General features: G+C 56.8%; 56 protein-coding genes (2 of these 56 running past the window's edge). 16 read left to right on the top strand and 40 right to left on the bottom strand.

What is annotated here, in order from left to right:
* Positions 1-546: the 3' portion of a trans-aconitate 2-methyltransferase gene (gene tam / locus RY075_RS11635; protein WP_023314159.1), read on the top strand. The gene continues 213 nt to the left of window position 1, outside the view; the window shows 546 of its 759 coding nt (coding positions 214-759); the start codon falls outside the window, past its left edge; the stop codon is at positions 544-546.
* A 6-nt stretch (positions 547-552) separates the two neighbouring features.
* Here the strand turns inward: tam and RY075_RS11630 are convergent, their stop codons facing one another.
* The 5 genes from RY075_RS11630 to RY075_RS11610 form a co-directional block, all read right to left on the bottom strand.
* Positions 553-1,743, bottom strand: a complete 1,191-nt coding sequence (locus tag RY075_RS11630; protein ID WP_109949139.1) for a cytochrome c biogenesis protein/redoxin — start codon at positions 1,741-1,743, stop codon at positions 553-555.
* Positions 1,744-1,878: 135 nt separating this feature from the next.
* On the bottom strand, positions 1,879-3,174 hold the full coding sequence (locus RY075_RS11625; RefSeq protein WP_338628620.1) for an ATP-binding protein: 1,296 nt from the start codon (positions 3,172-3,174) through the stop codon (positions 1,879-1,881).
* Positions 3,171-3,911 carry a response regulator gene (locus tag RY075_RS11620; RefSeq protein ID WP_022651194.1) on the bottom strand — a complete coding sequence of 247 codons (741 nt, stop codon included), beginning with the start codon at positions 3,909-3,911 and terminating at the stop codon, positions 3,171-3,173. Before RY075_RS11620 ends, RY075_RS11625 begins: the two co-directional genes overlap by 4 nt.
* A gap of 44 nt (positions 3,912-3,955) precedes the next feature.
* Positions 3,956-4,951: an alpha/beta hydrolase gene (locus RY075_RS11615; protein WP_058658941.1), complete on the bottom strand. Its 996-nt coding sequence runs from the start codon at positions 4,949-4,951 to the stop codon at positions 3,956-3,958.
* 145 nt (positions 4,952-5,096) lie between these two features.
* Positions 5,097-5,537, bottom strand: a complete 441-nt coding sequence (locus tag RY075_RS11610; RefSeq protein ID WP_003857152.1) for a GNAT family N-acetyltransferase — start codon at positions 5,535-5,537, stop codon at positions 5,097-5,099.
* Between the two features lie 303 nt (positions 5,538-5,840).
* Between RY075_RS11610 and RY075_RS11605 the strand changes: the two genes are divergently transcribed.
* On the top strand, positions 5,841-6,389 hold the full coding sequence (locus RY075_RS11605; RefSeq protein ID WP_045336268.1) for a GNAT family N-acetyltransferase: 549 nt from the start codon (positions 5,841-5,843) through the stop codon (positions 6,387-6,389).
* Here the strand turns inward: RY075_RS11605 and RY075_RS11600 are convergent.
* The 8 genes from RY075_RS11600 to sad form a co-directional block, all read right to left on the bottom strand.
* On the bottom strand, positions 6,377-7,291 hold the full coding sequence (locus RY075_RS11600; RefSeq protein WP_045349936.1) for a bestrophin family protein: 915 nt from the start codon (positions 7,289-7,291) through the stop codon (positions 6,377-6,379). The genes RY075_RS11605 and RY075_RS11600 overlap by 13 nt on opposite strands.
* A gap of 201 nt (positions 7,292-7,492) precedes the next feature.
* Positions 7,493-8,944 carry a tagaturonate reductase gene (locus tag RY075_RS11595; protein ID WP_338628618.1) on the bottom strand — a complete coding sequence of 484 codons (1,452 nt, stop codon included), beginning with the start codon at positions 8,942-8,944 and terminating at the stop codon, positions 7,493-7,495.
* A 116-nt stretch (positions 8,945-9,060) separates the two neighbouring features.
* Positions 9,061-9,588: a GNAT family N-acetyltransferase gene (locus RY075_RS11590; protein WP_109949106.1), complete on the bottom strand. Its 528-nt coding sequence runs from the start codon at positions 9,586-9,588 to the stop codon at positions 9,061-9,063.
* Between the two features lie 82 nt (positions 9,589-9,670).
* Complete coding sequence (locus RY075_RS11585) at positions 9,671-10,636, bottom strand: sensor domain-containing diguanylate cyclase (RefSeq protein ID WP_032609205.1); 966 nt, start codon at positions 10,634-10,636, stop codon at positions 9,671-9,673.
* Between the two features lie 58 nt (positions 10,637-10,694).
* Positions 10,695-11,057 (bottom strand): DUF4186 domain-containing protein, encoded by a 363-nt coding sequence (locus tag RY075_RS11580; protein WP_003857163.1) that lies wholly within the window; start codon positions 11,055-11,057, stop codon positions 10,695-10,697.
* Positions 11,057-11,983 carry a glutaminase B gene (glsB, locus tag RY075_RS11575; RefSeq protein WP_003857165.1) on the bottom strand — a complete coding sequence of 309 codons (927 nt, stop codon included), beginning with the start codon at positions 11,981-11,983 and terminating at the stop codon, positions 11,057-11,059. Before glsB ends, RY075_RS11580 begins: the two co-directional genes overlap by 1 nt.
* 62 nt (positions 11,984-12,045) lie before the next feature.
* Complete coding sequence (locus RY075_RS11570; protein ID WP_048208644.1) at positions 12,046-13,635, bottom strand: methyl-accepting chemotaxis protein; 1,590 nt, start codon at positions 13,633-13,635, stop codon at positions 12,046-12,048.
* A 127-nt stretch (positions 13,636-13,762) separates the two neighbouring features.
* A complete protein-coding gene (sad, locus tag RY075_RS11565; protein WP_003857170.1) occupies positions 13,763-15,145 on the bottom strand; it encodes a succinate-semialdehyde dehydrogenase in 1,383 nt (460 codons plus the stop codon).
* A 99-nt stretch (positions 15,146-15,244) separates the two neighbouring features.
* Here sad and RY075_RS11560 point away from each other — a divergent pair, with 99 nt between their 5' ends.
* The gene (locus RY075_RS11560) at positions 15,245-16,123 is read left to right on the top strand and encodes a LysR family transcriptional regulator (RefSeq protein WP_017382364.1); all 879 of its coding nucleotides are present in this window, start codon (positions 15,245-15,247) and stop codon (positions 16,121-16,123) included.
* Here the strand turns inward: RY075_RS11560 and RY075_RS11555 are convergent.
* Positions 16,120-16,932: a PhzF family phenazine biosynthesis protein gene (locus RY075_RS11555; RefSeq protein ID WP_032609197.1), complete on the bottom strand. Its 813-nt coding sequence runs from the start codon at positions 16,930-16,932 to the stop codon at positions 16,120-16,122. The genes RY075_RS11560 and RY075_RS11555 overlap by 4 nt on opposite strands.
* Positions 16,933-16,954: 22 nt before the next feature.
* Entirely contained in the window at positions 16,955-17,743 is a 789-nt protein-coding gene (locus RY075_RS11550) for a PhzF family phenazine biosynthesis protein (protein WP_032658391.1), read from the bottom strand.
* A 176-nt stretch (positions 17,744-17,919) separates the two neighbouring features.
* Between RY075_RS11550 and RY075_RS11545 the strand changes: the two genes are divergently transcribed.
* Positions 17,920-19,116, top strand: coding sequence for a sugar transporter (locus RY075_RS11545; RefSeq protein WP_003857178.1), 1,197 nt, complete (start codon positions 17,920-17,922; stop codon positions 19,114-19,116).
* Between the two features lie 43 nt (positions 19,117-19,159).
* Here the strand turns inward: RY075_RS11545 and RY075_RS11540 are convergent, their stop codons facing one another.
* Positions 19,160-19,825 (bottom strand): MarC family NAAT transporter, encoded by a 666-nt coding sequence (locus RY075_RS11540; RefSeq protein ID WP_003857180.1) that lies wholly within the window; start codon positions 19,823-19,825, stop codon positions 19,160-19,162.
* Between the two features lie 256 nt (positions 19,826-20,081).
* Here RY075_RS11540 and marR point away from each other — a divergent pair, with 256 nt between their 5' ends.
* The 3 genes from marR to marB are packed head-to-tail and all read left to right on the top strand — an operon-like array spanning position 20,082 to position 21,165.
* Positions 20,082-20,516, top strand: a complete 435-nt coding sequence (gene marR / locus RY075_RS11535) for a multiple antibiotic resistance transcriptional regulator MarR (protein ID WP_003857182.1) — start codon at positions 20,082-20,084, stop codon at positions 20,514-20,516.
* A 20-nt stretch (positions 20,517-20,536) separates the two neighbouring features.
* Positions 20,537-20,917, top strand: a complete 381-nt coding sequence (gene marA, locus RY075_RS11530) for an MDR efflux pump AcrAB transcriptional activator MarA (RefSeq protein ID WP_001303241.1) — start codon at positions 20,537-20,539, stop codon at positions 20,915-20,917.
* 32 nt (positions 20,918-20,949) lie between these two features.
* Entirely contained in the window at positions 20,950-21,165 is a 216-nt protein-coding gene (marB, locus tag RY075_RS11525) for a multiple antibiotic resistance protein MarB (protein ID WP_048208651.1), read from the top strand.
* 38 nt (positions 21,166-21,203) lie between these two features.
* Here marB and eamA read toward each other — a convergent pair whose 3' ends face one another.
* Positions 21,204-22,103, bottom strand: a complete 900-nt coding sequence (eamA, locus tag RY075_RS11520; protein WP_032658384.1) for an O-acetylserine/cysteine exporter — start codon at positions 22,101-22,103, stop codon at positions 21,204-21,206.
* A gap of 192 nt (positions 22,104-22,295) precedes the next feature.
* On the opposite strand from eamA, the gene ydeE reads away from it, so the two are divergent.
* Complete coding sequence (ydeE, locus tag RY075_RS11515; RefSeq protein ID WP_032609188.1) at positions 22,296-23,513, top strand: efflux MFS transporter YdeE; 1,218 nt, start codon at positions 22,296-22,298, stop codon at positions 23,511-23,513.
* Between the two features lie 46 nt (positions 23,514-23,559).
* Here ydeE and zinT read toward each other — a convergent pair whose 3' ends face one another.
* The 8 genes from zinT to RY075_RS11475 form a co-directional block, all read right to left on the bottom strand.
* Positions 23,560-24,198 carry a metal-binding protein ZinT gene (zinT, locus tag RY075_RS11510; protein ID WP_003857190.1) on the bottom strand — a complete coding sequence of 213 codons (639 nt, stop codon included), beginning with the start codon at positions 24,196-24,198 and terminating at the stop codon, positions 23,560-23,562.
* 52 nt (positions 24,199-24,250) lie between these two features.
* Positions 24,251-24,949, bottom strand: coding sequence for an urea ABC transporter ATP-binding subunit UrtE (gene urtE, locus RY075_RS11505; RefSeq protein WP_032609186.1), 699 nt, complete (start codon positions 24,947-24,949; stop codon positions 24,251-24,253).
* A gap of 9 nt (positions 24,950-24,958) precedes the next feature.
* Positions 24,959-25,756 (bottom strand): urea ABC transporter ATP-binding protein UrtD, encoded by a 798-nt coding sequence (gene urtD / locus RY075_RS11500; protein WP_015570541.1) that lies wholly within the window; start codon positions 25,754-25,756, stop codon positions 24,959-24,961.
* The gene (gene urtC / locus RY075_RS11495) at positions 25,756-26,829 is read right to left on the bottom strand and encodes an urea ABC transporter permease subunit UrtC (protein WP_338628615.1); all 1,074 of its coding nucleotides are present in this window, start codon (positions 26,827-26,829) and stop codon (positions 25,756-25,758) included. Before urtC ends, urtD begins: the two co-directional genes overlap by 1 nt.
* A complete protein-coding gene (gene urtB, locus RY075_RS11490) occupies positions 26,829-28,403 on the bottom strand; it encodes an urea ABC transporter permease subunit UrtB (RefSeq protein WP_023324641.1) in 1,575 nt (524 codons plus the stop codon). The genes urtC and urtB overlap by 1 nt, the downstream gene beginning before the upstream one ends.
* A gap of 22 nt (positions 28,404-28,425) precedes the next feature.
* Entirely contained in the window at positions 28,426-29,697 is a 1,272-nt protein-coding gene (urtA, locus tag RY075_RS11485) for an urea ABC transporter substrate-binding protein (RefSeq protein WP_338628613.1), read from the bottom strand.
* A 201-nt stretch (positions 29,698-29,898) separates the two neighbouring features.
* Positions 29,899-31,002 carry a cobalamin-independent methionine synthase II family protein gene (locus RY075_RS11480; protein ID WP_023324640.1) on the bottom strand — a complete coding sequence of 368 codons (1,104 nt, stop codon included), beginning with the start codon at positions 31,000-31,002 and terminating at the stop codon, positions 29,899-29,901.
* Between the two features lie 156 nt (positions 31,003-31,158).
* On the bottom strand, positions 31,159-31,569 hold the full coding sequence (locus RY075_RS11475; protein WP_003857206.1) for a rhodanese-like domain-containing protein: 411 nt from the start codon (positions 31,567-31,569) through the stop codon (positions 31,159-31,161).
* A gap of 73 nt (positions 31,570-31,642) precedes the next feature.
* Between RY075_RS11475 and ftrA the strand changes: the two genes are divergently transcribed.
* Positions 31,643-32,641, top strand: a complete 999-nt coding sequence (gene ftrA, locus RY075_RS11470) for a transcriptional regulator FtrA (RefSeq protein WP_045333149.1) — start codon at positions 31,643-31,645, stop codon at positions 32,639-32,641.
* A 148-nt stretch (positions 32,642-32,789) separates the two neighbouring features.
* Here ftrA and RY075_RS11465 read toward each other — a convergent pair whose 3' ends face one another.
* On the bottom strand, positions 32,790-33,152 hold the full coding sequence (locus RY075_RS11465) for a hypothetical protein (RefSeq protein WP_063854997.1): 363 nt from the start codon (positions 33,150-33,152) through the stop codon (positions 32,790-32,792).
* Between the two features lie 243 nt (positions 33,153-33,395).
* On the opposite strand from RY075_RS11465, the gene RY075_RS11460 reads away from it, so the two are divergent.
* On the top strand, positions 33,396-33,629 hold the full coding sequence (locus tag RY075_RS11460; RefSeq protein WP_003857211.1) for a DUF2554 family protein: 234 nt from the start codon (positions 33,396-33,398) through the stop codon (positions 33,627-33,629).
* Here RY075_RS11460 and RY075_RS11455 read toward each other — a convergent pair.
* Positions 33,626-35,590: a U32 family peptidase gene (locus RY075_RS11455; RefSeq protein WP_182384531.1), complete on the bottom strand. Its 1,965-nt coding sequence runs from the start codon at positions 35,588-35,590 to the stop codon at positions 33,626-33,628. The genes RY075_RS11460 and RY075_RS11455 overlap by 4 nt on opposite strands.
* Before the next feature lie 80 nt (positions 35,591-35,670).
* Positions 35,671-36,198, bottom strand: a complete 528-nt coding sequence (locus RY075_RS11450) for an XRE family transcriptional regulator (protein WP_233132308.1) — start codon at positions 36,196-36,198, stop codon at positions 35,671-35,673.
* Between the two features lie 92 nt (positions 36,199-36,290).
* Between RY075_RS11450 and RY075_RS11445 the strand changes: the two genes are divergently transcribed.
* Positions 36,291-37,457 carry a benzoate/H(+) symporter BenE family transporter gene (locus tag RY075_RS11445; RefSeq protein ID WP_233132309.1) on the top strand — a complete coding sequence of 389 codons (1,167 nt, stop codon included), beginning with the start codon at positions 36,291-36,293 and terminating at the stop codon, positions 37,455-37,457.
* Here the strand turns inward: RY075_RS11445 and RY075_RS11440 are convergent.
* Positions 37,437-38,309, bottom strand: coding sequence for an AraC family transcriptional regulator (locus RY075_RS11440; RefSeq protein ID WP_003857218.1), 873 nt, complete (start codon positions 38,307-38,309; stop codon positions 37,437-37,439). The two genes, RY075_RS11445 and RY075_RS11440, sit on opposite strands and share 21 nt — an antisense overlap.
* 174 nt (positions 38,310-38,483) lie before the next feature.
* Between RY075_RS11440 and RY075_RS11435 the strand changes: the two genes are divergently transcribed.
* Positions 38,484-39,380 carry an EamA family transporter gene (locus RY075_RS11435; RefSeq protein WP_003857219.1) on the top strand — a complete coding sequence of 299 codons (897 nt, stop codon included), beginning with the start codon at positions 38,484-38,486 and terminating at the stop codon, positions 39,378-39,380.
* Positions 39,381-39,414: 34 nt separating this feature from the next.
* Here the strand turns inward: RY075_RS11435 and RY075_RS11430 are convergent, their stop codons facing one another.
* Positions 39,415-40,089, bottom strand: coding sequence for a DUF3313 domain-containing protein (locus tag RY075_RS11430; protein WP_003857221.1), 675 nt, complete (start codon positions 40,087-40,089; stop codon positions 39,415-39,417).
* 133 nt (positions 40,090-40,222) lie between these two features.
* A complete protein-coding gene (locus RY075_RS11425; RefSeq protein ID WP_003857222.1) occupies positions 40,223-41,818 on the bottom strand; it encodes an ABC transporter substrate-binding protein in 1,596 nt (531 codons plus the stop codon).
* 111 nt (positions 41,819-41,929) lie between these two features.
* Here RY075_RS11425 and pepT point away from each other — a divergent pair, with 111 nt between their 5' ends.
* Positions 41,930-43,159 (top strand): peptidase T, encoded by a 1,230-nt coding sequence (gene pepT, locus RY075_RS11420; protein ID WP_109948941.1) that lies wholly within the window; start codon positions 41,930-41,932, stop codon positions 43,157-43,159.
* On the opposite strand, the gene tehB is transcribed toward pepT, so the two are convergent.
* Together tehB and tehA are read right to left on the bottom strand one after the other, a co-directional pair.
* The gene (gene tehB, locus RY075_RS11415; RefSeq protein WP_109948940.1) at positions 43,156-43,749 is read right to left on the bottom strand and encodes a tellurite resistance methyltransferase TehB; all 594 of its coding nucleotides are present in this window, start codon (positions 43,747-43,749) and stop codon (positions 43,156-43,158) included. The two genes, pepT and tehB, sit on opposite strands and share 4 nt — an antisense overlap.
* The gene (gene tehA, locus RY075_RS11410; RefSeq protein WP_109948939.1) at positions 43,749-44,744 is read right to left on the bottom strand and encodes a dicarboxylate transporter/tellurite-resistance protein TehA; all 996 of its coding nucleotides are present in this window, start codon (positions 44,742-44,744) and stop codon (positions 43,749-43,751) included. Before tehA ends, tehB begins: the two co-directional genes overlap by 1 nt.
* 121 nt (positions 44,745-44,865) lie before the next feature.
* Here tehA and ydcK point away from each other — a divergent pair, with 121 nt between their 5' ends.
* Positions 44,866-45,846: a YdcK family protein gene (gene ydcK / locus RY075_RS11405; RefSeq protein WP_022651177.1), complete on the top strand. Its 981-nt coding sequence runs from the start codon at positions 44,866-44,868 to the stop codon at positions 45,844-45,846.
* On the opposite strand, the gene rimL is transcribed toward ydcK, so the two are convergent.
* The 4 genes from rimL to RY075_RS11385 all read right to left on the bottom strand — a co-directional run bounded on the left by rimL (position 45,841) and on the right by RY075_RS11385 (position 50,325).
* Entirely contained in the window at positions 45,841-46,380 is a 540-nt protein-coding gene (gene rimL / locus RY075_RS11400; protein WP_050870637.1) for a 50S ribosomal protein L7/L12-serine acetyltransferase, read from the bottom strand. The genes ydcK and rimL overlap by 6 nt on opposite strands.
* Positions 46,381-46,485: 105 nt before the next feature.
* The gene (locus RY075_RS11395) at positions 46,486-48,141 is read right to left on the bottom strand and encodes a glucan biosynthesis protein (RefSeq protein ID WP_032609161.1); all 1,656 of its coding nucleotides are present in this window, start codon (positions 48,139-48,141) and stop codon (positions 46,486-46,488) included.
* Positions 48,142-48,371: 230 nt separating this feature from the next.
* On the bottom strand, positions 48,372-49,145 hold the full coding sequence (locus RY075_RS11390) for an ABC transporter substrate-binding protein (RefSeq protein ID WP_023314127.1): 774 nt from the start codon (positions 49,143-49,145) through the stop codon (positions 48,372-48,374).
* Between the two features lie 10 nt (positions 49,146-49,155).
* Positions 49,156-50,325: a pyridoxal phosphate-dependent aminotransferase gene (locus RY075_RS11385; RefSeq protein WP_023314126.1), complete on the bottom strand. Its 1,170-nt coding sequence runs from the start codon at positions 50,323-50,325 to the stop codon at positions 49,156-49,158.
* 113 nt (positions 50,326-50,438) lie between these two features.
* Between RY075_RS11385 and RY075_RS11380 the strand changes: the two genes are divergently transcribed.
* Entirely contained in the window at positions 50,439-51,281 is an 843-nt protein-coding gene (locus RY075_RS11380) for a LysR family transcriptional regulator (RefSeq protein ID WP_232967643.1), read from the top strand.
* Here RY075_RS11380 and RY075_RS11375 read toward each other — a convergent pair.
* Together RY075_RS11375 and RY075_RS11370 are read right to left on the bottom strand one after the other, a co-directional pair.
* Positions 51,268-52,773: a carboxylesterase/lipase family protein gene (locus RY075_RS11375; RefSeq protein WP_170851328.1), complete on the bottom strand. Its 1,506-nt coding sequence runs from the start codon at positions 52,771-52,773 to the stop codon at positions 51,268-51,270. The two genes, RY075_RS11380 and RY075_RS11375, sit on opposite strands and share 14 nt — an antisense overlap.
* Before the next feature lie 42 nt (positions 52,774-52,815).
* Positions 52,816-54,159: a VOC family protein gene (locus RY075_RS11370; RefSeq protein ID WP_003857245.1), complete on the bottom strand. Its 1,344-nt coding sequence runs from the start codon at positions 54,157-54,159 to the stop codon at positions 52,816-52,818.
* Positions 54,160-54,386: 227 nt separating this feature from the next.
* Here RY075_RS11370 and RY075_RS11365 point away from each other — a divergent pair, with 227 nt between their 5' ends.
* On the top strand, positions 54,387-55,310 hold the full coding sequence (locus RY075_RS11365; protein ID WP_003857247.1) for a LysR substrate-binding domain-containing protein: 924 nt from the start codon (positions 54,387-54,389) through the stop codon (positions 55,308-55,310).
* Between the two features lie 41 nt (positions 55,311-55,351).
* On the opposite strand, the gene RY075_RS11360 is transcribed toward RY075_RS11365, so the two are convergent.
* Positions 55,352-55,820, bottom strand: partial view of a methyl-accepting chemotaxis protein gene (locus RY075_RS11360; RefSeq protein WP_023314123.1) — the 3' end only. It continues 1,223 nt past the right edge of the window; 469 of the gene's 1,692 nt are visible here — the last part of the coding sequence; its start codon lies off the right edge, out of view; its stop codon occupies positions 55,352-55,354.

Here is a 55,820-nt window from a genome sequence, read left to right as displayed (position 1 = left end):
CGACAGGCCCTGCCAGACTGCCACTTTGTTGAGGCAGATATCCGGCACTACAAACCTGACCAGCCGCTCAGCCTGATCTACGCCAACGCCTCATTGCAATGGATCCCGGACCATTACCACCTTCTGCCACACCTGGTTTCACTGCTCCAGTTAAACGGCGTGCTGGCGGTGCAAATGCCTGACAACTGGCTTGAGCCGACGCACGCCCTGATGCGTGAAGTTGCCTGGGAACAGGGCTACCCCGATCGTGGCCGCGAGCCATTGCCGGGTATCCATGCCTACTACGATATTCTGACGGAAGCGGGATGTGACGTGGATATCTGGCGCACCACCTACTTCCATCAGATGAGCTCTCATCAGGCGATTATTGACTGGGTCAGCGCGACGGGGTTACGGCCGTGGTTACAGGAACTCAACGAAAGCGAGCAGAAAAACTATCTGAAACGCTACCTTGAGCTGCTGGAAGAGCAGTATCCGCTCCAGGAGAACGGGCAGATACTGCTGGCTTTTCCGCGCCTGTTTATGGTGGCTCAGCGGGTTCCGTAAGCCGGATCAGGAACGCGCTTCCTTGAGCAACTGCTGAATCACGGCCTCCTGCTTGTCGTAGTTACCTTCGCCAAACGCGGTGTAACGCAGTTGCCCTTTCGCATCGAAATAGTAATGCGCTGGCCAGTACTGATTTCCGAACGCGCTCCAGATTTTGTAGTTATTATCCGTCACTACGGGGTACGGCAGCTGCCATTTATTGACCGCGTTTTTCACCGATGATAACGGCTTTTCCCAGGGGTATTCCGGGGTGTGGACGCCAATCACCACCAGACCTTGTGACTCATATTTCTTCGCCCAGTCTTGAACATGCGGAAGGGTATGCTGGCAGTTGATACAGTCCCAGGTCCAGAAATCGATAAGCACAACTTTCCCCCGCAAGGCCTCAGACGTGACAGGGTCACCGTTTACCCAGCCCGTACCGCCGCTTAATGATGGTAGCTGGCTGCTCGGCGTTGCGTCAGCGACTGGTTGCAGTTTCACCTGCGTGGAGGATGGTTGCGCAAGGCTCAACAGAGCGTTTTCCAGCTGGTCGGCAATACCGTTGGCACCTTTCAGGGCTGAGGTCATCCCGCTGGCGTTGAACGCAACGGCAGCTAACATCATCACTCCCGCTCCCTGACGCAAACGCGCCATCAATGCGGATTTGGCTCTCAGAGGGGTTATCAGCTTACGGCCCCCCGCGACAAGCAGCCCCAGCATCAACGCGCATCCACTGCCGTAAGCGGCTAACAGCGCTCCGGTTGCGATGGCCGAGTGGCCCGCAATATTAATGCTGAAGATCGCCCCGAGAATCGGTCCGGCACAGGGGGACCACAGAAGTCCAACGGCCAGCCCTGCCAGAAAAGCCGAAACCAGGCCGCGTCGCTGAACGCTGTGGGTGTTGAGAACGTTTCCCGCACTGACCGCCGGACGGGCAATGCGCTGAGCAAACTGCGGGAAGATCAGAGCCAGGGCGGCAATGCTCAGTATCAGCAGCGCAATCCAGCGACCGATAACGGTGGCGTCAGCGATCCACTCGCTGGCAACCGTTACTACCATCGCCACCAACGTGAACATCACAATCATTCCCGCCAGAAGCGCCAGAATGTGTTTGCGCTGCCCCTGAAAGCCAGCGAACAGCAGAGGAATGACGGGAAGCGTGCACGGACTGAGCAGGCTAATCATGCCGCCCAAAAAAGCGATTATCAGAAACATAACGACCTCACGATACGGTTGCTGCGAAGGTGCAGTGAGGTTATTTGACCGTACGAATGTGTTCAGGCCGTGTGCGAAAAGCTGAATTTTGTCTGCCTGCGTATCGGCACGGGGTGCAGATACACAGGCGTACAATTAACCGCGCGGAAGAGTCACGCTTACGACCAGCCCGCCCTCTGCCCGGTTTGCAAGATGCAATTTCCCGTCAAGCTGGGCGGTGAGCTGCGCGGCAATGGCGAGGCCTAACCCGGTGCCGCCCGTTTCGCGGTTGCGCGACGTTTCAACCCGGTAGAACGGCTGTAACACCGCCTCCAGTTCTGCCTCCGGGATGCCGGGGCCGTTATCCATAATGCGGATCGCTACCTGCCTTTCATCTTCATCAATCTCTATAACCGCGCTATCGCCAAACTTGAGCGCATTATCCAGCAGATTGGTCATTACCCTGCACAATGCCTGTGGACGAGTAACGATCGGCAGACGCGCATTGCGTGCATGAAACTGCACGTTTTTACCAATGTCCTGATAATCACTGGCGATGCTGTTAACCCACGCGTTCAGCTCCAGCTTCAGCGTGGTCTCTTCCAGAGATTCTGATGACCGGGCATAGGCAATCCCCTCCCGTACCAGGCGCGACATATTATCCAGGTCGCTCAGCAGCTTATCGCGGAGTTCGGGCTGATCTGCCATTTCGATCCGCAGCTTCATGCGCGTGATGGGCGTCTGGAGATCGTGAGAAATGGACGCCAGAATCTGCGCGCGTTCACGCAGATACGTTTGTATCCGCGACTGCATCTCATTAAAAGCGTGTGCAGCCTGGCGCACTTCAACCGGTCCTTTTTCAGTCATCGGTGAATGGGCCGCAGGATCGAGGGAATCAACCGCACGCGTGAATTGCAGGAAAGGCCGGACAACCTGGCGTACGGCAATCCAGGAGCAGAGCGCGACAAGTAACAGCTGAAGAACTAGCACCACGGGTAACCAGCTGGCGACAGGCGGCATGCGCGGGATCAGATCGATAGTGAGCGGTGCGCCGTCGCGGAGCGTCAGATGGGCCTGAATATGGGAGATTGGCCCTGGCACCGCCGTAAACTGGAGCGGATATTGGGCTGAAAGCGTCTCTTTCAGGGTGCGAATTGCATCCCGCGAGCGCTTGTCCGTTGGTGCGGCGCCTGCCTCGCCGGGGCCAAGGATATAACGATAATTACCGCGACTGAGCCGTTCCAGCCACTCTGGCCGCTCTTTGGCCGGAAGCCGGTCGAGAATGGCCACGCTGGTCGCCACGTCATTCTCAAGATTGCCCAGCATAACCGTGCGCGCGCTGTGCATTCGCTCAACCATGACCAGCGTCAGGCTGAGCGCGTTAGCCAGTAAGAGTCCAAGCAGCACAATGATCAGCAGCCGGGCCAGTAAGGTGCGGGGCCATAGTGTCATTCATTGGCCTCGACGATGGTCACCGGCATGGTAAAAACGTAGCCTTCGCTGCGAACGGTTTTAATGTAGGCCGGCGTGCGGGCATCTTCATTCAGGCGCTGTCGCACGCGGCTCACCAGGAGATCAATCGAACGCTCAAACAGCTCGGCATCACGTCCCTGCGTCAGGTTCAGCAGCTGATCGCGGGTCAGCACCCGTTGAGGATGATCGAGGAATACGCGCAAAAGGCGATATTCCGCCCCGCTGAGCGCCACAACCATCCCCTCGTTATCAATCAGATGACGCGCCACGGTATCCAGTTGCCATTCACCGAACACCACCAGGCGCCCTGCCTCGGTCACCTGAAGATTAGGCGGCATAGTACGAAAACGACGCAGGATAGCTTTGATACGCGCCAGCAGTTCGCGGGCCACAAACGGTTTCACCACATAATCGTCGGCGCCCATCTCCAGTCCCAGGATCCGGTCCGTGTCCTCGTTGCGCGCGGTGAGCATCAGGATCGGCAGATCCTTATGCCTGCTGCTGCGCAGCTGTCGACACAGCGTCAGGCCATCATCGCCGGGCATCATCACGTCCAGCACCACCAGGTCGATATGCTGTTTGTCGAGCACTACGCGCATCTCTTTCCCGTTCGCCGCGCCAGAGGCGTGGTAACCGGATTTCACGAGGTAATCGACAATCAGTTCACGAATATCCCTGTCGTCATCGACGACAAGGATGTGATCAATATGCTCCACCGCAGGCTCCTGATTAAGAGGTAACGGATTGAAAATAGCACATATCAGAGCTTATCCGCGTCGACAACGGCTTTAACAAAGTCCTGCGGATCTTCCTGCGGCGGGTTGTGGCCAACCGTTGCGCCGAAAGTACGGTGCTCATATTTTCCGGTGAATTTCCCTGCATAGGCTGCGGGTACAGGATGTGGTGCTCCGTTGTTACCGCCCTCGATGGTGATGGTCGGCACCGTAATATTCGGCAGCGTAGCCAGCTTTTGTTCGTAGGCGTCATATTTCTGCTCACCCTTCTCCAGCCCCAGACGCCAGCGGTAATTACTGAGCGTGACGGCAACGTGGTCCGGGTTATCGAGGGATTTGGCGCTGGCATTGAAGGTGGCATCGCTGAATTTCCAGTCAGGCGAAGCCTGGGACCAAATCAACCGGGCAAAATCGTGCGTATTTTTAGCATAGCCCTCCGCCCCGCGCGGCGTGGCGAAATAGAACTGATACCACCACTGAACCTCTGCCTTCGGCGGTAAAGGCTGTTTGCCAATCGCCTGGCTGCTGATCAGGTAGCCACTTACCGAGACCAGCGATTTCACCCGTTCCGGCCAGAGCGCTGCAACGATATCTGCCGTACGCGCCCCCCAGTCATAACCGGCAAACACCGCCTGTTTGATATTCAGGGCGTCCATCAGGTTGACGATGTCTTTTGCCATTGCCGAAGGCTGGCCGTTTCGCGGCGTTTTATCAGAAATAAAGCGTGTGGTGCCGTACCCGCGCAGGGACGGCACAATGACACGATACCCCTTCGCGGCCAGCGCGGGGGCCACTTCTGCATAACTGTGAATGTCGTACGGCCAGCCATGCAGCAGGATCACCGGTTGCCCCTCTTTTGGCCCGATATCGACGTAACCGACGTTCAAATCGCCAGCGTTAATCTGTTTAACCTGGTTAAAGGCCGACGCGTAATCCTTACCCGTCGCTTCTGCCTGGCAGGACATCACGGTGCCAAGTGATACGGTCAGGGCGACGGCTGAGTATGCGAGTTTATTAAACATGATGTTATCTCCGGGTAAGTTCAGTTGACGGAGATATAACACCATGCGTTTGTACAGGAGATGTGTGCGGATGCGGTTTTATTGCATACCTGTGTATGTATCACAGAGGCAGATACAGTGTGATACAAACCCAGGTATTAAACGACTAAAGCGAGATTCGGTACCGGACGTAATCGTCGGCTTCACCATAGTGATCATACAGCTTACGCGCCGGATTGTTCATGCGGGTTACCCAGTAGAGTTTTGACCACCCTTCCCGCTTGCCTTCATCGATCAGGGCGTCGATAAGCGCTTTACCCGCCCCTGCGCCACGTTCGGCAGCGTCAACAAACAGATCTTCCAGATAGCAAACGGGCGCGGTTGACCAGGTCCCTTCATGCAGGACGCACATGGCGAAGCCGATGACGCGGCCGTCCTTCTCCACGACACGGCAAAACAGAGATGATGAATCTGCGAGCGCCCTGTCCCAGGTGGCCGCGGTAACGGACTCGTCAAGGTAGCACTCATAAAAATGGGTATAGCCATCCCACAGCGGTCGCCATTGTGGGTAATCATCTGTGCATAAAGGACGTACGGTTAGCGTCATCTGTTCTGACCTTACAAATCAATTGCCATTTCAATACAGCGTAAATGCGCGTCGGCCATACGCGAGTAATGCGTATTTTCACCCAGCATGGCAAAACCCACTAGATTTTGCAGCCATGGCGAATCGCTTCGTTACGGACGTGCCAGAGTGTTTCGGCTTCTTCGGGCCTGGCTTTTCTCAGCATCATATAACCCCTTTTATGGATAAACCTGAATAACAAAAGCACGACCAAATAGAATGTGATATTGATGAAAATACCAGAACCCAAACAAAAGCATAACGCTTAATTATGGAGATCAGCGGATGACCATACCCACGCTTACCACCGAGCGCCTGATATTACGCCCCCTGATTGCAGAAGATGCCGTCCAGATCCAGCAACGCTATCCGCGCTGGGAGATTGTCCGCTATATGGTGGCTTCAGTCCCCTGGCCCTACCCGGAAAACGGTGCAGAAAATTATGTCAACAACGTTGCACTGCCCGATATGGCCAAAGGGATTGCGTGGTTCTGGACGATTCGCCGTCGCGAAGCGTCTGACGAACTGATGGGGTTGATTTGCCTGTATGACGTGGAGGACAACAACCGGGGCTTCTGGCTCGCGCCGGAATTTCAGGGCCAGGGATATATGCGCGAGGCGAGCATTGCGGCCACGGATTACTGGTTCAATACGCTTAACAAACCGGTGTTGCGCGCGCCGAAAGCGGCTGCAAACAGCCGCTCCCGACGTATTTCAGACAGCAGCGGCATGCGGCTCATCAGGACGGAGAAGAAAGCCTATGTCAGCGGCCTGCTGGATTCGGAGCTGTGGGAAATCACCCGCGACGAGTGGAATGCCCGTCAGGTCAGCTGATAATGCTTATCCGGCATCAGTCTTTCAGGTATGTTCTCTTCATCGTTCATCTGCAACAGGTCGCGCTCCATCATGTTGCAGATGGCGTCCAGCGGCAGATCGTTATCTTCCGTTCCAAACGGATCTTCCAGCTCTTCCGCCAGCGTGTCCAGCGAGATAAAGGTGTAGGAAATCAGTGCAGAGACAAAGGGCGTCATGTAATGCAGATCAACGACCAGCGCAAACGGCAGCATGATGCAGAACAGATACACCGTCCGGTGCAGGATCAGCGTATAGGCAAACGGGACCGGCGTATTGGCGATACGCTCACAGCCAGCCAGCACGATGGACATATCATTAAGGCGGTTGTTGAGGCTGTGAAACAGAATGTCTGAAAGGTGCCCGCTACGCCGCCGCACGGCCAGCCACTCCCCCATGATCAGCAGGATACGGTTCGCCGGCGAGTTGGCGTCCATCACTTTGCGTAAATCGCCTGGAGCCAGATAGCGGGACAGCTGATCGGCATTGGTTTCTCTGCGTAGAGTCATTCGCAGACAGTTAGCAAACGCGATTTGCAGGCGGACAAACTCTCCAAGATGTTTATCATCCGGCAAGGTGTTTTTTACCTCGCGAAACAGCGAGCGCGCCGCTATCATCAACTGCCCCCAAAGCAGACGCGCCTCAACGTAGCGCGAATAACAGGCGTTATTGCGAAACCCCAGGAAGATGGCGATAGCCACACCCAGAATGCTGAACGGCGCGACGGTAAACCGGATACCCAGCGAGGTGTACCACGGCAGCATGACAATCACGGCGATGGAAAGCAGGAAGTTAAGCAGCAGTCGGGTATAAATTTTGGGAAGTACCGAACCATGCCAGACAAAAATCAGTTGCAGCCAGTGCTGTTGAGGACGAACAATCATAATCAGCTTCAGAAAAGTAAAGAGCGCGGCTATTAAACGTGATCCCCCTCACGGTTGCAAGCATGTTAATAGTTCATTGCATTTTCTGACCTGTTAAGCCTGAACCGCACGGTGCCGCAAGTGCTTTCTAAAAAAAGAACGTATAGTATGTTGTAACTAAATGGGGTCTTTAAAAAACCCGGCAAACGCCGGGCATTATGATTAGCAGAGCGGTTTCACCGCATCGCGCATGCCTTTGCTTAAAATCGCATCCAGATCCAGCGCAACCTGGTCTACCAGTCCGTTAACCAGAGTGAGATCCTGTTCCCAGTGTTCGCTCACGCTTAACACCGACGATACCAGTTCACGGGTAGTGACCTGTTTGTCGTGATGTTGCGTCCACAACTGCTGGTAACGTTCAAGCCAGTGCGCATCGTCCTGCACCGGATAGCGCTCACCGTTGCGCTCGCCACGGTAAAATGCAATCAGCGCCGCCAGAGCAAAGGTCAGACGTGCTGGCAGTTTGCCGGTCGCCTTCTGCCCTGCCAGCAGTTGCGGCAGAATGCGGGTGCGGTACTTGGTCATCCCGTTCAGTGCAATCGACAGCAGCTGATGCTTAATGTACGGATTACGGAAACGCCCCGTTACGGCACTGGCGAAGGAGTGCAGCTCGTCGCGCGGCAGATCCAGGACCGGAATAATCTCCTCATAAATAGCTCTCTCTACGAACGCGCAAATTTCCGCGTCGTTCATGGCTTCCCCAACCGTATCCAGGCCGGCCTGAAAAGCGACCGGAACCAGCGCCGTGTGCGCGCCGTTGAGGATCGCCACCTTACGCTCTTTATACGGTTTGATATCGTCAACAATCAGGACGTTAAGCGAGTATTTATCCAGGCGCAGTTCTGCTGCAAGTGATTTTGGCCCCTGAATAACAAACAGATAGAAATGTTCTGCCGTGTCGAGGAAGCAGTCTTGATAGCCCAGACCAGCTTCCAGCTCTGCCACCTCATCACGCGGATAGCCGGTAACAATGCGGTCAACCAGCGTCGAACAGAAAGTGTTAGCATCATTCAGCCACGCAATGAATGCCGCCGGCAGTGCCCACTCCTGTGCATAACGTAGCACCAGTTCACGCAGGGCATCGCCGTTGTAGTCGATAAGCTCACAAGGAATAATGATCCAGCCTTTATCCGCAGCCCCGTTAAAGTGGGTAAAGCGTTCGAACAGCAGACGCGTCAGTTTGGCCGGATAGCTGGCAGCAGGCGCATCGTCATACTTATCGCCCGCATGATAGCTGATGCCCGCTTCCGTGGTATTGGAGAAGACAAACCGCATGTCCGGGTTATGGGCGAGCTTCAGAAATTCATCGTACTGGCTGTAGACGCTGATTTCACGATTTACGGAACGAATAAGACGCGCATCGCTTACCGCTTCTCCCTGCTCATTCAGACCACGAATAATCGTGGTATACAGACCTTCCTGGGTGCTCAGCGACGGCGGAAAATCGCTCTGGATCGGCCGCACAATCACCACACCGGCATTGAGATCGGTATGCTCGTTTAAGAGGTCGATTTGCCAGTCAACGAACGCGCGCAGGAAGTTACCTTCGCCAAACTGGATGATACGTTCAGGGTAGCACGCACCGGGGAAATCACGACGGTTGAGAGTGTTCACAATGGAGGTCCTTTATTATTAGTCATACAGCCTGATAAGATTGGTGTGATAACTTATCAAAACTTCAGGACCAGAACCCCTGTCTGGATCAACTCAGGACGCGATGGTGAAAAATATCAAAGAAATTTATAGAACATCGAGGTCGCCGTCATGTCCCCGTTCGGCATCAGGGCGTAGCGTGGGATCTCCCCCGCCTTTTGCCAGCCCGCTCTCTGATAAAACGTCTCCGCGCCGCTGCCGGTCGAGGTATCAAGCACCAGCACCGTAAGCGCTTTTTCACGCGCAACCGCCTCCAGGGCTTCCATCAGCGCCATTGCCGCCCCTTTACGGCGCGCCTTCTCATGAACCAGCAGTTTCGCGACATCTGCACGGTGCGGCTGGTTTTCAGGCTGATCGGTGATCAGCTGGACCGTGCCAACCAGCCCCTGCTCCGCATCAAAACAGCCCAGGACGGTACGCTCGTCGCGCCCGATGCTGTCTGCGACGCCGAGCCAAAAGGTTCGGGCTTTCCCGGCAGAAAAAGGCAGCATAAAGCTGACGGAGGCGCCGCCGTTGACACAGTTGACGAGAATATCGTTCAGGGCATCAATGTGGGTGAGGATGTCCTGTCGGGAGAGAGGTTTAATCAGCATGGGAGAGTTCATTGCGCGTCCTTAGGTTGAATCTCTCCACTTTGCTATTAACATTTTTGTAACGCAATAAGCGATGACATAGGATTTCGTTATGTCATTTTTCGCCGTGGTGTTGCCGCTTCATGGCGTACATTTGCGCATCCGCGTGTTTTAACCATGCCTGAATATCGTTGCGGTGATGATCGAACTCGCTCAGCCCCCAGGAGAACTGTAACGACCAGGGATGCAGCTGACGCGCGTTATACTTTTCCGTTTGTTCGACGAGATACTGCATGGCGATCCAGGCGCCAGGCTCATCGGTATCCGCAAACAGCACCGCGAACTCATCTCCCCCGAAACGTACCAGCAGATCGGCCTCGCGGAACGAGGAACGCATCAGGGCGGCCATCGCTTTCAGAGCTTTGTCACCCTCCTGATGTCCGAAGCGATCGTTAATGGTTTTGAAATGGTCCAGATCCAGCCAGCCAAGGGTTAACGGTTCTGCCCGACGCTGCGAAACCGACAGTGCAAACTGCGCAAACTGGTTAAACCCGCGACGGTTAAACAATCCCGTGAGTTCATCGGTCGTGGCGGCGCTAACGGCTGCAAATTCATCCTCCGCCAGCGCGCTGAGATCGGCCAGTACGGCGGCATCCGCAGCGGTAAACTCCCGCGGCGCGTAATCAATGAGACACAACGATCCTACGCACGCCCCGTCGCGTAAACGCAGCGGGAAACCGGCATAAAAGCGCACGCCCGGATCTCCCGCCACCTGCGGATTATCCGCGAAGCGTTCGTCCAGGAGCGTGTCACTCACCACCAGCGGCGCGTCACCCAGGATCGTATGACCGCAAAACGAGAGGTCGCGAGGCTGGCTGGCGAGTGCCCGGCCGTCAGCAGATTTCACGATCGCGGCGTGGTCATCCACCAGCGTAATCATCGCCAGCGGCACCCTGAAAAAGCGTGTTGCCAGCCGCGTAAGACGATCAAACGCGGGATAATTGTCGATCTCAAGCAGACCGGATTCGCGCAGCGCATTCATGCGCTCCGCTTCATTAACGGGAATTTGAGGTGCCTTCATAACGTCTCCTGACGCTGAGCATTAGTAAAAGCGTAGCTTAAACAGAGACATTGTCAGTTCAGGAGGCACGATTTACCTCTATGACCAGCCAATGATGGATTACGTTGACGATATACTGTTGTTGCTGCGCACTCAGCGGCACGCCCTGCGGAATAGCGTGCCACTTAGCCAGACAGCCCCGACAGCAGGTTGCCGTGGCATGCTGGGCGATAAAAACCGGATGGCCGCGCATCGGCGTCTGCTTACCGTCATTCACCGGGTGTGCAGGCGCCAGCCGCGCGGCGACAAAATCGGCGGCATGCTTATCGATAGTCTCTGCGCCCTTATCCCAGCAGTATTGCCGCTCTTTCGTCCCTAAATGAAATCGTGAACGAAACGTGGAGCGAGCCAGGCGCGCGAACAGAGGATCTAACGTTGACATCAGTATACGGACCGTCCAAGACGTTTGGTCAGCTGTTCCAGCGCCGCCACGCCCGCCAGTGAATTTCCGGTCTCGTCCAGTTCCGGGCTCCAGACGGCAATCGCCATCTCGTGGGGGACAATCGCCACGACCCCACCGCCAACGCCGGATTTAGCCGGCAGCCCCACGCGCCAGGCAAACTCACCGGCATTCTGATACATTCCGCTGGTTGCCATTAAGGCGTTGATCTGCCGGGCCTGCATCGGGGAGACAACGTCCTCGCCCAGATGAGGGGCATGGCCCTGATGCGCCAGAAACAGAAAAGTCTGCGCCAGTTCAACGCAGTTCATCTTCAGCGCGCAGTAATGAAAATAGTTTTGCAGCACCGTGGCAACGTCATTATGAAAGTTGCCGAAGGACTTCATCAGCCAGGCGATGGCGGCGTTACGTGCAGAGTGTTCAAACTCAGAGCGCGCTACCACCGGATCGTAGGCGATGTCCTGCACGCCGGAAAGCTGCCGCACAATCTGTAGCATCCGCTGGCGCGGCGCGCTCAGCCGGCTTTGCAGCATATCGCACACCACCAGCGCCCCGGCGTTAATAAATGGGTTACGCGGCTTACCCTGTTCGATTTCCAGCTGAAGAAGGGAGTTAAACGGCTGACCGGACGGATCTTTGCCCACCCGCTGCCAGATCTCCTGCTCGTCATACTGGCGCATGGCGGCAACGAGGCTAAGCACTTTTGAGATCGACTGAATGGAAAATCGCTCCAGCGCGTCTCCCGCCTGAAAACGCTGCCCGTCGACAGTACAAATGGCGATGCCGAGCTTATTACCGCTGATCGAGGCCAGCGCGGGAATGTAATCGGCAACCTTACCCTGCCCCAGTAACGGACGAACCTGCGCCAGAATCTCGTCCAGCATCTCATTATGGATGACCGCAGCCACACTTTGCTCCTTGCCCTCAGGCTAAAACGGGCTGCGAGTATAACAGAGGCTTATACGTCACGTCAGGCAGGGAGACGAAAACGCGAGACGGCCTGCAACAAAAGATCGGACTGTTGATGCAGGCGCTCAGAGGCATTTGACGCTTCGCTAACCAGCACATCAGTCTGACGCGATACCTGATTCAACGCCTGAAGTTGGCGCGTCATCTGATGAATGCTATCCCCCTGATTCAGGGTGGCCAAGGAAATATCATTCAGCAGGCTGCTCAGATTCGCCACCAGCCCGGTGACCTGTTGCAAATTCTCTTCCAGACGGTTTACCACCTGAGATCCTTCCTCAATGCCCTGAAGCGAGTGGTTAATCAGCGCCTGGATGGTTTGCGTAGAGTGACTGCTTTTTCTGGCCAGCAACCCCACTTCCCGGGCGACCACCGCAAATCCGCGTCCCTGCTCTCCTGCATGGGCGGCTTCAATGGCAGCATTGAGGGCGAGAATGTTGGTCTGAAACGCCACGCTGTCGATCATCGCGACGATCCCGCGCATCTCTGAGGATCGGTCGACGATCGTCTGCATCGAGCCATTCACCGCCGTCATCATTTGCTCCCCGCCTACGGCAGCCTGTCGGGCTTCATCCGCGCGCGAGCGGGCGAGTTTTGCATAACCTGTGTTCCCCTCAACGTGGGTTTCGAGATCGGCGATATGCGCGGTCACCTCCTCCAGCTCTTTGGCTTGTCGCGTAGACTGCTGATAAAGCTTCTGATTCCCCTGCGCAAGTGACCCAATATTTTCAACCATGGCGGTAGTGGCCTCGCTGACCTGAGTCACCAGCTGCTGTAGCCCAAGCTGCATGGCGGTAATACTGCCGCAGAGCTGGCTGATTTCACGGTTAAAGCGCACAACGTCAGGCGGCGTGCCTGATAAATCCCCTGCCGCAAGCTGGTTAATATGGATAATCAGACGGCGTAGCGGGGATATCACCCACTTCGCCATTCCAAACCAGACGGCTATGGCAATGGCCAGCAGCACCAGCGGCGCAAACAGGAACAGCCGTTGCAGGCCTGAGAGTTGTTCCATGAGCGACTGACGCCCCTGTATCGCCTGCTTCTCACTCCGTTGCTGATAGCGTGCAAAGTTGTCATTAAAATCGGTCTGAAAGGCCTGGGCGGGTACGGCAAAAAAGAGGTCGATGCTGTTGGTTTTCACTAGCCCTTCCGCCTGCTCGCTAATGGCACCGAAGAACAGCTGATAGCTGTTAACAAGCCCCTCGTCCTGCGGAGGATTAAGCGCGAGCCATGCTTGCCATGCCTGTTTAGACGCCGCCAGGGATTTTTGCGCCTCGTCCATCAGGCTATGCCAGCTCCCTTCCGAACCGGTCTCTTTATCCTGCATAAAGTACACTCCGGAGCGGTTGAGCAGATCGCTTGCGGCCAGCAGAGAAATACGGGCCTGATCCAGCCTGCTCTGCTGCTGCCAGGCCAGCTGATTGCGCTGTTCGTTACGCTGGGCTTGATTCAGGGAGGCGGTCAGCAGGAAGGAGGAAGAGAGTTGCAGGGCCGAGAAAAGGCCAATAATACAAAAGATGCCGGTCAGCAGGCCAAACTGACGAGGAATAAAGCGCGGCGCAAGACGGCGAAAAATTTGCGTTAGGTTCATAATTTTCTTCTGTAACAATACGTTAGGCGCGAGCGAGTCTACGAAACGAAAATGACAGAACCATTACGCAAAAATGACAGGAAACGTGAATTGCCGGGTAGCGGCCTGGCCTTACCCGGCAACAATATTAGATGCGGTCCTTCCACACCGTCTGCACATTACAGAACTCATGCAGACCGAAATGAGACAGCTCTCGCCCGAAGCCGCTCTTCTTCACTCCGCCAAAGGCAACGCGCGCATCGCTTGCGCTATAGCCGTTGATAAAGACTCCGCCGCACTCCAGCTCGCGAGAGAAGGTTTCAGCCAGCGCATCGTTCGCGGTAAAGACCGTCGCCGATAAGCCAAAATCGCTGTCGTTAGCCAGCTGCAACGCGTGCGCCGCATCATTGGCGACGGTAATCGCGGCCACCGGGCCAAACAGCTCCTGACGGAAGGCCGTCATCTGTGGGGTGACGCCGCCGAGTACGGTTGGCGCATAATAGTTACCGCTCCCGGCAAGCTTCTCTCCGCCGAGCAGCAGGGTCGCCCCTTCCGCCAGCGTAGCCTGCACCTGCTGATGTAGTTCATCGCGAAGATCAAATCGCGCCATCGGGCCAATATAGTTATCTTCCTCATCCGGTGCGCCCATCTTCAGCGCCTTGACCGCGTCAACAAAGCGTTGGGTAAAGGCGTCCGCTACGCCCGCTTCCACAATAAAGCGTTTTGCCGCCGCACAAACCTGTCCGGTATTCTGATAACGTCCGGCCACCGCCGCGTTGACGGCCAGATCAAGATCCGCATCGTTCAGAACGATAAACGGATCGGAACCGCCCAGCTCCAGCACGCATTTCTTCAGCGCCGCGCCCGCCTGCGCGCCAATTGCCGCACCAGCCCGAACGCTGCCGGTTACGGTCACCGCCGCGATACGCCGATCGTTAATCGCCTGGCTGACGCCGTCATTCGTCGCGTTCACCCAGCCAAAGACCCCCTCCGGGAAACCGGCATCCGCGAATACCTTCCCGATCAGCTCCGCCGAGCCGAGCACATTTGGCGCATGTTTAAGCAGATAGCTGTTCCCTGCCAGCAGGATCGGCACCGCACCGCGCAGCACCTGCCAGAGCGGGAAATTCCACGGCATCACCGCAAGAATAGGTCCCAGCGGACGGTACTCAATCACCGCATTTTCGACCTGGGTTGATTCCGGGTGCAGCATCGACGGGCCGTGTTCAGCGTACCAGTCGCAAAGGCTGGCGGACTTAGCCACCTCCGCACGCGCCTGCACAATGGGCTTGCCCATCTCCCGGGAGATAGTCTGCGCCATCTCTTCCGCACGGCTACGCAGTGCCGCACCCAGATCGCGAAGTTTTTGCGCCCGGTGCGCCACGCTTTCGCGTCGCCATTGACGAAAACCAGTATCCGCCTGTGCAATGGCACGCTCAACGTCACGGGACGTTGCCCACGGGTAAGCAGCCAGCGTTTCGCCGGTAGCCGGGTTGACAGAGTGGGCATGGGTAGCAGATGAATACGTCATGATGTTCTCCACGTAATAACAGTTGATTGATTGTGGCCTACTCTGCTATTTCTTAAAAATGAATAATACTCACCACCTTATTCACGAATCGAGAACGACATGGACTTAACACAGCTTGAGATGTTTAACGCCGTCGCACTGACCGGCAGCATTACCCAGGCGGCGCAGAAGGTACACCGGGTGCCGTCAAACCTCACCACCCGCATCCGACAGCTAGAAGCGGATCTCGGCGTGGAACTATTTATTCGCGAGAATCAGCGCCTGCGGCTTTCCCCCGCCGGGCACAATTTTTTGCGCTACAGCAAACAGATCCTGGCGCTGGTCGACGAAGCGCGAATGGTCGTCGCCGGGGATGAACCGCAGGGATTATTCTCGCTCGGCGCGCTGGAAAGTACCGCCGCCGTACGCATTCCGGAAAGTCTGGCGCGGTTTAACCAGCGCTATCCGCGCATTCAGTTTGCGTTATCCACCGGGCCTTCCGGTACGATGATTGACGGCGTGCTTGAAGGGACGCTTAGCGCCGCCTTTGTCGACGGGCCGCTCTCGCACCCGGAACTGGAAGGGATGCCGGTTTACCGGGAAGAGATGATGCTGGTCACCCCTGCGGGCCACGCGGAAGTGTCAAAAGCCACGCAGGTGAGCGGCAGCGACGTGTATGCCTTTCGCGCCAACTGTTCTTACCGGCGTCATCTGGAGAGCTGGTTCCATGCCGACCGCGTAACGCCGGGAAGGATCCATGAGATGGAGTCCTACCACGGGATGCTCGCCTGTGTGATTGCCGGGGCAGGCATTGCGCTGATGCCCCGCTCCATGCTGGAGAGCATGCCGGGGCATCATCAGGTGGCGGCGTGGCCGCTGGCGGAAAACTGGCGCTGGCTCACCACCTGGCTGGTGTGGCGACGCGGGGCGATGACCCGCCAGCTGGAGGCATTTATCGCGCTGCTGAACGAGCGTCAGCCACCTGCGCCCAGTTGTTAAAGTTGAACGTAGTCCTGGAGTCGAAGGAAAATTTTTCCCTTCATATACAGCGTGGCCTGCCCTCCAATCAGCACGCGGTCGCCTTTCAGCTCGCAGCGCAGATCCCCGCCGCGCAAGGAGACCTGGCGGGCCGACATCTGCGTTTTTCCGAGCTTTTCACTCCAGTACGGGATCAGCATGCTGTGCGCTGATCCCGTCACCGGATCTTCGGGCACCCCTTCCCCCGGGCAGAAGAAGCGGCTGACGAAATCATACTCATCTCCCGGCGCTGTAACGCAGACCATTTTCCCCAGCGGGAGCATGGCAGTGATATCCGGCGTCAGCGCCTCCACCTGCCGCTGGCTGTCGAGCACCACCATGTAGTCACGCCCCACACGGACCTCGTTTGCCGCGTTAATGCCCAGCGCGCTGAACAGCACTGGGGGTGGAGTATCGACAACCTCGGTTGACCACGCCGGGAAATTAAGCGTCAGCCAGTCGCCGCTGCGTTGTACCGTCAGTTCGCCGACAAAGCGCGTGGTGAAGGTGATTTCCGTATGCGGATAATCCAGGTATTCAAAAATAACGTGAGAAGCCGCGAGGGTTGCGTGGCCACAGAGGTTAATTTCATCCTGCGTGGTAAACCAGCGCAGTTCAAACCCGTTATCCGTTCGGACAAAGAACGCCGTCTCTGACTGATTATGCTGTTTCGCCATCTTCAGCAGCGTCTCATCCGGTAGCCACGCTTCCAGCGGACACACCGCCGCCGCATTGCCGCCGAACGCCCTGTCGCTGAAGGCATCTACCAGATAAAAATCAATTTCCTGCATCGTTGGTTCCTCTTAGATTTATTCAGCGCAGAAATACTGTGCCCTTCAGATACAGCGCCGCCTGCCCGCCCATCCGCACGCGGTCGCCCTTGAGTTCGCAGCGTACGTCTCCTCCACGGGCGGAAACCTGGCGGGCAAACATCTGTGTTTTGCCAAGCTGTTCACTCCAGTAAGGGATCAGCATGGTGTGCGCGGAGCCGGTGACAGGATCTTCCGGCACGGCCACGCCCGGCGAGAAGAAACGACTGATAAAGTCGTATTCTCCTTCGTCCCGGGCGGTGACGGCCACTTTATGCTCCCCCGGCGTCATGGCGGAGAAATCCGGATTAATGGCTTCCACCTGCTCGCGGCTCTCCAGTACCAGCACCCAGGCGCGGCCTTTTCGCGCCTCGACGTAGTGGCTGATACCGAGTGCGGTGAGCAACTCCGGTGGCGGCGTCTGCGCCTGCGTCGGGCAGGCCGGGAAGTCCAGCGTCATCCAGTCACCTTCACGGCTGACGGTCAGGCGACCAGAGGCAGTGTCAAAATGAAGGCGTGAGTCCGGATAATCCAGTTCGTTAAACAGAATATACGCCGCGGCAAGCGTCGCGTGACCACACAGATTAACCTCGGTTAGCGTGGTGAACCAGCGCAACTCGATCCCCCCTTTTGTACACACAAAAAACGCGGTTTCCGACTGGTTATGCTGTTGTGCCATCCGCAGTAACGTCTCATCCGGTAGCCACGCGTCGAGGGGGCACACCGCCGCCGGGTTGCCGCCAAAGGAGGACGCGCTGAACGCATCTACCAGATAAAAATCAATCTCCTGCATTGTGTTACCGCCTGTTTTTGTTGTGTTGTTCTTTATCTTCAATGAAAACAACCGCGTTCGCTACCGCTGCATGAAGGTAAATTTTGTGATTCATATCACATAACGGTTGAGTTTTCGCCGTTTAAGGCTTTAAGATCGTCTCCTCATCTTTCAGGCAACGAATCCCAGATATCCCTATGACAACACACACGGTTTCCCGCAGGGTCGCGTGGCTACGCGTGGTCACGCTCGCCATCGCAGCGTTTATTTTCAACACCACGGAATTTGTTCCGGTTGGGCTGCTGTCCGACATTGCGGCCAGCTTCCATATGGAAACGGCACAGGTTGGCATTATGCTGACCATCTATGCATGGGTGGTAGCGCTGATGTCGCTGCCGTTTATGCTGCTGACCAGCCAGATGGAACGTCGTAAGCTGCTGATTGGGCTGTTTGTGGTGTTCATTGCCAGCCATGTGCTGTCATTTATGGCATGGAACTTCACCGTGCTGGTCATCAGCCGCGTCGGCATCGCGTTTGCCCATGCCGTTTTCTGGTCGATCACCGCATCGCTCGCCATTCGTCTGGCCCCGGCGGGGAAACGCGCCCAGGCGCTGAGCCTGATTGCCACCGGAACGGCGCTGGCGATGGTGTTAGGCCTGCCGATCGGGCGCATTGTGGGTCAATACTTCGGCTGGCGCACCACCTTCTTTGCCATCGGCATGGGGGCGCTGATCACCCTGGTGTGTCTGATCAAACTGCTGCCAAAACTGCCCAGCGAACACTCCGGCTCGCTGAAAAGTCTTCCGCTGCTGATGCGTCGACCGGCGCTGATGAGCATCTATTTGCTGACCGTGATTGTGGTGACCGCCCATTACACGGCCTACAGCTATATTGAGCCGTTTGTTCAGGTTGTGGCGGGCTTTAGCGCTAACTTTGCCACCGTTCTGCTGCTGATCCTGGGCGGCGCGGGGATTATCGGCAGCATCCTGTTCGGGAAGCTGGGCAATCAGCATGCGTCTGCGCTTGTAAGCAGTGCGATTGGCCTGCTGCTGGCATGTCTGCTGTTACTGATGCCTGCGGCAGGCAGCGAGAGTCATCTGGCGATCCTCAGTCTGTTCTGGGGCGTGGCGATCATGATTATTGGTCTGGGAATGCAGGTCAAAGTGCTGGCGCTGGCCCCGGACGCCACGGACGTAGCGATGTCGCTCTTCTCCGGGATTTTTAATCTGGGGATTGGCGCCGGTGCGCTGGTGGGAAATCAGATCAGCCTGCATGTATCGATGTCGGCCATTGGCTATCTCGGGGCGATTCCGGCGCTGATCGCGCTGATCTGGTCGGTGCTTATCTTCCGTAAATGGCCGGTCGCGATGGAAGAACAGACCAGCCACGGTTGACGTTTGTTGTGCCGGGTGGCTCTGCGCTTACCCGGCAACGTTCTCAATGATACGTCTTAACAATCTCCAGCACGCCGTTAATAATAAACTGCACGCCCATACAGACCAGCAGGAAGCCCATCAGACGGGAGATAGCTTCAATCCCCCCCTTGCCCACCCAGCGCATAATCGCCCCGGAACTGCGCAATGACCCCCAGACAATAATGGCAATAAGCGCAAAAATGATCGGCGGCGCAACGGTGATAACCCAGTGCGGAAATGTCGACCCATCACGCACCGTTGAGGCGGAACTGATGATCATCGCAATCGTTCCCGGCCCTGCCGTGCTCGGCATGGCTAACGGCACAAACGCGATGTTGGCGCTCGGTTCGCTTTCAAGCTCCTCCGATTTGCTTTTGGCTTCCGGGGATTCGTGCGCTTTGTGCGCCGGGAACAGCATCCGGAAACCAATAAAGGCCACGATCAGCCCGCCAGCGATACGCAGACCGGGAATCGAAATACCAAAGGTATTCATCACCAGTTGCCCGGCGTAATAAGCCACCATCATTATGGCAAAGACGTACACAGAGGCCATCATCGACTGCTGATTGCGCTCCGCGCTGTTCATGTTCCCCGCCAGCCCCAGAAAAAGCGCCACCGTCGTTAACGGGTTCGCCAGCGGCAGCAACACCACCAGCCCAAGCCCCACTGCTTTAATCAAATCCAACATAATGCACCGCAGTCCTTATCCTTATTCAACATCGCAATTATAGGGGCAAATCCTCGTCCGTAGCCATCCGCGCAGCGTAACCATAATTGTCTCTCGTAATTGATAACCCCAGATTATCTGTATGATTTAAAAGCGTACAGAATGAGTTCCTGAAGCGTTTTAGCATTTCGTGGCATCGGCCGATTCATTCAGTTGACTTATACTTGCCTGAGCAATAATATCTGCCGTGACTAAACTACTTGCCAGGGCAACCATTGTGAAAAGCACCAGTGACCTCTTTAACGACATAATCCCACTGGGTCGTCTTATTCATATGGTTAATCAGAAAAAAGATCGCCTGCTCAATGACTATCTGTCACCGCTGGATATCACCGCAACACAGTTCAAAGTGCTGTGTTCCATTCGCTGCGAAGTGTGTATCACGCCGGTTGAGCTGAAAAAGGTGCTCTCTGTCGATCTGGGTGCGTTAACCCGCATGCTGGATCGTCTCGTCTGTAAAGGATGGGTAGAACGAAGCCCTAACCCAAATGACAAACGTGGCGTACTGGTGAAACTGACCAGCGATGGCGCGGCCATGTGTGAGCAATGTCATCAATTAGTAGGACAAACACTGCACCAGGAACTGACAAAAAACTTAACGGCGGATGAAGTGGCAACGCTTGAGCTTTTACTCAAGAAAATCCTGCCGTAAACAGAAAAAGAGGTATGACGATGTCCAGACGCAATACTGACGCTATCACCATTCATAGCATTTTGGACTGGATCGAAGATAACCTGGAATCTCCGCTCTCCCTTGAGAAAGTGTCTGAGCGTTCAGGTTACTCAAAATGGCACCTGCAACGGATGTTTAAAAAAGAGACCGGCCATTCATTAGGACAATATATTCGCAGCCGCAAGCTGACGGAGATTGCCCAAAAACTGAAAGAAAGCAATGAGCCGATCCTCTATCTGGCGGAACGTTACGGATTTGAATCGCAACAAACCCTGACGCGTACGTTCAAGAACTACTTTGACGTGCCGCCTCATAAGTACCGTATTACCAGTATGCCGGGTGAATCCCGTTATCTGTATCCGCTTAAACATTGCAGTTAATCATCGCCTGTTAAGACGTAACCGAGGAAATCATGAAATTTATCGCCTCCGCCGCCCTCACCTTGCTGGTGCTGGTTTCCGGCCAGAGCTTCGCGGAGCAAAACCCCAGTGCGGGGCAGCAAAATAATCGTGACACCATGATTATGCCGTCCACGCAAAACCAGTCGCCCTGGGACTTCAATCACATGGGCGCTGGCAGCGACAAATCCGACGAATTAGGCGTGCCGTATTACAACCACGACCTGTAATTCGTTTTTGCCCCGCTAATGCGGGGCTTTTTTCTGCCTTAACTCTGCACCCGCGTCGCCCGACGCACCCGCAAGCCAAAGACGTTGATATACAGCCCGGCCATAATCAGCCCTGCGCCACACAGTTGCAGCGCGCTGAGCGTTTCATCCAGCAACAGTGCGGCGCTGGCAAGCCCGACCACCGGTACCAGCAGCGATAACGGCGCCACGCGCCAGGTTTCATAGCGTCCGAGCAGCGATCCCCAGATACCATAGCCAATGATTGAGGCAACGAACGCCAGGTAGATCAGCGACAAAATAGTCGTCAGGTCGATCTCCACCAGGCTTTTCAGCATCGCCTGCGGCCCCTCCAGAATAAATGACGCGGCCATAAACGGTACGATGGGGATCAACGCGCTCCAGACCACCAGCGATAAGACCGCCGGACGCGCCTCGTGCTGCATTATCAGCTTGTTAAAGATATTGCCGCACGCCCAGCTCAGCCCCGCCGCCAGGGTGAGCATAAAGCCCAGCAGCGCGACATGCTGACCGTTGAGGCTGCCTTCAATCAGCACCAGCACGCCAAAGACCGCAAGGCTAATGCCCGCCAGCTGCTTGCCCTGCAAGCGTTCGCCAAAGACAAACGCGCCGAGAATGATGGTAAAGAACGCCTGCACCTGAAGCACCAGCGAAGCCAGGCCCGCAGGCATACCGAATTTAATAGCGCAAAAAAGAAACGCAAACTGACCAAAGCTGATGGTGAGGCCGTAGCCCAGCAGCAGCTTGAGGGGAATTTTCGGGCGGGCGACGAACAGCAGCGCCGGAAACGCCACCAGCAGGAAGCGCAGACCCGCCAGCATCAATGGAGGCATGTTGTGCAACCCCATTTTGATGACCACAAAATTGAGTCCCCACGCCACGACAACCAGCAACGCTAACAGCCCGTCTTTCCGCGTCATTTTCCGCCCCTGAAATATTAAAATTTTGTAAACACTTCAAGGTAACAGAAAAAATAGCCCCGCGAGAAGATCATTAATTCTGGTACTGAAGAGAAGCACTTGCGGATAAATTGGGTGCTATACAAGCTGCCGATCCCATGATAATCCTGTAATAACACAACAAAAAAGCATAAGCATTTGTCGGGCAGGAAAATGAAACCATCAATCAGGCGCTCAACCGCAGCGCTGCTGGCATCGTCATTGTTATTAACAATTGGCCGCGGGGCAACGCTGCCCTTTATGACCATATATCTTACACGCGTGTACGATATGAGCGTGGAGAATATTGGCTATGCCCTTACCGTGGCGTTGACCATTGGCGTGGTGTTTAGCCTGGGGTTTGGCATCCTGGCGGATAAATTCGACAAAAAACGCTATATGCTGATCGCCATCGTCGCCTTTATCGCCGGGTTTGTGGCCATTCCGCTGGTGAATAACGTGACGCTGGTAGTGCTGTTCTTTGCCCTGATTAACTGCGCCTATTCCGTCTTCTCAACGGTGCTGAAAGCATGGTTTGCCGACGTGCTGACCTCCAGCGAAAAGGCGCACGTTTTCTCACTCAACTACAGTTTCCTGAACATCGGCTGGACGATCGGGCCGCCGATCGGCACCCTGCTTGTGATGTACAGCCTGCAACTGCCGTTCTTGCTGGCGGCCTTCTGCGCCGCACTGCCGCTCGGGTTTATCCATTTCTTTGTGCAGAAAAGCATAGCCTCGGACAGCCCTGAGGAGAAAATGCCATGGCAACCCTCGGTGCTGCTGAAAGACCGGGCGCTGTTCTGGTACACGCTTTCCGGGCTGCTGGCGTCGTATGTGGGTGGATCGTTTGCCACCTGCATTTCCCAGTATGTCCTCGCTGCACATGCGGACAGTGATTTCGCAGAAAAGGTGGTGGCCGTTGTGCTGCCCGTCAACGCGGCGGTGGTCGTCACCCTGCAATATGCGCTTGGACGGAAGATCACCGCCAGCAATATCCGTCCGCTAATGACCGCCGCGACGCTTTTTTTCATCCTCGGGCTGGGGGGGTTTATGCTTTCCGGCGAGAACCTGATTTACTGGGGGATCGCGGCAGCGATTTTCACCCTGGGTGAGATTATTTATGCACCGGGTGAATACATGCTGATCGACAATATCGCCCCGCCGGGCATGAAGGCGAGCTACTTCTCCGCACAAGCGCTGGGCTGGCTGGGCGCGGCGGCGAACCCGATGATCACCGGGCTCATCCTGACCCATCTGCCGCACTGGTCATTATTTATCATTATGATGGCCGCCATCATTGCGGCCTGGCTGATGATATTGCGCGGGATGCGCGTGAAAAGTGAAGATAGAGTGTCGAGTAGCGCTGCGCTTACCCGACCTGGAAAACCCTAATCCCAGGCCGGGTAAGGCGAAGCCGTCCCCCGGCAAAACCAACACCTTAGTGGTGCAACATCTCCTCCACCACCTGCTCCTTGTACATCTCATTCGGGTAGTAGGTCGGCCAGTTATCCATCTCTTTCAGCAGCGCCTCGTGGGAGGTGTTGCCCATAAAGATATGGAAGTGTGAAGAGGCTTTCGGCCCGATGATATGGTCGCTGAACTGCACAAACTTAGGCGCCTCGCTCGCGTTATCCTTGCACTCAAACAGGTAGCGCACACCTTTTTTCCCCGACGCATAGGTCAGAATTTTGTAGCCGCTGTAGTCGTAGCGGCAGCTGCTCACCGTTTTGCCTCGGTGGAATTCCATCACGTTGTTTTCAATGCCGATGGCGTCCACGTCCGTCGCGTAACCCTTGCGGTAGTAGGCCTTCACCTCGGCAGCAGATTTTTCTCCCTTCTGCGCTTTCTTTTCGAAAACCGGATCCAGCGAACCATCAAGCAGGAACGGGTAAACAGACTGCCATGTTCCGTCCCAGTCAGACAGCTTCCTGTCCCTGACGTCTTTATCCTCAAAGACGCCGTTTGCCGCCTTCTGTTCCGCCTCCGTCATCTGATGACCGTGCGAATGGGCAAAAAGCGAGCCGCTTACCAGCAGCGTTCCCAAAGTCAGCGCAATTTTTCCAGGTTGTGCAGCCACAGCAAAATCCTCATTCCGTTTTATAAGAATAGGGATGTTATATTATAACATTTCAGATCGCAACCAGCCCGCGAACGCCCTCCCGCTCCATATTCTCCCCGCGCCCCTGCTGGACGATGCTGCCGCGCGACATCACCAGATAGCTGTCGGCCAGCTCTGCCGCAAAATCATAAAATTGCTCCACCAGCAGGATCGCCATATCCCCCCGGTTCGCCAGGCTGCGGATCACCTGCCCAATCTCTTTAATCACCGACGGCTGAATACCTTCCGTGGGTTCATCCAGAATCAGTAATTGTGGACGGCTCGCCAGCGCGCGACCAATCGCCAGCTGCTGTTGCTGACCACCGGAAAGATCGCCTCCGCGTCGGTGCTTCATCTCCTTCAGCACCGGGAAAAGCTGCCAAATCTCCTCCGGTACGCTCCTTGCGTTTCCCGCTGAGAAGCGCGTCAGCCCCATCAGCAGGTTTTCTTCTACGGTCAGACGCGGAAAAATCTCCCGCCCCTGCGGAACATACGCCACGCCGGACTGCACTCGCTGGTGCGGTTTACTGTGAGTGATGGTCTTTCCCTGCCAGACGACCTCCCCGGCTTTCACCGGGATCAGCCCCATCAGGCACCTCAGCAGCGTGGTTTTGCCCACCCCGTTGCGCCCCAGCAGGCAGGTAACTTCCCCGACGACCGCCTCAAAGCTCACCCCGCGCAGAATATGACTTCCGCCGTAGTACTGATTCAGTTCGCTAACCTGTAACATCCCCTCTCCTTAGCGTCCCAGATAGACGTCAATCACCTGTTCATTGGCCTGTACCTCGCGAAGCGAACCTTCCGCCAGTACGCGCCCCTGATGCAGCACCGTGACGTGGTCGGCGATGGTCTCAACGAAACCCATATCGTGCTCAACCACCATCAGCGAATGCTTGCCTGCCAGGGTGCGGAACAGCTCGGCAGTGTATTCCGTCTCGGCGTCGGTCATACCGGCGGCGGGTTCGTCCAGCAGCAACAGGTGCGGGTCCTGCACCAGCAGCATGCCGATCTCCAGAAACTGCTTCTGTCCGTGGGAAAGCAGTCCGGCACGGCGATCGCGCTCACTGCCAAGCCGCAGCAAAACCAGCATCTCGTCAATGCGGTCGCGCTGCTCGCCGCTGAGCGTTGCCCGCAGGCTCGCCCAGACGGACCTGTCGGCTTTCATGGCGATTTCGAGGTTTTCCCCTACGGTCAGCGCTTCAAACACGGTCGGCTTCTGGAACTTACGGCCAATGCCCTGACGGGCGATGGCCGCCGGTTCCAGGGCTGTCAGATCGATGGACTGATCGTAAATAGCTTTCCCGCTTTTTGGCCGGGTTTTGCCGGTGATCACGTCCATCAGCGTGGTTTTACCGGCTCCGTTAGGGCCAATGATGCAGCGCAATTCTCCGACGCCGATATTCAGCGAGAGATCGGTCAACGCCTGAAAACCGTCGAAACTGACGTTAATGGCCTCGAGCTGCAACACCGGATCGGTCTGCTCGCGGTAACGGTCGCCCGGTAGCTGGCGGGTAAAGAGTCCTTCAGAGGGCTGCATTAATTCTCTCCCTTACGAAACAGACCGAACACGCCGCGCGGTAAAAACAGCGTCACGGCGATGAAAATCAGCCCCAGAAACAGCTGCCAGTACTCCGGCATCGCCACGGTGAAAAAGCTCTTCGCACCGTTGACCAGCGCCGCGCCAATCACCGGGCCCACCAGAGTGCCGCACCCGCCCAGCGCTACCCAGATGGCCGCTTCAATCGAGTTGGTTGGCGACATTTCACCCGGGTTGATAATGCCCACCTGCGGAACGTACAGCGCCCCCGCCAGGCCACACAGCACGGCGGAAAGCGTCCAGACCAGCAGCTTGAAGCCGCGCGGATCGTAGCCGCAGAACGTGAGACGGTTTTCCGCATCGCGCACCGCCGTTAAAATGCGGCCAAATTTACTCTTCGCCAGCGCGTAGCCTGTGCCCAGGGCCAGAAGCAGCAGCACGACCGTTGCGAGAAACAGCGCGATCCGCGTGGTGGTCGCCGTGACGGAAAATCCGAGCAGCGTGGTAAAGCCGGTAAAGCCGTTATTGCCGCCAAAGCCGGTTTCGTTGCGAAAGAACAGCAGCATGCCCGCATAGGTCAGCGCCTGGGTCATGATGGAGAAATAGACCCCTTTGATCTTCGAGCGGAAAGCAAACCAGCCGAAGACCAGCGCCAGCAGGCCGGGTATCGTCACAATTAACACCAGTGCCCAGGCAAAATGCTGCGTTCCCCACCAGAACCAGGGCAGTTCGCTCCACGAGAGAAACGACATAAACGCGGGCAGCCCGTCTCCGGCCGCCTGGCGCATCAGGTACATGCCCATCGCATAGCCGCCCAGGGCGAAGAATATGCCGTGCCCCAGCGAGAGCATACCGGCATAGCCCCAGACCAGATCGAGGGCCACGGCGACCACCGCGTAGCAGAGGATCTTGCCGATGAGCGTCAACATCCACGTGGAAACGGCCAGCGGATGGGTGGCGGGCAACAGCGCGAGAAAAGGCAGCACCAGCAGCGCCGCAACCAGCAGACTGCCGAAGATTTGCGCGGTGCGCGGTGCCCTGCGCGCCAGTGTTAAGGTCAATGGCTGGCTCATCAGTCTGTCACCCTCCCTTTAAGTGCGAATAACCCCTGCGGACGTTTCTGGATAAACAGAATGATCGCCACCAGAATCAGGATCTTGCCCAGCACGGCGCCCATCTGCGGTTCAAGAATTTTATTGAAGATCCCCAGACCAAAGGCCGCCGCGACGCTACCGGCCAGCTGGCCGACGCCGCCGAGCACCACCACCAGGAACGAATCAATGATGTATCCCTGGCCCAGCTCCGGTCCCACGTTCCCCAGCTGGGACAACGCCACGCCGCCCAGCCCGGCAATGCCGGACCCGAGGCCAAACGCCAGCATATCTACCCGTCCGGTGGGGACGCCGCAGCAGGCCGCCATGCTGCGGTTTTGCGTCACCGCCCGCACGTTCAGCCCCAGACGCGTTTTATTCAGAATGAGCCAGGTGAAGAACAGCACCAGCAACACAAACCCGAGCACCACAATACGGTTCCACGGCAGCGTCAGGTTGGCGAAAACCTGCACCCCGCCGGACAGCCAGGCCGGGTTTGCGACCTCAAGGTTCTGAGCGCCAAAGGTCATGCGCACCAGCTGGATAAGCATCAGGCTGATCCCCCAGGTGGCGAGCAGGGTTTCCAGCGGGCGGCCATACAGATGGCGGATCACCGTGCGCTCCAGCACCATCCCGATACCTGCCGTCAGGCAAAACGCCACCGGCAGCGCCACCACCGGATAGAGCGCCAGCCACTGAGGCATCCACTGCGCCATAACCTGCTGCACCATCCAGGTGGCATACGCCCCGAGCATCAGCATTTCGCCGTGGGCCATGTTAATCACCCCCAGCAGACCATAGGTGATAGCCAGCCCGAGCGCGGCCAGCAAGAGTACCGATCCCAACGACAGGCCCATGAAGGCCTGCCCCAGCAGTTCGCCCCACATCAGCCGGTGCTGAATACGGTCCAGGCTCTCAGCGGCGGCGGCACGTACCCGTGCGTCCGGCTCGGTTTGCGCCCGGGTGAATGGCGTCAGCGTGGCCTGCACGTCCGGATCGTCAGACTGTCCCAGCAGTTCAACCGCGTTAAGGCGCGTTTCCGCCTGCGGACTCGCCAGCTGAAGATTTGCCAGCGCCAGCCTCAGCGACTGTCGGGTGACGTCGTCCGTTTCGCGATTAGCCCGCTGTTGCAGAAACCCGAGCATATCCGGCTGGGCGTCACGCTGAAGTTGCCGCGCGGCATGACGCCTTTCTGTGACACTGTCACTAACAAGCTGATGCGTCGCCAGCGCCGTGACGGTTAACACGCGCAGCCGGTTGGTCAGCCGCACGGCTTTGGTCGTTCCTTCGGCGCTCTTTGCCGCGCCCAGGGCAACCATTTCGCCGTCGATGCGGGTAAATGCCTTCTTCTGGCTGTCGGTATAAAGGTTCTCCTGTTGCAGCGCCTTAAGCAGCGGCAAACGTGCAGGTTCCGGCGTGGCTGCCCAGCGGGTCAGCATGGCGGTTTGCTGGCTGCGGCTAGCGGCAACGAAATCATCGGCATCCGATGCCTGCGCCATCCCTGGCAGCAGTCCGGTAAGCCACACAATCGCAATCATCATGCGTATGGCGTTCATGACGTCTCTCCCTGGTGGTGGCTTAGTTGCTGGCGGTTTTCATCGGCTGGTCAGGTTTTTTGTCATTCCCGGCGATAAACGGGCTCCACGGCTGAGCGCGTACCGGCTGTTCGGTTTGCCAGACGACGTTGAACTGGCCGTTGCCTTCGATTTCACCAATCATGACGGGCTTATGCAGGTGGTGGTTGGTGGCATCCATGGTCAGCGTAAAGCCGGACGGCGCGTTGAACGACTGGCCCGCCATTGCCGCGCGCACTTTGTCCACGTTGGTTGTCCCCGCTTTTTCAACCGCTTGCGCCCACATATGCAGGCCGACGTAGGTCGCTTCCATCGGATCGTTGGTGACGACGGTATCGGCATTCGGCAGCTTATGGGCTTTCGCGTAAGCTTTGTAGGCCGCGACAAAGGTCTGGTTGGTCGGGTTATCGACGGATTCAAAGTAGTTCCACGCCGCCAGGTTACCCACCAGCGGTTTGGTATCAATGCCGCGCAGTTCCTCCTCGCCCACCGAGAACGCCACAACCGGCACGTCCGTGGCTTTCAGCCCCTGGTTCGCCAGCTCTTTATAGAAAGGCACGTTGGAATCACCGTTGATGGTGGAGACCACCGCCGTTTTACCGCCCGCAGAGAATTTCTTGATACTGGCGACGATGGTCTGGTAATCGCTATGACCAAACGGGGTGTAGACCTCTTCAATATCTTTATCTTCCACGCCTTTCGAGTGCAGGAAGGCGCGCAGGATCTTGTTCGTGGTGCGCGGGTAAACGTAGTCCGTTCCCAGCAGGAAGAAGCGTTTCGCGCTGCCGCCGTCCTCGCTCATCAGGTACTCCACCGCCGGGATCGCCTGCTGGTTAGGCGCCGCGCCGGTATAGAAGAGGTAAGGTGACATCTCTTCACCTTCGTACTGCACCGGATAGAACAGCAAACCGTTCAGCTCCTCAAAAATCGGCAGAACCGATTTACGCGATACGGAGGTCCAGCAGCCAAACACCACGGCGACCTTATCCTGGCTCAGAAGCTGGCGGGCCTTTTCGGCAAACAGCGGCCAGTTGGAGGCCGGGTCAACCACCACCGGCTCCAGCTTTTTCCCGAGTACGCCGCCTTTGGCGTTGATTTCGTCGATGGTCATCAGGGCGACATCTTTCAGGGGCGTTTCTGAAATGGCCATCGTGCCGGAGAGTGAGTGCATGATCCCGACTTTAATGGTCTCTGCGGCCTGAACGCCAAAACTCACTCCCATGGCGACCACGGAGGCGGACAAGGCGAACGCTTTTATAAAGGTACGACGGTGCATATTTTCACTCCTGAAAAAGAAAGCTGTGCGAAGACGTCCGTTACCGCCCGGACGCAGAAAAAAGTAACGTCAGTTTCAGGAGAGCAAAAAGAGTGCCAGGTTGCAGAGGCAGGATTTAAACGGGTTCGAAGAGAGGATCTACGGGAAACGACTCAGAATGGTACAGCGCTGCACTGTAATAATGCAGCGCTGTAAACGATGTTACCAGACGTCGCTGGCGATTTGCGTCACCAGGCGAACTTTATCCCACTGCTGGGCTTCGCTCAGGCTGTTACCCTCTTCCGTGGAGGCAAATCCGCACTGCGGGCTGAGGCAAATCTGCTCTTTCGCCACGTAGCGCGCGGCCTCTTCCAGACGCGCTTTCACCCCTTCCGGGTTCTCCAGCTCACCGTGCTTGGTGGTGATCAGCCCCAGCACCACCTGCTGTTTACCCGGGCGCACAAAACGCAGTGGCGCGAAGTCGCCGCTACGGTCGTTGTCGTACTCCAGGAAGAACGCGTCGACGTTCACCGTGCCGAACAGCACCTCCGCCACCGGCTCATAGCCGCCTTCGGAAATCCAGGTTGAGCGGAAATTACCGCGGCAGACGTGTAGCCCGATGGTCAAATCGTCCGGTTTGCCCTCCAGCGCCTTATTCAGCACCCGGGCATAGGTTCGGGCAAGTTCGTCTGCATCATCACCGCGCTCGCGGATCTGGCGGCGCTGGTCTTCTGAACAAAGGTAGGCCCAGACGGTGTCATCCAGTTGCAGATAGCGGCAGCCTGCATCGTAAAAGGCCCGAATGGCATCGCGCCAGGTGGTCGCCAGATCGTCAAAGTAATCTTTCAGATCCGGGTAGACCGTGGCATCAATATCCTTGCGGCCACCGCGGAAGTGCAGCACGCTCGGGCTCGGAATAGTCATCTTCGGCTGTGCGTTACCGCTGATGCTTTTGAGGTAGCGGAAATCTTCCAGCATAGGATGATCGCCGAAGCCCAGTTTGCCCGTTACGCGCACGCCATGCGCTTTGGTCTGCACTCCGTTGAACTGAATGCCCTGCTGCGAATCATAACGCTCCACGCCCTGTAGCCCGTCAAAGAAGTCAAAGTGCCACCAGGCGCGGCGGAATTCACCGTCCGTTACCACATGCAGACCGCAGGCGCACTGCTGCTCGACAACATGGCGAATGGCCTCGTCCTCAACCGCGCGAAGCTGACCGGCATCGATCTCACCGCTGGCGAATTGCAGACGGGCCTGTTTAATGGAATCCGGGCGTAAAAAACTGCCGACTACATCGGCGCGGTACGGGGCGTGGTGTCGCTGCATGGAAATCTCCTCTGTCTGTCGGCGTTAATTGCCCACAGTGATAATTCATCTCTTGAATCTTTAGACTTCTGGATGTCTAAACGTCCTAAAAAGATGTCATACCGACTCGCCGCCGACAAACGAGAAAATTTCATCTGTGTTGAAAAAAATTCATGTTCACAGAGCGGGTGATGAAGATCCCGCAAACGCGAACCGCTCATCTTCCCAGCCGGTCATGCCCCCGAGCATAATCTTGACCGGCAAACCCAGACGCGCCAGCTTCAGCGCCGCCCTGTCCGCCCCGTTGCAGTGCGGGCCTGCACAATAGACGACAAACAGCGTGCCCTCTGGCCACGCTGTCATCCGCTCGGCGGTGATCTGGCTCCAGGGTAAATGCAGCGCGCCGGGCAGATGCCGCCGGGCAAAATGTTCAGGCTTCCCGACAACGTGCAGCAGAACAAAGTCCTGCTCACCGCTGGATACCGCGTGATGGACATCGGCGCAGTCCGTCTCGACGCTCAGACGACGCAGAAAATGCCCCACGGCTTCCTGCGGCTCAGCAGCCGGAAATTCAGTAACATAGCTCATGAATCTTCCTCATTTGTGGTGTTTGTGTTAACACTACTCTATCCCTTAATTCAGCACATGAATGCGTCCGCCTATGCCAGAAAACAGCAAAAAGATGACAAACTTAAGACATCCCTCGCCGCGCGCGGTCGTGCTGGCATATGACGGTTTATGTACCTTTGAGTTTGGCGTGGCGGTAGAAATCTTTGGCTTGCCGCGCCCGGAGATGGGCGATGACTGGTATCAGTTCGCCGTGGCGAGCGTGGATGGCGGCGAGCTCCGGGCAACGGGCGGGATCCGTATTCTGGCCGACGGCGATCTGCGTCTGCTTGAAACGGCGGATCTGGTTGTTGTACCCGGCTGGCGAGGGCTGGATGAACCCGTACCCGAAGCGCTCTGCCAGGCGCTCCGCGCGGCGCATGCCCGCGGCTGCCAGCTACTCTCGATCTGTTCTGGCGTTTTCGTTCTGGCAGCCTCAGGCCTGCTTGACGGGCGGAAGGCAACCACCCACTGGCGCTACACGCAAGCTCTGAAAACACGCTTTCCCGCCATCACCGTGGTCGAAGATGTGCTCTACCAGGACGAAGGCGATATTCTCACTTCCGCCGGCAGCGCCGCGGGGATTGATCTGTGTCTGCACGTGGTGCGCCGGAATTACGGTATGGAGGCAGCAAACCGCGTGGCGCGTCGACTGGTGATCCCGCCCCATCGGGACGGCTCGCAAACCCAGCAACTTAGCCGACCGGTGGCTCAGTTGCGGGAGAGCCAGCGCCTGGGCCAGCTGTTCGATTATCTTCATCAGCATCTGGCCGTTTCCCATACCGTCGAATCGCTGTCCCTGCGGGTGGGTATGAGTCAACGCACCTTTCTGCGCCGTTTCCAGGACGCGACCGGGACAACGCCCGCGCGCTGGTTATTGACTGCGCGATTGCAGCGGGCAAAAGATTATCTCGAAAACAGTCGGCTCAGCATTGATAATATTGCGGAACAAACCGGATTTGGACAAAGCGCCACGCTGCGCCACCATTTCCGGCAGCAATTTGCGCTTTCGCCCGCGCAATATCGCAAACAATTTTTACAGCCGGTACGATAAACGGGCAAAAAAAAACCGCCATAATCTGGCGGTAAATGCTTGCATGGATAGATTTGTATTTTGGTATCTACGCTCCGGTATTCCCTACCGGGATGTGGATCACCAGCAATCTACCACTGTGAGCCTCAACGAAGCATAAACGAATCGATTAACCCGCTTTGGTATTAATTTGCAGATAACGCATCAGCCCCTGATCTGCACTCTGGCGGGCATCATCATTAATCGCTTCGAGATAAAACGCACGAGAGACCCCATACGGTGCCTGCTCGGGTGGGTAAACGGCGAACTGGAAGGTTTTGCCTCTCGCCTTATTGGTACAGCCCAGCTCCCAGCGATCTTCACTTACCTGGGTGCTATTACATTCGACACGTCCGTAATCGCTGGTTAAATACGATCCGACACGGCTTTTTGCTGACTGAATATATTCTGGTTCTTTATTTGAATAGATGCTGGCCGCAGCACCCACCGCAACCACTACGCCCAGAAGTGATAGCACGATTATTTTTTTCATTTATTCGATCCAATCCTTAGCCAGAAAAATCTTATTGTAAATGATTTCCCAATAAATCTAGTTGTTCTTTGCATACCAGAAATGGGAGTTTACAACGTCGATATCGCTTTTAAGAATAGTCTTAAGCGCGTTTTATTGCGACCACAATTTTTGACACTCTATTTTCTCAAATTTAAAGAGTCGAATAATTACTCTATGAAATTATCCCTACGATGACCGTAGCGTATTTTCAGGGGATAAATGATGTTCAGAAAAGAATTTTCGCTACTGCTGGTGATTAGCGCCCTGTTCTCAGGACAGATTATGGCGGAGCACAAAGGGCATGAATTTGTGTATGTGAAAAACGCCGACCATCAGCTTCGTCATGAAGCTGACAGCGACGAGTTACGCAGCGCGGCTGAGGAGTCTGCGGAGGGGTTGCGCGAGCACCATACCTGGCAGAAATCGCGCAAACCGGATACCCACTCTGCGGGTTAGCTGCCTTTACGCTTCGGCAGGGTCTTCATCAAATCGTCAGGGCTGACGGAGGCCACAATGCTTCCCGGCGGCGGCATTTTGAAGATGTGATTCTTCATCTTGCCGATAACGTGCATTTCACACGGACGGCAGTCAAACTTCAGCGTCAGCACTTCATCGCCATTCACCAGCCGCATCGGCGTCGCTTTCCAGCTTTTAATATTGCCTTTCGCCTGTTTCGGACAAAGGTTAAAAGCAAACCGCAGGCAGTGTTTGGTGATCATCACCGGCACATCGCCCTTCTCTTCATGCGCTTCATACGCGGCGTCAATCAGCTGCACGCCGTGACGATGATAAAACGCACGCGCTTTGTGGTTGTATACGTTCGCGAGGAAAGAAAGATGCGTGTCCGGGTAGACCGGCGCAGGCACCGCTTCGGCCTTACGGCTGCCGCGCGAATAGTTTGCCAGGCGTACTTCATCCAGCATCTCGGCCGTTTCACGGCGGAACTGGTTCAGCAGGCTGTTCGGCACGAACAGCGCGTCCGGCAGATTCACCTCAATATTGCGCGCGTAATAAATGGTCTGCCCCAGCTTCGCCACGCCATCCTTGAGGTTACTAAGCGCTTTCTCCGCATTGTTCGCCACCTCGAACAGGCCGTCGAGCGTATGCGTGACGCTGATGCCGTCTTCGCAGGTCATGGTCAGGATCAGCTGCTCTTCCCAGCCCCCCAGCGCGATATCCACCGCAATGCGGCGCTCGCTGGAGGTCTTGAGCAAGGCCTGCTGCCAGTTGTGATCCAGGTTACGGTTAAGCGCCGCATTAGGACGGGCTTTGTAGAGATCGGCAGGCATTTCGTTCGGCCAGACGCGATAGCGATTTTCGCCGGTTTTCTCCACCGTATTGGCGCGGAAACCCACTACTTCACGTTTGATCATCACGTTGAGACCATCGCCGTTCGCCAGCGGCTCTGTCACCTGAACGTCAAGATGATCTTTCGCCACTTTCAGCACTTCACCCACCGGCAGGCCGATAAACTTCGGTGAGTCGAACGCGCCAATATCCCCTTTACGGGCATTCACGAAATAGTCCGTGCTGCCGCGGTGGAAGGTTTTGTCCGTAGACGGAATAAAGAAATGCTCTGTACGCCCGGCGGAGGCGCGCGCCAGATCACCGCGATCGTCGATGATGGCATCCAGCATCTGACGATAATGTGCGGTGATATTTTTGACGTAGCTCATGTCCTTGTAGCGCCCTTCAATTTTGAAGGAGCGTACGCCAGCATCGATCAGCGCACCGAGGTTCGCCGTCTGATCGTTATCTTTCATCGACAGCAGGTGTTTTTCGAATGCCACCACGCGGCCCTGATCGTCTTTCAGGGTATACGGCAGACGGCAGGCCTGAGAGCAGTCGCCCCGGTTAGCGCTGCGCCCCGTCTGGGCGTGAGAGATATTACACTGCCCGGAATAGGCCACACACAGCGCACCGTGGATAAAGAATTCAATGGTCGCGTCGGTCGCCTGATGGATATCGCGGATCTGGTTCAGGTTCAGCTCGCGCGCCAGCACAATCTGCGTAAACCCGACGTCCGAAAGAAACTTCGCCTTCTCGACGGTGCGGATATCGCACTGGGTGCTGGCGTGCAGCTCAATCGGCGGGATATCCAGTTCCAGAACGCCCATATCCTGAACGATCAGGGCGTCAACGCCGGTCTGGTAGAGATCGGTGATCAGACGCTGCGCGGGCTCCAGCTCATCATCATGAAGAATGGTGTTCAGGGTCACAAACACCTTCGCCCCGAAACGGTGAGCGAACGGTACCAGCTCGGCAATGTCGCGCAGGCTGTTGCTGGCGTTATGCCGGGCACCGAAGCCAGGGCCGCCAATGTAGACGGCATCCGCACCGTGAAGAATGGCTTCACGGGCAATGGCGGCGTCGCGGGCCGGGCTTAGCAGTTCAAGATGATGGGAGTGCAGGCGCATACTTCGTCGTTATCCGTTATGGTCAAAATGGCGGCTATTGTAGTCAGAAGTCTGTGTCAGTGAAACCGTTTTGCGACGCTTTAGCGGGGATAATGGATCAGGGAGTGAAAATGCACCGTCCGGGCGCTGCTGTTGCGGTACGCGTGCGGTTTATCGCCGGCAAAACGCACGCCGGAATCAGCGTATATTGTGCGCCAGACACCGTCGATCTGCATATCCAGCTCACCGCTTATCACCACCAAATGTTCGATCACCCCGGCTTCGTGCGGCGTGGACTCGCTCAGCGCGCCGGGCGACAGGGTGATGGAGAAATGGTCGAACTTAAGCTGTTCATCCCAGGGGAAAAGCGGTTTCACCACCATCGCCTGCTGCTGCGGATCGAACACCGCCTGCGGTTCGCTTTCTGGAGTGATAAACGCCGAAAAAGGTACGTTCAGCCCGGTGGCGATTTTCCACAAGGTAGAGACCGTCGGGCTGGACTCATTGCGTTCGATTTGCCCAAGCATCGCTTTCGACACGCCCGTCTCTTCCGCCAGTTTTGACAGGCTCCAGCCCCGCGCCTGACGCAGCGCTTTCAGTGTGGTTGCCAGGTGTTGAGTGATATCCATAGTTCCTCCCGTTGCGGCAAAGCATACCACTTGTACGTTATAGCGCACAGTGATACCTTATCCCGGACGTTATAACGCACAACGGAGTTTCCATGCGATCGACTGCCTCTCTCTTTCCTGCCGTGCTGGCCGGTTTTGTTGCCGTTCTGGTGGGCTATGCCAGCTCTGCCGCCATTATCTGGCAGGCGGCTGCGGCGGCTGGCGCCAGTACACAGCAAATCGCCGGATGGATGACCGCGCTAGGGCTCGGGATGGGGATCAGCACGCTGGCATTGTCGTGGTGGTATAAAGCCCCCGTGCTGACCGCCTGGTCGACTCCGGGCGCGGCGTTGCTCGCCACCAGCCTGCATGGCGTGACGCTGGCGGAAACCATCGGGGTATTTATATTCGCGAATACGCTGATTCTGCTGTGCGGCGTCACCGGCCTGTTTGCCCGGTTGATGAAACTGATCCCGCACTCGCTTGCCGCCGCTATGCTGGCGGGCGTGCTGTTACAGTTTGGCCTGAAGGCATTCAGCAATCTTGAGGGACACTTTTTTCTTTGCGGCAGTATGCTGGCCGCCTGGCTGGTGGCCAAAGCTGTAGCGCCCCGGTACGCCATTGTCGCCACGCTGCTGGTGGGCGTGTTCGTTGCCTGGGCTGGAGGTGACGTTGTCACGAAAAGGATGACGTTATCGGTCATCATGCCGGAATTCATTGCCCCTGCGTTCACCTTCACCAGCCTGATCAGCATCGGCTTACCCTTCTTCCTGGTGACCATGGCGTCGCAGAATGCGCCCGGCTTCGCCACCATGCAGGCATCGGGCTATCCGCTGGCGGTCTCACCGCTGATCGTTGCCACAGGCGGGCTGGCGCTGCTGTTGTCCCCCTTCGGCGTCTATTCTATATGCATCGCCGCCATCACCGCCGCCATCTGCCAGAGCCCGGACGCCCACCCGGATGCCAGTAAACGCTGGCTGGCTGCGGCGGCCGCAGGTGGGTTTTATCTGCTGGCGGGGGTGTTCGGCGGGACGATTTCGGGGCTGATGGCCGCCCTGCCGCTGAGCGGCATCCAGGCGCTGGCCGGGCTGGCCCTGCTCGGCACTATCAGCGGGAGTTTGTATCAGGCACTGAATCATGAAGCAGAGCGCGACGCGGCGATCGTCACCTTCCTGATGACCGCCAGCGGCGTCACGCTCCTGGGGATTGGCTCCGCCTTCTGGGGGCTGGTGTTGGGAGGGATCTGTTACGCCGTCTTCTCACGCCTTCGCCGCGCGTAGCTGTGACGGCGTAATGCCGGTCATGCTGCGAAAACGGTTACTGAAATGGCTGGCGGAGTTAAATCCGCAGGCCAGCGCGATGTCGGTGAGCGGCGTGGTCGTGTGCTGCACCATCGCTTTGGCCTTCTCCATGCGGCGCTGCATGACGTACTGATGCGGCGCCAGGCCCATCGACTGGCGGAACATCCGCGCAAAGTGATACTCACTGAGTGCGGCCTGGCCCGCCAGTTCCGCCAGCGTTAAGGGTTGCGCCAGGTTTTCCTCGATAAAGGCCAGCACGTTGCGCAGCACAAACGGCGATAACCCGCCGGTCACTACCGGCAGCTTCCACTGTACGCTGGAATAGTGCTGGACTAAATGCGTCAGCAATAAGGTCGACGCGGTGCTCAGGGTGAGCTGATTGGCGTTTTGCTGCCAGTCGCAGCCGAGCAAAAACTGGCGATAAAGGGCGGTGATTTTCGGATCGCTGCCGAATATTTTTTCCTCCAGCGTCAGCGATAGCGGTCGTTTATCCCAGATTTTCTCCCCCACGTCCCGCAGGTGTTCATCGGTGCAGTAGAGGTGCACGAACGACAGGTCGTCACGAATATCCCACGTGGATTCGCTCTCTTCCGGCATCAGACAAAAACGATCCGGCCCACCGCCATTTTTCCAGCCACCCGGCGTTTTTTGATAGCTTTCATAGCCATCTGCCACGTACAGGCTAAGGGTGTGATGGTTGCTTTTCACGGTGATCGTGTCGTGCTTGTTGTACCACGCCGCCAGTTGAATGCCAGTATTGAGCGCGACGGTTTCCCGCAGCACCGCATTTTGTTGGCGTAACGTTTCAAAGGTGTCGTAAACGAGAGACATGGCCGTAAACAGGTGATTAATCAGACTGTCAGTCTAAGAAGTGTTGCAGCCTGTTACCAGCCATTGTGCGAGAAAAAAGCGCAAGAATTTGCAAGTCCGGCGCAAGGCGATGAAAGCCGGGCCCATCTTCTTTCGCCACACTGTTGTTTTTCGCGGTATGAGAAGAGAGACACCATGAACGCATTACTCTATGGGCTGGTTGTTGTTATCTGGGGCACGACCTGGATCGCCATTTTTTTGCAACAGGGGCCGGTTGCAGCGCCGGTCTCCATTTTCTGGCGCTTCGCCGTGGCCAGCGCCACGATGATGATCGTCCTGGTCGCCCTTCGCCGCCTGCGCAGGCTGGCGCTGCGGGATCATCTCTACTGCATGCTACAGGGCTGCTGCGTTTTCTGTTTCAACTTCTGGTGCTTTTACACCGCCGCCGCCCATATCAATACCGGCCTTGAGTCGGTGATTTTCTCGATGGCCGTGCTGTATAACGCCATCAACAGCTTTATCTTCTTCGGCCAGCGTCCACCCGCACGCTTCTGGACGGCGGCAGCGCTGGGGCTTATCGGGATCATTACCCTGTTCTGGAACGATCTGCTCGCCAGCGGCTGGAGCGCGTCGTTGCTTACGGGCATCGGGCTTTCCGCCCTCGGCACCTACGGCTTCTCGCTGGGGAATATGATCAGCATGCGTCATCAGCGAAACGGGCTGGAAACCATGACCACCAACGCCTGGGCGATGCTGTATGGCACCGTCGTGATGGGACTTATCGCCCTCTTCAGAGGCGATAACTTTATGCCGGAATGGACGGTGAGCTATATGGGGGCGCTGCTCTATCTTGCGCTGTTTGGCTCGGTGATTGCCTTCGGCGCCTACTTTACGCTGGTAGGCCGCATTGGTCCCGGTAAAGCCGCCTACAGCACCCTGCTGTTCCCGCTGGTGGCGCTGTCGATTTCAACGGTGTACGAGGGTTACGTGTGGCATCTCAACGGGATCGTCGGCCTGTTGTTGATACTGGGGGGGAATATGGTGATGTTTACGAAGCCGGAAACCTGGTTCCGCCGCCTGCGGACGGCATAAAAAAACGGCCTGCGAAAATGCAGGCCTTTTTTTATTAATTTGCTGTCTGATGAACATCAAACATAGTGGCATCCGTTGCCATGTCATCCACAACCTGCTTCAGGGTGCCGAAGCCCATTGGCGTATTCTCGTTCGCCAGCTCTTTCCCTTCCCCCTTACGAACAACCTTAATCACCGGTTTGTTCGTAGCCGCGTCGATTAACTCACCTTCGAAGAACAGATGCGTATCCATGGTACGATGGCCCGTGGCCATCTGCGTACCCGCAACCAGCAGCGCGACAGGCACCACTTCATAGAACTGCAAACCTTCTTTGTCTGAGCTCACACCCGTGATGGCGCCGCGGAAGATCAGGCTATGTTTGCCCGGCGTCGTCACAATCGGCTTACGCTGGCCAATCGCGGTTTTCAGTTTGGTATTGGTATAATTCAACAGCTCATCAAGCGTTTTTTGCCCAAGCTGAGTGGTCGGTTTTGGCGTCGGGTAATAGGTTATCGGCGTCCAGATAATGCTGTCATAATTCGCCTCATTATAAGAAGGATCAACCCAACGCAGGGTTGGCTTCCCGGTTGCAGATTTCATCTCCTGCAAGCCTGAGTAATCTTTTAAAAAGCCTGAATATTGATCGGGGGCTGCGACTTTTGACGCACAGCCTGAAAGGGCCAACAGACCAGAAAGCACTGCAACTTTAAAAAAAGTGTGAGTACGCATGATGGTATTCCATGTTATCTGCAAGTATGCACTTGAAGTTATAACAAAAAATGGGGCGATGTGTTGTGGCAAAAAATGACGAAGACAGCACAAATAGCGAAAAAACTGCCCGACCGAAACCGGGCAGTGAAAATTACTCTTTCAGGTCCACTTGCCAGAACAGGTGTTTGCCGAAGGGATCAATTTCATAGCCCGTGACCTCTTTACGGACTGGCTCAAAAATCGTTGAATGAGCAATCATTACCGCCGGCATTTGATCGTGCATCATCTGCTGCGCCTGCTTGTACAGCGCCACGCGTTTTTCGCGATCGGTTATCGATTTTGCTTCGGCAATCAGGTTATCAAACGGCTTATAACACCATTTCGCCGAATTCGACCCGCCGTTGGCGGACGTACAGGTAAACAGCGGGCCGAAGAAGTTATCTGGATCCCCCGTCGCCGTTGTCCAGCCCATCAGCGCAGCCTGATGCTCCCCGCCCTTCACGCGCTTCAGGTATTCGCCCCATTCGTAGGTCACGATTTTGGTCTGCACGCCAACTTTCGCCCAGTCCGCCTGGATCATCTCCGCCATACGCTTCGCGTTCGGGTTATACGGCCGTTGCACGGGCATGGCCCACAGATCGATGCTTACGCCGTTGGCAAACCCCGCCTCCTTTAACAGCGCTTTCGCTTTTTCTGGATCGTAATCGTAGTCTTTCAGCTCGCTGTCGGCACTCCAGACGCCAGGCGGCAGCAGGTTTTTTGCCGCCGTGCCGGTGCCGTGGAAGACCGCCTCAATGATGGCCGGTTTGTTAATCGCCATCGCCAGCGCCTGGCGCACTTTTACGTTATCCAGCGGCGGCTTTTGCGTGTTAAACGCCAGGAAACCGGTATTCAGACCGGCCTTGCTCATCAGGTTGATGTCTTTGTTAGCCTTCATACGCGGCAGGTCCGCCGGGTTCGGGAACGGCATCACCTGACACTCATTCTTCTCGACTTTGGCAAAACGTACCGAGGCGTCCGGCGTGATGGTGAACACCAGACGATCCAGCTTCGATTTTCCCTGCCAGTAGTCAGGGAAAGCGGTAAAGAGGATGCGGGAATCCTTCTGATATTGCGACAGCTTAAACGGCCCGGTGCCAATCGGCTGCATATCGACCTTTTCTGGCGTGCCCGCTTTCAGCATGGCATCGGCGTACTCCGCCGACAGAATGGAGGCAAAGTACCACGCCAGGTCAGCGACAAACGGCGCTTCCGGATGCGCCAGGGTGAAGCGCACGGTGCGATCGTCAACTTTATCAATGGCGGTAATCAGGCTGCCGAACTCCAGACTTTCGAAGTTGGAATAACTGCCGTTGGAGACGTTATGGTAAGGATGATTCACATCCTTCTGGCGCATAAACGAGAAAATCACGTCGTCCGCGTTGAAATCGCGCGTCGGCGTGAACAGCTTATTACTGTGGAATTTCACCCCTTTGCGCAGGTGGAAGGTGTAGACCTTGCCATCCTCGCTTACCTCCCAGCTTTCCGCCAGGCTCGGCACCAGTTCGGTAGTGCCCGGTTTGAAATCGACCAGACGGTTATAAACCGGTACGGCGCTGGCGTCCACGCTGGTCCCCGACGTATAGAGCTGAGGATTGAAATTTTCCGGCGATCCTTCGGAGCAATACACCAGCGTTTTTGCCGCGACGGTGGAACTGACCGTCAGTGCAGCAAGCGCCAGCGTTATCATTGTGAATGTGCTTTTCATCATTTATTCCTGTCTTTTTAATTCGACGGCTAATTACTTCTTTTGCCATTTCATAAATAACATTAAAGTGATGGCGCAAACACATGAAAAATAAATACAGAAGGAAACACTATGGGCTCAGAACTCTCCAGACAATTAACCCAACGCTTTTTCCGCTATCTCGCCATCACCAGCCAGAGCGACCCGAAAGTCAAAACCCTGCCCTCCACCCCGGGCCAGCACGACATGGCGCGGGAGCTGGCGAAGGAGCTGAAAACGCTGGGGTTAGATGATATTGTGATAGATGAGTTCGCCACCGTTACCGCCGTGAAAAAAGGTAATGTTCCCGGCGCGCCGCGGATTGGTTTTATTACCCATATCGACACCGTCGACGTCGGTTTATCCCCGGATATTCATCCACAAATATTAACCTTTACGGGGGATGATCTCTGCCTGAATAAAGAGAAAGATATTTGGCTGCGCGTAAAAGAGCACCCGGAAATTCTGGCTTATCCTGATGAGGAGATTATTTTCAGCGACGGAACCAGCGTATTAGGCGCAGATAATAAAGCGGCCGTCACCGTGGTCATGACGGTGCTGGAAAACCTCACCGCTGAGCACAACCATGGCGATATTGTGGTGGCGTTTGTGCCCGATGAAGAGATTGGCCTGTGCGGCGCGAAAGCGCTGGATTTAAAGCGCTTCGACGTCGATTTTGCCTGGACCATCGACTGCTGCGAGCTGGGCGAAATTGTTTACGAGAACTTTAACGCGGCGGCGGCTGAAATTCGCTTTACCGGCGTCACGGCGCACCCGATGTCCGCCAAAGGGGTGCTGGTCAATCCGCTGCTGATGGCAACGGATTTCATCAGCCATTTCGATCGCCAGCAAACCCCGGAATGCACCGAGGGGCGCGAAGGTTATATCTGGTTTAACGGCATCCAGGCCGGGCAAAACGAAGCGGTGCTGAAAGCCAACATTCGTGATTTTGACAAAGACGGTTTTGCCGCCCGCAAGCAGCAAATTGCCGATGTGGCGGCGCAAATAGCCGCGCAGCATCCCACGGCAAACGTGGAGTATCGCATTGAAGATACCTACAGCAATATCAGCAATGCGATTGGCGAAGACCGCCGCGCGATCGACCTGATGTTCGAGGCAATGGAGTCGCTCGGCATCACCCCAAAACCGATCCCCATGCGCGGTGGCACGGACGGGGCGGCCCTGTCAGCTAAAGGCTTGCTCACCCCGAACTTCTTCACCGGCGCCCATAACTTCCACTCGAAGTTTGAGTTTTTACCGCTGTCGTCGTTCGAGGCCTCCTGTCGCACGGCCCTGCAACTCTGTCTGCTGGCCGCGCGTTAAGCGGGCTTGCGTGAGAGCATGGTGGCGAAGCGCAGCTTGATACGGTTCCCGTTGGCATCGGTACGGTGGAGTTCCCCCACCTCTTCGTTGTACTTGATCAGCTCCCAGCCTTCGTAGTAGTTACTCAGTTCACCGGGTTTGAAGGCAAACGGGAAGCCGACGGTGCACGGATAATCCTCCGTATCCATGGCGGCAACGATCAGGTTATAGCCGCCTGGTCTGGTGCAACGCTGCATATTGGCGATAAGACCAGGGATGGTATTCGCTTCGAGGAACATCAACACGACGGTGGAAAGAATAAAGTCGTATTCGCCGTCAAAGGTCAGGGTGTTCAGATCCTTTATCGCCGTTTGCAGATTCGCGATCCCTTCCGCCGCCTTAATGCGCTCAATGTTATCGATGCTCATCGGGTTTTTATCCCACGCCGTCACGTCATAGCCATTGGCAGCGAGGTAGAGGCTGTTACGGCCATTTCCGCAACCGAGATCGAGCGTTTTTCCCGGCTTAACAATGTCCGCGCTGAGCAGCACCTCTGAGTGCGTGCGGGTCAGCCCATATTTCTCAGTAAAGTAGTTTTCATCGACAGTCATTATTTTTCCTCAGATTGCATAAGCAGTGCCTTATCAGCGCGCACCAGAAGTTTGCCCTGCATCAGCAAGATAAAAGTACGGACCAGCAGCATCGCGATGATGACGTTGGTGAAAATAAACAGGGGAACAGCGAGGGCATGAAAGAACCCTGACGGACTGCTCTGCCCAAGATGTAAACCGGTGGTCGCCAGCGCCGACACCCCGAACGAGAAGCTCCAGAACGACGCGTTGAACGGCTGCGACAGATACCACGGCATCAGACGCAGCATAAACAGGAGTTGCAACAGGCCATAGCCGAAAAGCATTTTGGCGAAGGTGTCCGCTTCGCCGCCGTTGACGCTAAACCAGGCGCTACAGGCCACCAGGGCAGGCGCAAGCTGGATCCCGAGCGAGGTACGAAGGGCAGCGGGCAGCTCGCCCGCGCTGCGCAGGCGTTGTAAAATGACCGGCTCCAGGCTCAGCCAGGAAAAGACCCCGGCACCAAGGAACACCAGCCCCGCGTCGTGGAAACCCAGCGCACCGCAGGCCATCGCGCTGATAAAATTGTTCGCCACCGTCGGCAGATAGAGTCCCGGCGTCGTGGCTTTTTCCGGATGCTTGCCGCGCCACAGCCCGGCGCTTTGCCAGGCGGCATACGCAAGCTGGATCACCACGCCCACGCTAAACAACCCCAGCGCCACCGGGCGATACCACGGCACAAAGCCGATGGCCACCAGCAGCGTTGTGGCAGGAAACAGGCTGACAAAACTGCTCATTACCGGATGCCGCATCTCGGCCAACACGCTATGTGGAAACCGTACCGCACGGGTAAGAAACGCCACGCTCAGAAGGAACCAGATCGCCACCGCCAGCGCCACCAGGATCTCGCCCGGCCAGCGCGTCACCGGCCAGATGGTGCTGGCATAACGCCAGGCGAACCCCATACCTATGGTCCCGAGGACCATACCGAAATACCCGGCGGGCAAGTTAAGAACGCGTTGGTTTAGGTTATGCATTTTTTTTAAAGTTTAAAATATATTTTAAATGCCATTTTAAGGGGTTTCCTGTGCGGACGCCAGCACTTCGAAAAACCAAAACTTTGCTACGTTTATTGAAAGGCTTTTCAGGGATAACACGATGACAAAATATCGGCTCAGCAATGAAACGCGTCTCTGGCGCTGGCAGGACGGATCAACACCGTGCACAACGCCTCTAAGACAAATTATTGCCGTGAAGGATTTTAACGATGTGACCAGCGGGACTAAAGGCGGTTGGGTTGAGGATGAACACGCGCTCGCCCAGGACGGGGATTGCTGGGTTTACGATGAAAACAGCGTGGTGTTTGCCGGGGCCAGGATATCCGCTAACGCCCGCCTCACCCAACCCTGCATCGTAAGCCACCGCGCACACGTTGGCGGCAACGGCTGGCTTGACGCGGCTGAGGTGAGTCACGGCGCGGTAATAAGTGACAACGTCACCATTCAGCACTCCACCGTACGCGGGGAATGTCGTATCGCGGGTGACGCGCGGGTGCTGCATAATAGCCTGGTGATTGCAGCCAAAGGGCTGACACCCGACCGTCAGCAGATCCTGCAAATTTATGACCGAGCCACGGTCAGCCAGTCGCGTATTGTGCATCAGGCGCAAATCTACGGCGATGCCATGGTGACCTGGGCCTTTGTTGAGCACCGTGCCGAGGTGTTCGATCGCGCCATTCTTGAGGGCAACGCGCTGAATAACGTCTGGGTGTGCGACTGCGCCAAAGTGTACGGCAACGCCCGTCTGCTGGCCGGTCTGGAGGATGATGCCATCCCGACCGTGCGGTACAGTTCACAGGTCGCGGAAAACGCCCTCGTTGAAGGCAACTGCGTCATTAAACACCACGTCTTAATAGGCGGCGAGGCGTGGTTACGCGGCGGGCCAATCCTGATTGATGACAAAGTGGTTATTCAGGGGCGGGCGCGTATCAGCGGCGATGTCCTGATCGAGCATCAGGTGGAAATAACGGACGATGCGGTTATCGAGGCGCTGGAGGGTGAAAGCATTCACGTCCGGGGAGCCAAAGTGATCAACGGCGACACGCGGATCACCCGGACGCCGCTGCTGGGGGCGCTATAGCGGGAAGATTCTGGCGTACAGGTTCACGTCATCGTAACGCCCGTTGAGCATCTCCGCTTCCCGCAAACAACCTTCCAGCGTGAAACCGTTGCGCTGCGCCACCCGGTTACTGCTCTGGTTATCCACGCGACACTTGATCACAAAGCGGCGGATCTCGCCGCGCTCAACGTAATAGCGCATAAACGCCTGGAGCGCCTGAGAAAGAATACCCTGCCCCTGATGCGCCTCGTCAAGCCAGTAGCCAATGTACCCGGTCTTATTCGCAGGCTCGATCGCGTTGAAGGACAGCACGCCCACCAGCTCGTCCTTCATGAAAATCAGGAACATTTTGGCGTAACCGCGCTGGTGCAACATCTGATTGCTCTGCACGTTGCGGCGCGTGTCCTCTTCGCTGCCGACATGCTGCGCCCAGTCGAAGGCGGTTTGCAGCCAGGTTTTGTTTTTGATTACGAGGTTATGCAGATCGGTGGTATAGCGCTCTTCGACGGCACGAAGCTCGATTTCCTGGTTAACGGGGATGATTTCTGAAGACATAGTGCCTCTTAATTGCCGGGTGGCGCTAACGCTTACCCGGCCTACAAATGCGTCCAGAGCAGGCCGGGTAAGGCGAAGCCGCCACCCGGCACAAACCCATAAGGACTAGCGCATGATCCGGTCGTCAACGTAGTTACGTTTGTCCGGCGCGGGCGGGAAGTACTGGTACAGCCAGGTCTCGCTGATGGCATCGCCCTGACAGCGCAGGAACAGGCGCATATCCACCGGCTCGGTGGAGTCAGAGGTTGGATACCAGTCAAACAGAATGCGATACCCGTCGAATGGCTCGACATAGAGGATCTCTACCTGCTTCGCTTCACCGCTGGACAGGGTGATCACCGGCTCAATGCCCTTCGGTGCGGCGGCCTTCAGATCGCCCCCGACGAAGTCAATGGCAAAGCGACGGGCCCACACTTTCGGGTAATTTTCGCCCGGCGCCCAGCCCTCCGGGAAGCCGCCCATACCGGTACGGGTGGCGTAGACGTTTGCCAGCGGGGAACGCACCGGCGGCTGTGCGCTCCAGTAGAGACGGTATTTGAAGTCCAGCTCATCACCCGCCTGCACCGGTTTCTCCGGCTGCCAGAAGCAGACCACGTTATCGAGCGTCTCGCCGGTTGTCGGGATCTCCATCAGGGCAATAGAACCTTTCCCCCAGTTGTTGCGCGGCTCGACCCACAGGCTTGGTCGCTTGTTATACCAGCCCATGACGTCCTGGTAATGGGAGAAGTCACGGTCAAGCTGTAACAAACCAAAGCCTTTCGGGTTTTTATCCAGGTAGGCGTTGAATTGCAGCTTTTGCGGGTTGTTCAGCGGTCGGCAGATCCACTCCCCGTTACCGCGCCACATCGCCAGACGGTCTGAATCATGGATCTGCGGATGTATGGTGTCGCACATGCGGCGTTCGTTGTTGCCGCAGCTGAACATGCTGGTCATTGGTGCGATGCCGAGCTGCTTGATGTCTTTGCGCGCATAGAGATGGTTTTCGACGTCCATGATCACCTGACTCTTCTCACAGTGGATCACAAACTTATAGGCACCGGTAATGCTCGGGCTGTCCAGCAGCGCATAGACGGTAAAGGTGGTATCACCCGGCTTAACGGTTTCAAACCAGAAGGAGGTGAAATCCGGGAACTCTTCCGGGGTGTCGGTAAAGGTATCCACCGCCAGCCCGCGCGCGGAAAGGCCGTACTGGTAGGTATCATCCACTGCGCGGAAGTAGCTCGCGCCCAGGAACGAAACGATATCGCGTCGCGCCAGTTCCGGCGCTTTAAAGACGCGGAATCCGGCGAAGCCGAGGTCACTCTGCCCTTCAAGCTGTTTGGTATCCACGCCCGTATCGCCATAGCTGAACAGCTCAGGCCGGAAGTGGATCTCACGCGCCTGAGAGGTGGTTTGATCCAGCGAGAACATGCGCACGCGGCGGCGGAATCCCATCCCCATATGGAAGAACTGGGCGTCCAGCTGACGGCCTTCAATGTTATTCCACAGCGACTGCTTCTCATCGTAACGGATGGCGTTGTACGCCTGCGGCGTCATGGTGGCCAGCGTTTCCGGCAGCGGACGCGGCGCACCGCCCCACGGGGTTTTCGCCAGATCGTGCGCCATGGATTGCAGAACAGAGAAGTCAAAGCGACGGCTCTGACCGTCGGCAATGTCGGAGTCAGCAGCATACGCCGCCTGGGAAAACAGAGAAGCAAGGCCAGAAGTGCCGCTCAGGGCAGCCATTGCCAGGGAACCTTTGAGAAAACGTCTGCGATTCATGCCTGAGAAAACGTCCTTATGGTCGTGTGAATGAGTTTCGCGCGCAGCGAAATGACGGCAAGAAAGAACGCACAGCCTAAACAAAAACGGTTAAGAATCCAATTGTTGGCGGGTGATTATCTGAACAAACCGAGAAATATTTTCTGTCGACCAGAACGGCCTGAAAAAGGGGTAAAGTTATGTATAAAAATGTCCCGGCTGGACATCGACAGCCGGGACCAACGAGGCGGTTATTTTACGCTGACATCGATACCCGGGAAGTACTTATCAGCCAGTTTAGCGATCGTGCCGTCGGCACGTACTTTATCAATTGCGGCATCAAGCTGCTTTTTGGTGGCCTCATCCCCCTTACGCAGCCCAAAGCCGATCCCACTGCCGAGGATGGTGTCGTCCGACACCGGTTTGCCGATAAAGCCAAACCCTTTACCCTGCGGCTTACTGAGGAAACCTGCCTGCCCGGCCGCTGACATGACCAGCGAGGCATCGATGCGGCCATTCAGCAGATCTCCCCAGGCCATATTCTGATCTTTATAAGACACCACGGTGACACCGTGCTTTTCCCAGTGCTCTTTGGCGTAAGTTTCCTGAATTGAACCCTGGAGAACGCCGATGGTTTTGCCCTTCAGCCCTTCGGGGGTAGCCTCTACCGCAGAACCGGCTTTGCCCACCAGCTGGGAGGGAATGCGATAGATGGGCTGGGTGAAATCAATGCTTTTGCGACGCTGCTCGGTGATGTTCATCGCCGAGTTTATGGCGTCGAACTTTTTCGCCACCAGACCGGGGATCAGCGCATCAAACGAGGTTTCAACCCAGCTGCACTTCAGCGCGGCGGCTTTACAGATGGCATTTCCCAGCTCTACGTCAAACCCTTCCAGCTCCCCTGACGCATTGCGGCTTTCAAACGGTGGATATTCCGCTTCCAGCCCGTATCGCAACTCGGTGGCGGCAAACGACGAGAATGAACACAACAGTCCCATGCCGACAACTAACGCGTGTAATTTCATCTCAAATTCCTTAACGTGGTGTAACCCGACAAAGGGCCTGGGCACCTGCCCGTAACGTCGCCTCATCTTTCGCAAAAGAGAGACGGATTAACTTATTGTCCGTGCCATCGGCATAAAACGCCGACAGCGGAATGGTGGCAACCCCGTACTCGACAATCAGCCTTTTCACCATCTCGCTGTCGCGCTCGTCGCTAAAGCCGCTGTAATCCGCCAGCAGGAAGAACGAACCGGCACTTGGTAGCAGCCTGAACGGTGAGTCGGCGAGCAAACTTTGCAGCAGATCGCGCTTGCGCTGATAAAACGCCGCCAGCGACAGCCAGGTTTGCGGATCGGTCATGTGTTCGGCAAACGCGTACTGCATCGGCGTATCGGCCGAGAACATTAAAAATTGATGGACTTTACATATCTCATCCATCAGTTCCGCGGGTGCCACACAATAACCCACGCGCCAGCCGGTGACGTGATAGGTTTTTCCGAAAGAAGAAATAATCACGCTGCGCTCCGCCAGCTGCGGGTGCGTCGCCATTCCGTGGTGCGGTTCGCCATCAAAAACGACGTGCTCATACACTTCGTCAGACAAAATGATGATGTCGGTGTGGCGCGTCAGCGCTGCCAGCTGGTGCAGATCGGCGGCTGAAAACACCTGTCCGCTCGGGTTGTGCGGCGTATTGACGATGATCATCCGCGTGCGTGGGGTTATAGCCGCCCGTACTTCATCCCAGTTCACGGCAAAATCCGGTACCGTCAGTTTAATGGCAATCGGCGTCGCTCCTTGCAGACGGACAATCGGCGCATAGCTGTCAAAGGAGGGCTCGAAATAGATCACCTCGTCTCCAGGATGAACCAGCCCGCTGATGGCTGAGTAAAGCCCTTCGCTGGCGCTGGCGGTCACCAGCACCTCACTCGCCGGGTCATAGTGTGTGCCATAGAGCGTGGCAATTTTGTCCGCGATGCGCTCTCTGAGCGGTTGCAGACCGGTCATGGAGGCGTACTGGTTATACCCTGCCTCCATGGCGCGGGTCACGCCGGAGATAAGTTTTGGGTCGCAGGAAAAATTCGGCGCACCCTGAGAAAGGTTGATGGCGTTATGCCGGGCTGAAAGCTGGCCGATAACGGTAAAAATGGTGGTTCCTACATCGGGCAATTTGGATCGTGTCTGCACCGGCGTTTTCAAAGTCATCCTCTGTCCCTTCTCGTGGTGAATGCATAACTATTCAAACAACAACTTCATTGCCGGGACAATCGAATTGTTGTCATAATAGCCATGACAAAAATGCATAGCTAAGGTGAGATATGTCGCGTCGTTCATTTCCACTTAATGCCGTAGAGACGTTCATCGTGACCGCGCGTCACCTGAATCTTACCCATGCCGCGAAGGAGCTTTGTCTGACGCAGGGGGCGGTAAGCCGTAAAATCGCCTCGCTGGAAAGCTGGTTCGGCTTCCCGCTGTTCGAGCGCCATGCCCGCGGCCTGCGTCTCTCCTCACAGGGAAGCGCCCTGCTGCCGGAGCTGCAATCTGCCTTTGAGCACCTGCTGAACGTTGCTGAACAGGCGCGAACGCACCAGAACGTAATTCGTCTGAAAGCGCCTACCTGCGCGATGCGCTGGCTGGTGCCGCGTTTGCTACAGGTGGAGCGCGAACAGCCGGAACTCCAGATTGCGCTGACCACCACCACCGATCACAACGTCAATTTCAAAACCGAATCCTGTGACGCGGCGATTGTGTTTGGGACGCACATGAGCGCCGGCGATCTGCTGTTCGAAGAGGCCTTAACCCCGGTGATGAGCCCGCTACGGGCCGGCTCTGCGCTGGAAGCACTCACCTTCCTTCACCCCACGCGGGACAAAACGGACTGGACGCTGTGGCTGGCGAAACAGCCGGGTCCGCCGCCAGCTATGCTCAAAAATCAACACTTCGAAACCATGGATCTCGCCATTACCGCCGCCATTCAGGGGCTGGGCATCGCCATCGCGGATGAAACGCTGGTGGAGGAGGACGTGCGCGCCGGACGGCTGATGCGCCCGTTTGACACAAGCATAAAAACGGGGGCGAGCTACCGGCTGGTATTACGCGACGCACCCGGCCCTGAAAACGGGCTGGATGCGTTTCGCGCCTGTCTGCTCAGTCGAGGCTGACGTGGTGTTTCATCACCCGTTTGAAGAGGCTCATACGCGCACGCATGAAGCGGTTTTCAAGCCGAAAACCTGCATGTTTATTCACACCAATACGTAACAGCACGTCCCGCCCTTTCCGGCAGGCGGGCCAGCGCGTGGGCCCTGCCAGGCTATCGCGTGCCCCCGCATTCCGGGCGAAGCTCACCCAGTAGTCCGCCACCTGAGCGGCGAAGGCCAGATCGCGTTCATTCACATACTGCCGCGAAGGTTCCACCTGTCCAAGGGTATCGAAGACGTAGGGCACTTCGTTGCCGTGCCAGGCGCCGTTGATGTACGTCGCGTGCTCCGCTTCGGCCACATAATCAAACCAGTATCGCCAGCACAGGCCGCCCGCCCGCTGCTGGGCCTGCATTACCACGTATCCCATGGTGGTGAAGGCCATGTCGCGGCATACCTGCCTGCCAAGTTCCTCATCGCCCTTCACGCCAGGATAAAGCAGCTTTATCAGCCCCAGGCCAAAGCGCCGCTCACGGCGGAGCTTCTGGATCTGCCCGGCCAGATCGACCCCGAATACCGACATCACGCTGGCTTCGTCGCTGTTCGACCCAATCATCACCGGTACAGGATGCTGACGGGCCGCGAAAAAGACGTCGAGCATGGCCTCAGGCAAAACGCAATCCCCCACGATGGGCGCAGGGGCGATATTCAACGGCGAGGTCAGCGGCCAGAACGCCTCAGGCGGGATCGCGCGAAGCTGTTCCGCGGTAGCATTGTGCAGGCCGAAATGGGCGGCAATCGCTTCGCCTTTATGCATGGCCTGCTCGCGCGGGGTGTCGGGCAGCGTGTACCCGCTTTGCACAATGGCTTTATGGAACAGTCCTCCCGCAAGCGGGGAAGCCATCAGCGACAGCACGCTGCGCGCACCGGCCGACTCGCCAAATACGGTGATGTTCTCAGGATCGCCGCCGAACGCGGCAATGTTATCGCGCACCCATTCCAGGGCCTGGATCTGATCGAGCAGTGCAAAGTTATGCACCACGCGCTCTTCCTCCCCCTCCAGCGCCGGATGGGCAAAAAAGCCGAGGTGGCCGAGACGGTAATTGATCGTCACCACCACCGTGCCACGCTTCGCCAGCGCCCTGCCGTTATACGGAGGCAGCCCGCCAGCGCCGAGGGTAAATCCTCCGCCGTGCAGCCAGACCATCACCGGAAGCGGAGCGGCGCGAGCCACTGGCGACCAGACGTTAAGATACAGGCAGTCTTCAGAGAACTGGCCGGGGTCGCCGCCGCCCAGCTCCTGACAGCTTTCGCTGCTCTGCCAGCTGGAGGCGGAGAACGCCGTCGCCGGACGCACGCCATCCCAGCGTGCAGGGGGACGCGGGGAGCGCCAGCGCCACGGGCCAACAGGGGGTGCCGCATAGGGAATGCCACACCACACATGGGTATCGCCTTCAGTAAAACCAATCAGTGCGCCCTGGCGCGTTTCAACCACAGGGGCGGAGGGATTTTCCATACCAACCTTCTTTTTCCATCACACCCTTGCAGAGTAACGGTTTCAGAGCAAACCGCAACGCTGTTTGCTGCGCGCTTCCGCCTCCTCGTAAAGCGAAAACTCGTCGTACACCGCACAGCCGAGCGCGGCTTCGAAGGCATTGCGGCTGGCATTGCCGTGGCTGCGCGCCTGCGTTTCATTGCCAAGATTCGACTGGAAGATCCCCGCCGCGCTGACGGGCAGAAAATCCTCGTAGGTGATGGGCTGTGCCACAACCCAGCCGCGCTCGATCAGCGGCTGCGGATCGTCGCCGGGACGAAAAGCGTGGCGATGCGCCTCACCTGTCGGGGTCAGACGGTAGCGGAAATAAGCCAGCCCCTGACGGCGCAGGAACATTTCACTGTCCGGGAAGGCGCTGAAGATCTCGCGCAGGTGAAGCTGGTGGGTCAGGTTGTCTTTGCCGGTCCCGGCCTGGTTTAACAGGCTGTCGTACAGCTCGCGCCCTTTCGGCGTAAGCGCCACGCCGCGCTGCTCAATCTCACCGAAACGCGCGGTATGGGTGCCCTTGTGTTCCCCCGCGAACAGCACCGGCTCCTCCAGCGCCTTAAAGCTGGTCTGACGCAGGAGGATCGGCACCTCGCGGCGCGGCGGGCCTTCAATCAGGATTTTCGGCTCGATGCCGTACTTCGGCATTAGCTCCTGCACCCGGTCGATATCCAGCGTGCGCGGCGTGAGATGGTTGATGTGGCACCCCGGGAAACAGACCACGTCGGCAATCAGGCGATGTTCGTTGCTCAGCGCCAGATAGGTTTCCTGATCGACCGTCGCATGGCGATGCCAGCGGAAGGTTTCTAAGGCTTCCTGCACAAATTCGCGCGCCTGTGCCTCGGTAAAGTGTCCCTGCGCATCATGCAGGTCGATCAGTTCCAGACAGCGCGGCGTAAAGATGTTGCGCCGGGAGAGGATCTCCGCCGCCCTTTCGCGCAGCGCAACGTTTTCAATCAGCTCCAGGCGCAGCAGCGAGGTAAAAATGCGAAACGGATTACGGCAGAGCGCCGCATCGTCTGTCGGACGAAACGCCGTCGAGTGGACGGGCACGCCCGCCTGGGAGAGATCGTAGTAGCTGACCGGGTACATGCCCATAATGGCGAAGATCCGGCGCAGGGTGGAAAGCTCCTGCGCGGTGCCAACGCGGATCGCACCGTGACGTTCAACATTCAGGCGCGCCAGTTCGTCTGCGTTCGCCAGTTGTTCATGTAAAAGTGGGTTATTTTCCAGAACCGCCAGGTTAACGTCCGCCACCAGTTCCAGCAAGGTGCCGTACTGCGGAACTTCCTGCTGGTACATCGCCGACATAGCCTGCGAAAAGTGTTCCCGAATATCATCAGCCGTGATGGTGTTCGCCATGATGTCATGCCTCCAGTGAATACTACCTGGAGTGTAGAGAAGCCCGTTCCTTTCGTTGGGAAGAATTTACGAATTGTGATCCAGGCAGACGAGTGGTCAAAGCGTGGGCATTTTCGAAAAACGGTTGTAACTCAAACAGATCAAATGTTAAAAATATTTTGCTATCAGGTTATCAAATTCAAACATCTTAACTTGTCACCCGCGTCGCTCTGTTTTTAACATCGCCTATGGAAAAAAATGGTCTGTTCAGTCAGCGCATACGCTTGCGCCATTTGCATACTTTTGTGGCCGTCGCTCAACAGGGAACGCTGGGGCGAGCGGCTGAAACCCTTAACCTCAGTCAGCCTGCACTCTCCAAAACGCTGAACGAACTGGAACAGCTTACCGGAACCCGCCTGTTCGATCGCGGCCGTCTGGGGGCTCAGCTTACGCTCGTGGGCGAACAGTTCCTGACGCATGCCGTTAAAGTTCTCGATGCCCTCAATACCGCCGGTCAGGCGTTAAACCGTAAAGAGGAGCCGGCCAGCGACATCGTGCGCGTGGGCGCGCTGCCAACGGCGGCGCTGGGCATACTGCCTGCGGCGATCGGCCAGTTCCACCGTCAGCAAAAGCACGCCACGCTTCAGGTCGCGACCATGAATAACACCATGCTGCTGGCGGGCCTGAAGTCAGGCGAGCTGGATCTGGGCATTGGGCGGATGTCCGATCCGGAACTGATGAGCGGCCTGAACTACGAGCTGCTGTTCCTGGAATCGCTGAAGCTGGTCGTGCGTCCGAATCATCCCCTGTTGCAGGACACCGTGACCCTGAGCCGTGTGATGGAGTGGCCGGTAGTGGTCTCACCAAAAGGAACCGTTCCGCGTCAGAATGCGGAAGCGTTGCTGCAAATGCAGGGCTGCACGCTGCCTTCCGGGTGTATTGAAACGCTCTCGGCGTCGCTGTCGCGCCAGCTTACGGTGGATTATGACTACGTATGGTTTGTGCCGTCCGGCGCGGTGAAGGACGATCTGCGACGCGGCGTGCTTACGGCGCTGCCGGTAACATCGCCCGGCGCGGGAGAACCGATTGGGATCCTGACGCGGGTAGATGCCCCGCTCTCTGAAGGTGCCCAAACGCTGTTAAGCGCCATTCGTAAATCAATGCCTCTCTGACCATAAACGCAGAACCCGCCGCGAGGGCGGGTCTGTCTTACTCAGAACGTTTCCCAGTTATCACCTGAGACGACCGCCGCCGGGGTTAAAGGCGCGGGTTTCGCTGCGTTTGCAGCGGCTGGAGCCCGTCCTGCACGCGCCCCGTTGAGACGAAACGCGCCAACGGCTTCCGTCAGACGTGCGCCCTGCTCCTCCAGCGAAGCCGCTGCCGCAGAAGCTTCTTCCACCAGCGAGGCATTCTGCTGCGTCACCTTATCCATCTCGGAAATCGCCTGGCTCACCTGAACGATGCCGCGGCTCTGCTCATCGGACGCCGCTGCAATCTCCAGCATGATATCGGTGACGCGTTTAACCGCCTCGACGATTTCATTCATGGTATTGCCCGCTGCAACCACCTCCCCGGAACCCTGATCGATAAGCGACACCGATTCATTAATCAGGCTTTCAATCTCTTTCGCCGCGTTTGCGCTGCGGCTTGCCAGGGTGCGAACTTCACTCGCCACGACCGCA

It is taken from the genome of Enterobacter sp. JJBC, from assembly GCF_036936505.1.
GTDB lineage: Bacteria > Pseudomonadota > Gammaproteobacteria > Enterobacterales > Enterobacteriaceae > Enterobacter > Enterobacter hormaechei_C.
Note: the sequence above shows the minus strand (reverse complement) of the source record. Positions and strands in the feature narration are given on the sequence as shown.

What these genes read in the sequence shown, in the direction of transcription:
- urtC (WP_338628615.1), bottom strand. Translation starts at nt 26,829, where the DNA reads ATGAGCCAGCCATTGACCTTAACACTGGCGCGCAGGGCACCGCGCACC.
- ydeE (WP_032609188.1), top strand. Translation starts at nt 22,296, where the DNA reads ATGAAACCATCAATCAGGCGCTCAACCGCAGCGCTGCTGGCATCGTCA.
- RY075_RS11585 (WP_032609205.1), bottom strand. Translation starts at nt 10,636, where the DNA reads ATGAAGGCACCTCAAATTCCCGTTAATGAAGCGGAGCGCATGAATGCG.
- RY075_RS11605 (WP_045336268.1), top strand. Translation starts at nt 5,841, where the DNA reads ATGACCATACCCACGCTTACCACCGAGCGCCTGATATTACGCCCCCTG.
- eamA (WP_032658384.1), bottom strand. Translation starts at nt 22,103, where the DNA reads ATGACGCGGAAAGACGGGCTGTTAGCGTTGCTGGTTGTCGTGGCGTGG.
- RY075_RS11580 (WP_003857163.1), bottom strand. Translation starts at nt 11,057, where the DNA reads ATGTCAACGTTAGATCCTCTGTTCGCGCGCCTGGCTCGCTCCACGTTT.
- RY075_RS11445 (WP_233132309.1), top strand. Translation starts at nt 36,291, where the DNA reads ATGCGATCGACTGCCTCTCTCTTTCCTGCCGTGCTGGCCGGTTTTGTT.
- marA (WP_001303241.1), top strand. Translation starts at nt 20,537, where the DNA reads ATGTCCAGACGCAATACTGACGCTATCACCATTCATAGCATTTTGGAC.
- tehA (WP_109948939.1), bottom strand. Translation starts at nt 44,744, where the DNA reads ATGCATAACCTAAACCAACGCGTTCTTAACTTGCCCGCCGGGTATTTC.
- RY075_RS11625 (WP_338628620.1), bottom strand. Translation starts at nt 3,174, where the DNA reads ATGACACTATGGCCCCGCACCTTACTGGCCCGGCTGCTGATCATTGTG.
- RY075_RS11440 (WP_003857218.1), bottom strand. Translation starts at nt 38,309, where the DNA reads ATGTCTCTCGTTTACGACACCTTTGAAACGTTACGCCAACAAAATGCG.
- RY075_RS11475 (WP_003857206.1), bottom strand. Translation starts at nt 31,569, where the DNA reads ATGAGCTATGTTACTGAATTTCCGGCTGCTGAGCCGCAGGAAGCCGTG.
- RY075_RS11465 (WP_063854997.1), bottom strand. Translation starts at nt 33,152, where the DNA reads ATGAAAAAAATAATCGTGCTATCACTTCTGGGCGTAGTGGTTGCGGTG.
- RY075_RS11630 (WP_109949139.1), bottom strand. Translation starts at nt 1,743, where the DNA reads ATGTTTCTGATAATCGCTTTTTTGGGCGGCATGATTAGCCTGCTCAGT.
- rimL (WP_050870637.1), bottom strand. Translation starts at nt 46,380, where the DNA reads ATGTCTTCAGAAATCATCCCCGTTAACCAGGAAATCGAGCTTCGTGCC.
- ydcK (WP_022651177.1), top strand. Translation starts at nt 44,866, where the DNA reads ATGACAAAATATCGGCTCAGCAATGAAACGCGTCTCTGGCGCTGGCAG.
- RY075_RS11425 (WP_003857222.1), bottom strand. Translation starts at nt 41,818, where the DNA reads ATGAAAAGCACATTCACAATGATAACGCTGGCGCTTGCTGCACTGACG.
- urtA (WP_338628613.1), bottom strand. Translation starts at nt 29,697, where the DNA reads ATGCACCGTCGTACCTTTATAAAAGCGTTCGCCTTGTCCGCCTCCGTG.
- RY075_RS11600 (WP_045349936.1), bottom strand. Translation starts at nt 7,291, where the DNA reads ATGATTGTTCGTCCTCAACAGCACTGGCTGCAACTGATTTTTGTCTGG.
- RY075_RS11450 (WP_233132308.1), bottom strand. Translation starts at nt 36,198, where the DNA reads ATGGATATCACTCAACACCTGGCAACCACACTGAAAGCGCTGCGTCAG.
- ftrA (WP_045333149.1), top strand. Translation starts at nt 31,643, where the DNA reads ATGCCAGAAAACAGCAAAAAGATGACAAACTTAAGACATCCCTCGCCG.
- RY075_RS11610 (WP_003857152.1), bottom strand. Translation starts at nt 5,537, where the DNA reads ATGACGCTAACCGTACGTCCTTTATGCACAGATGATTACCCACAATGG.
- RY075_RS11540 (WP_003857180.1), bottom strand. Translation starts at nt 19,825, where the DNA reads ATGTTGGATTTGATTAAAGCAGTGGGGCTTGGGCTGGTGGTGTTGCTG.
- RY075_RS11460 (WP_003857211.1), top strand. Translation starts at nt 33,396, where the DNA reads ATGTTCAGAAAAGAATTTTCGCTACTGCTGGTGATTAGCGCCCTGTTC.
- RY075_RS11385 (WP_023314126.1), bottom strand. Translation starts at nt 50,325, where the DNA reads ATGACTTTGAAAACGCCGGTGCAGACACGATCCAAATTGCCCGATGTA.
- RY075_RS11435 (WP_003857219.1), top strand. Translation starts at nt 38,484, where the DNA reads ATGAACGCATTACTCTATGGGCTGGTTGTTGTTATCTGGGGCACGACC.
- urtD (WP_015570541.1), bottom strand. Translation starts at nt 25,756, where the DNA reads ATGCAGCCCTCTGAAGGACTCTTTACCCGCCAGCTACCGGGCGACCGT.
- marB (WP_048208651.1), top strand. Translation starts at nt 20,950, where the DNA reads ATGAAATTTATCGCCTCCGCCGCCCTCACCTTGCTGGTGCTGGTTTCC.
- RY075_RS11480 (WP_023324640.1), bottom strand. Translation starts at nt 31,002, where the DNA reads ATGCAGCGACACCACGCCCCGTACCGCGCCGATGTAGTCGGCAGTTTT.
- RY075_RS11570 (WP_048208644.1), bottom strand. Translation starts at nt 13,635, where the DNA reads ATGAACCTAACGCAAATTTTTCGCCGTCTTGCGCCGCGCTTTATTCCT.
- RY075_RS11365 (WP_003857247.1), top strand. Translation starts at nt 54,387, where the DNA reads ATGGAAAAAAATGGTCTGTTCAGTCAGCGCATACGCTTGCGCCATTTG.
- RY075_RS11545 (WP_003857178.1), top strand. Translation starts at nt 17,920, where the DNA reads ATGACAACACACACGGTTTCCCGCAGGGTCGCGTGGCTACGCGTGGTC.
- RY075_RS11590 (WP_109949106.1), bottom strand. Translation starts at nt 9,588, where the DNA reads ATGAACTCTCCCATGCTGATTAAACCTCTCTCCCGACAGGACATCCTC.
- RY075_RS11615 (WP_058658941.1), bottom strand. Translation starts at nt 4,951, where the DNA reads ATGTTTAATAAACTCGCATACTCAGCCGTCGCCCTGACCGTATCACTT.
- RY075_RS11390 (WP_023314127.1), bottom strand. Translation starts at nt 49,145, where the DNA reads ATGAAATTACACGCGTTAGTTGTCGGCATGGGACTGTTGTGTTCATTC.
- RY075_RS11455 (WP_182384531.1), bottom strand. Translation starts at nt 35,590, where the DNA reads ATGCGCCTGCACTCCCATCATCTTGAACTGCTAAGCCCGGCCCGCGAC.
- RY075_RS11560 (WP_017382364.1), top strand. Translation starts at nt 15,245, where the DNA reads ATGGACTTAACACAGCTTGAGATGTTTAACGCCGTCGCACTGACCGGC.
- urtB (WP_023324641.1), bottom strand. Translation starts at nt 28,403, where the DNA reads ATGAACGCCATACGCATGATGATTGCGATTGTGTGGCTTACCGGACTG.
- tehB (WP_109948940.1), bottom strand. Translation starts at nt 43,749, where the DNA reads ATGACTGTCGATGAAAACTACTTTACTGAGAAATATGGGCTGACCCGC.
- pepT (WP_109948941.1), top strand. Translation starts at nt 41,930, where the DNA reads ATGGGCTCAGAACTCTCCAGACAATTAACCCAACGCTTTTTCCGCTAT.
- RY075_RS11380 (WP_232967643.1), top strand. Translation starts at nt 50,439, where the DNA reads ATGTCGCGTCGTTCATTTCCACTTAATGCCGTAGAGACGTTCATCGTG.
- sad (WP_003857170.1), bottom strand. Translation starts at nt 15,145, where the DNA reads ATGACGTATTCATCTGCTACCCATGCCCACTCTGTCAACCCGGCTACC.
- RY075_RS11375 (WP_170851328.1), bottom strand. Translation starts at nt 52,773, where the DNA reads ATGGAAAATCCCTCCGCCCCTGTGGTTGAAACGCGCCAGGGCGCACTG.
- RY075_RS11370 (WP_003857245.1), bottom strand. Translation starts at nt 54,159, where the DNA reads ATGGCGAACACCATCACGGCTGATGATATTCGGGAACACTTTTCGCAG.
- RY075_RS11555 (WP_032609197.1), bottom strand. Translation starts at nt 16,932, where the DNA reads ATGCAGGAAATTGATTTTTATCTGGTAGATGCCTTCAGCGACAGGGCG.
- RY075_RS11550 (WP_032658391.1), bottom strand. Translation starts at nt 17,743, where the DNA reads ATGCAGGAGATTGATTTTTATCTGGTAGATGCGTTCAGCGCGTCCTCC.
- urtE (WP_032609186.1), bottom strand. Translation starts at nt 24,949, where the DNA reads ATGTTACAGGTTAGCGAACTGAATCAGTACTACGGCGGAAGTCATATT.
- RY075_RS11430 (WP_003857221.1), bottom strand. Translation starts at nt 40,089, where the DNA reads ATGCGTACTCACACTTTTTTTAAAGTTGCAGTGCTTTCTGGTCTGTTG.
- RY075_RS11395 (WP_032609161.1), bottom strand. Translation starts at nt 48,141, where the DNA reads ATGAATCGCAGACGTTTTCTCAAAGGTTCCCTGGCAATGGCTGCCCTG.